The organism is Kocuria arenosa (assembly GCF_042879215.1).
Taxonomy (GTDB): Bacteria; Actinomycetota; Actinomycetes; order Actinomycetales; family Micrococcaceae; genus Kocuria; species Kocuria arenosa.
Genome location: NZ_JBHZTA010000003.1, coordinates 390,044 through 445,892 on the forward strand (window position 1 = coordinate 390,044; position 55,849 = coordinate 445,892).

54 protein-coding genes and 1 riboswitch (2 of these 55 cut by a window edge) are annotated in these 55,849 nt (G+C 72.6%); of the genes, 22 read left to right on the forward strand and 32 right to left on the reverse strand.

The features are described 5' to 3' along the window. The 3 genes in view from ACFYE3_RS07795 to ACFYE3_RS07805 are tightly spaced (at most 47 nt apart) and all read left to right on the forward strand, a layout consistent with a single transcriptional unit that may run on beyond the window. A protein-coding gene (locus ACFYE3_RS07795) for an amidohydrolase family protein (RefSeq protein WP_387607930.1) crosses the window boundary here: on the forward strand, nt 1–141 show its end. Its footprint begins 705 nt before the window's first position; the window shows 141 of its 846 coding nt (coding positions 706–846); its start codon lies off the left edge, out of view; its stop codon occupies nt 139–141. Beyond that, nucleotides 138–1,328, forward strand: a complete 1,191-nt coding sequence (locus ACFYE3_RS07800; RefSeq protein ID WP_387607703.1) for an acyl-CoA dehydrogenase family protein — start codon at nt 138–140, stop codon at nt 1,326–1,328. The genes ACFYE3_RS07795 and ACFYE3_RS07800 overlap by 4 nt, the downstream gene beginning before the upstream one ends. 47 nt (nt 1,329–1,375) lie before the next feature. After that, on the forward strand, nt 1,376–1,852 hold the full coding sequence (locus ACFYE3_RS07805; RefSeq protein WP_387607706.1) for a MaoC family dehydratase: 477 nt from the start codon (nt 1,376–1,378) through the stop codon (nt 1,850–1,852). Between the two features lie 89 nt (nt 1,853–1,941). Here the strand turns inward: ACFYE3_RS07805 and ACFYE3_RS07810 are convergent, their stop codons facing one another. The 11 genes from ACFYE3_RS07810 to ACFYE3_RS07860 form a co-directional block, all read right to left on the reverse strand. After that, nucleotides 1,942–3,123: an NAD(P)-dependent malic enzyme gene (locus ACFYE3_RS07810; RefSeq protein ID WP_387607709.1), complete on the reverse strand. Its 1,182-nt coding sequence runs from the start codon at nt 3,121–3,123 to the stop codon at nt 1,942–1,944. 240 nt (nt 3,124–3,363) lie between these two features. Then, the gene (locus ACFYE3_RS07815; RefSeq protein WP_387607711.1) at nt 3,364–3,984 is read right to left on the reverse strand and encodes a superoxide dismutase; all 621 of its coding nucleotides are present in this window, start codon (nt 3,982–3,984) and stop codon (nt 3,364–3,366) included. Between the two features lie 118 nt (nt 3,985–4,102). Next, nucleotides 4,103–4,633 (reverse strand): SRPBCC family protein, encoded by a 531-nt coding sequence (locus ACFYE3_RS07820; protein ID WP_387607714.1) that lies wholly within the window; start codon nt 4,631–4,633, stop codon nt 4,103–4,105. 425 nt (nt 4,634–5,058) lie between these two features. Further along, nucleotides 5,059–6,363: an MFS transporter gene (locus tag ACFYE3_RS07825; protein ID WP_387607717.1), complete on the reverse strand. Its 1,305-nt coding sequence runs from the start codon at nt 6,361–6,363 to the stop codon at nt 5,059–5,061. Continuing rightward, nucleotides 6,360–6,746 carry a DMT family transporter gene (locus ACFYE3_RS07830; protein WP_387607720.1) on the reverse strand — a complete coding sequence of 129 codons (387 nt, stop codon included), beginning with the start codon at nt 6,744–6,746 and terminating at the stop codon, nt 6,360–6,362. Before ACFYE3_RS07830 ends, ACFYE3_RS07825 begins: the two co-directional genes overlap by 4 nt. Beyond that, nucleotides 6,736–7,053 carry a DMT family transporter gene (locus ACFYE3_RS07835; protein WP_387607722.1) on the reverse strand — a complete coding sequence of 106 codons (318 nt, stop codon included), beginning with the start codon at nt 7,051–7,053 and terminating at the stop codon, nt 6,736–6,738. Before ACFYE3_RS07835 ends, ACFYE3_RS07830 begins: the two co-directional genes overlap by 11 nt. Nucleotides 7,054–7,057: 4 nt before the next feature. After that, nucleotides 7,058–9,013 carry an amylosucrase gene (locus ACFYE3_RS07840; protein ID WP_387607724.1) on the reverse strand — a complete coding sequence of 652 codons (1,956 nt, stop codon included), beginning with the start codon at nt 9,011–9,013 and terminating at the stop codon, nt 7,058–7,060. Between the two features lie 374 nt (nt 9,014–9,387). Further along, the gene (locus ACFYE3_RS07845) at nt 9,388–10,323 is read right to left on the reverse strand and encodes an ABC transporter substrate-binding protein (protein ID WP_387607726.1); all 936 of its coding nucleotides are present in this window, start codon (nt 10,321–10,323) and stop codon (nt 9,388–9,390) included. Nucleotides 10,324–10,399: 76 nt separating this feature from the next. After that, entirely contained in the window at nt 10,400–11,071 is a 672-nt protein-coding gene (locus tag ACFYE3_RS07850) for an ABC transporter permease (RefSeq protein ID WP_387607729.1), read from the reverse strand. Further along, nucleotides 11,068–11,742 (reverse strand): ABC transporter permease, encoded by a 675-nt coding sequence (locus ACFYE3_RS07855; RefSeq protein ID WP_387607731.1) that lies wholly within the window; start codon nt 11,740–11,742, stop codon nt 11,068–11,070. Before ACFYE3_RS07855 ends, ACFYE3_RS07850 begins: the two co-directional genes overlap by 4 nt. Next, nucleotides 11,739–12,848, reverse strand: a complete 1,110-nt coding sequence (locus tag ACFYE3_RS07860; protein WP_387607734.1) for an ABC transporter ATP-binding protein — start codon at nt 12,846–12,848, stop codon at nt 11,739–11,741. The genes ACFYE3_RS07855 and ACFYE3_RS07860 overlap by 4 nt, the downstream gene beginning before the upstream one ends. Before the next feature lie 120 nt (nt 12,849–12,968). Between ACFYE3_RS07860 and ACFYE3_RS07865 the strand changes: the two genes are divergently transcribed. Both ACFYE3_RS07865 and ACFYE3_RS07870 read left to right on the forward strand, forming a co-directional pair. Next, nucleotides 12,969–13,496 carry a 2'-5' RNA ligase family protein gene (locus ACFYE3_RS07865; RefSeq protein WP_368821510.1) on the forward strand — a complete coding sequence of 176 codons (528 nt, stop codon included), beginning with the start codon at nt 12,969–12,971 and terminating at the stop codon, nt 13,494–13,496. Between the two features lie 128 nt (nt 13,497–13,624). Then, nucleotides 13,625–13,861 carry a DUF6953 family protein gene (locus tag ACFYE3_RS07870; RefSeq protein ID WP_387607737.1) on the forward strand — a complete coding sequence of 79 codons (237 nt, stop codon included), beginning with the start codon at nt 13,625–13,627 and terminating at the stop codon, nt 13,859–13,861. 36 nt (nt 13,862–13,897) lie between these two features. Here the strand turns inward: ACFYE3_RS07870 and ACFYE3_RS07875 are convergent, their stop codons facing one another. The 3 genes from ACFYE3_RS07875 to ACFYE3_RS07885 are packed head-to-tail and all read right to left on the reverse strand — an operon-like array spanning nt 13,898 to nt 17,632. Next, nucleotides 13,898–14,776 carry an NAD(P)-dependent oxidoreductase gene (locus ACFYE3_RS07875; RefSeq protein ID WP_387607739.1) on the reverse strand — a complete coding sequence of 293 codons (879 nt, stop codon included), beginning with the start codon at nt 14,774–14,776 and terminating at the stop codon, nt 13,898–13,900. Next, nucleotides 14,773–16,236: a four-carbon acid sugar kinase family protein gene (locus ACFYE3_RS07880; protein ID WP_387607741.1), complete on the reverse strand. Its 1,464-nt coding sequence runs from the start codon at nt 16,234–16,236 to the stop codon at nt 14,773–14,775. Before ACFYE3_RS07880 ends, ACFYE3_RS07875 begins: the two co-directional genes overlap by 4 nt. A 25-nt stretch (nt 16,237–16,261) precedes the next feature. After that, nucleotides 16,262–17,632, reverse strand: coding sequence for a GntT/GntP/DsdX family permease (locus tag ACFYE3_RS07885; RefSeq protein ID WP_387607743.1), 1,371 nt, complete (start codon nt 17,630–17,632; stop codon nt 16,262–16,264). Between the two features lie 185 nt (nt 17,633–17,817). Further along, a riboswitch (glycine riboswitch) is annotated at nt 17,818–17,920 on the forward strand. 151 nt (nt 17,921–18,071) lie between these two features. Between ACFYE3_RS07885 and gcvP the strand changes: the two genes are divergently transcribed. The 6 genes from gcvP (at nt 18,072) to ACFYE3_RS07915 (ending at nt 26,683) form a co-directional block, all read left to right on the forward strand. Then, nucleotides 18,072–20,942, forward strand: coding sequence for an aminomethyl-transferring glycine dehydrogenase (gene gcvP, locus ACFYE3_RS07890; RefSeq protein WP_387607746.1), 2,871 nt, complete (start codon nt 18,072–18,074; stop codon nt 20,940–20,942). A 56-nt stretch (nt 20,943–20,998) separates the two neighbouring features. Further along, complete coding sequence (gene gcvT / locus ACFYE3_RS07895) at nt 20,999–22,120, forward strand: glycine cleavage system aminomethyltransferase GcvT (protein ID WP_387607749.1); 1,122 nt, start codon at nt 20,999–21,001, stop codon at nt 22,118–22,120. A 78-nt stretch (nt 22,121–22,198) separates the two neighbouring features. Then, entirely contained in the window at nt 22,199–22,576 is a 378-nt protein-coding gene (gene gcvH / locus ACFYE3_RS07900; RefSeq protein WP_387607752.1) for a glycine cleavage system protein GcvH, read from the forward strand. Further along, complete coding sequence (gene glyA / locus ACFYE3_RS07905; RefSeq protein WP_387607754.1) at nt 22,573–23,943, forward strand: serine hydroxymethyltransferase; 1,371 nt, start codon at nt 22,573–22,575, stop codon at nt 23,941–23,943. The genes gcvH and glyA overlap by 4 nt, the downstream gene beginning before the upstream one ends. Nucleotides 23,944–24,066: 123 nt before the next feature. Continuing rightward, complete coding sequence (locus ACFYE3_RS07910; protein ID WP_387607756.1) at nt 24,067–25,497, forward strand: L-serine ammonia-lyase; 1,431 nt, start codon at nt 24,067–24,069, stop codon at nt 25,495–25,497. A 91-nt stretch (nt 25,498–25,588) separates the two neighbouring features. Next, nucleotides 25,589–26,683, forward strand: a complete 1,095-nt coding sequence (locus ACFYE3_RS07915; protein ID WP_387607758.1) for an SDR family oxidoreductase — start codon at nt 25,589–25,591, stop codon at nt 26,681–26,683. Between the two features lie 163 nt (nt 26,684–26,846). Here the strand turns inward: ACFYE3_RS07915 and ACFYE3_RS07920 are convergent, their stop codons facing one another. Genes ACFYE3_RS07920 through ACFYE3_RS07930 form a run of 3 tightly spaced genes read right to left on the reverse strand, consistent with a single transcriptional unit; the run spans nt 26,847 to nt 29,640 of the window. Beyond that, a complete protein-coding gene (locus ACFYE3_RS07920) occupies nt 26,847–28,073 on the reverse strand; it encodes an amidohydrolase (RefSeq protein ID WP_387607760.1) in 1,227 nt (408 codons plus the stop codon). 28 nt (nt 28,074–28,101) lie between these two features. After that, a complete protein-coding gene (locus ACFYE3_RS07925) occupies nt 28,102–28,851 on the reverse strand; it encodes a hypothetical protein (RefSeq protein WP_387607762.1) in 750 nt (249 codons plus the stop codon). Nucleotides 28,852–28,884: 33 nt separating this feature from the next. Continuing rightward, nucleotides 28,885–29,640 carry a DUF5058 family protein gene (locus ACFYE3_RS07930; RefSeq protein WP_387607763.1) on the reverse strand — a complete coding sequence of 252 codons (756 nt, stop codon included), beginning with the start codon at nt 29,638–29,640 and terminating at the stop codon, nt 28,885–28,887. A 162-nt stretch (nt 29,641–29,802) separates the two neighbouring features. On the opposite strand from ACFYE3_RS07930, the gene ACFYE3_RS07935 reads away from it, so the two are divergent. Continuing rightward, a complete protein-coding gene (locus tag ACFYE3_RS07935; RefSeq protein WP_387607765.1) occupies nt 29,803–30,810 on the forward strand; it encodes an AsnC family transcriptional regulator in 1,008 nt (335 codons plus the stop codon). A 90-nt stretch (nt 30,811–30,900) separates the two neighbouring features. Next, entirely contained in the window at nt 30,901–31,773 is an 873-nt protein-coding gene (locus ACFYE3_RS07940) for a glycosyltransferase (protein WP_387607768.1), read from the forward strand. Nucleotides 31,774–31,781: 8 nt separating this feature from the next. Here the strand turns inward: ACFYE3_RS07940 and ACFYE3_RS07945 are convergent, their stop codons facing one another. The 4 genes from ACFYE3_RS07945 to ACFYE3_RS07960 form a co-directional block, all read right to left on the reverse strand. Then, nucleotides 31,782–32,351: a DUF421 domain-containing protein gene (locus tag ACFYE3_RS07945; RefSeq protein ID WP_368833329.1), complete on the reverse strand. Its 570-nt coding sequence runs from the start codon at nt 32,349–32,351 to the stop codon at nt 31,782–31,784. Nucleotides 32,352–32,354: 3 nt separating this feature from the next. Further along, nucleotides 32,355–34,202 carry an ABC transporter ATP-binding protein gene (locus ACFYE3_RS07950; RefSeq protein ID WP_387607932.1) on the reverse strand — a complete coding sequence of 616 codons (1,848 nt, stop codon included), beginning with the start codon at nt 34,200–34,202 and terminating at the stop codon, nt 32,355–32,357. 273 nt (nt 34,203–34,475) lie between these two features. Then, entirely contained in the window at nt 34,476–34,940 is a 465-nt protein-coding gene (locus ACFYE3_RS07955; RefSeq protein ID WP_387607934.1) for a DoxX family protein, read from the reverse strand. A gap of 88 nt (nt 34,941–35,028) precedes the next feature. After that, nucleotides 35,029–35,517 carry a MarR family winged helix-turn-helix transcriptional regulator gene (locus ACFYE3_RS07960; RefSeq protein ID WP_368833327.1) on the reverse strand — a complete coding sequence of 163 codons (489 nt, stop codon included), beginning with the start codon at nt 35,515–35,517 and terminating at the stop codon, nt 35,029–35,031. Nucleotides 35,518–35,591: 74 nt separating this feature from the next. Between ACFYE3_RS07960 and ACFYE3_RS07965 the strand changes: the two genes are divergently transcribed. Further along, nucleotides 35,592–36,281 carry a hypothetical protein gene (locus ACFYE3_RS07965; protein WP_387607771.1) on the forward strand — a complete coding sequence of 230 codons (690 nt, stop codon included), beginning with the start codon at nt 35,592–35,594 and terminating at the stop codon, nt 36,279–36,281. 130 nt (nt 36,282–36,411) lie between these two features. On the opposite strand, the gene ACFYE3_RS07970 is transcribed toward ACFYE3_RS07965, so the two are convergent. The 9 genes from ACFYE3_RS07970 to ACFYE3_RS08010 form a co-directional block, all read right to left on the reverse strand. Then, on the reverse strand, nt 36,412–37,089 hold the full coding sequence (locus ACFYE3_RS07970; protein ID WP_387607773.1) for an MOSC domain-containing protein: 678 nt from the start codon (nt 37,087–37,089) through the stop codon (nt 36,412–36,414). Beyond that, a complete protein-coding gene (locus ACFYE3_RS07975) occupies nt 37,086–37,487 on the reverse strand; it encodes a cation:proton antiporter (RefSeq protein ID WP_387607775.1) in 402 nt (133 codons plus the stop codon). The genes ACFYE3_RS07970 and ACFYE3_RS07975 overlap by 4 nt, the downstream gene beginning before the upstream one ends. After that, nucleotides 37,484–37,741, reverse strand: coding sequence for a monovalent cation/H+ antiporter complex subunit F (locus tag ACFYE3_RS07980; protein ID WP_368833323.1), 258 nt, complete (start codon nt 37,739–37,741; stop codon nt 37,484–37,486). Before ACFYE3_RS07980 ends, ACFYE3_RS07975 begins: the two co-directional genes overlap by 4 nt. Next, complete coding sequence (locus ACFYE3_RS07985; protein ID WP_387607778.1) at nt 37,738–38,148, reverse strand: Na+/H+ antiporter subunit E; 411 nt, start codon at nt 38,146–38,148, stop codon at nt 37,738–37,740. The genes ACFYE3_RS07980 and ACFYE3_RS07985 overlap by 4 nt, the downstream gene beginning before the upstream one ends. Next, nucleotides 38,145–39,650 carry a monovalent cation/H+ antiporter subunit D family protein gene (locus ACFYE3_RS07990; protein ID WP_387607780.1) on the reverse strand — a complete coding sequence of 502 codons (1,506 nt, stop codon included), beginning with the start codon at nt 39,648–39,650 and terminating at the stop codon, nt 38,145–38,147. The genes ACFYE3_RS07985 and ACFYE3_RS07990 overlap by 4 nt, the downstream gene beginning before the upstream one ends. Beyond that, nucleotides 39,647–40,093 (reverse strand): sodium:proton antiporter, encoded by a 447-nt coding sequence (locus tag ACFYE3_RS07995; protein WP_387607782.1) that lies wholly within the window; start codon nt 40,091–40,093, stop codon nt 39,647–39,649. The genes ACFYE3_RS07990 and ACFYE3_RS07995 overlap by 4 nt, the downstream gene beginning before the upstream one ends. Further along, a complete protein-coding gene (locus ACFYE3_RS08000; protein ID WP_387607784.1) occupies nt 40,093–43,020 on the reverse strand; it encodes a DUF4040 family protein in 2,928 nt (975 codons plus the stop codon). The genes ACFYE3_RS07995 and ACFYE3_RS08000 overlap by 1 nt, the downstream gene beginning before the upstream one ends. 91 nt (nt 43,021–43,111) lie before the next feature. Further along, complete coding sequence (locus tag ACFYE3_RS08005) at nt 43,112–43,264, reverse strand: hypothetical protein (protein WP_387607787.1); 153 nt, start codon at nt 43,262–43,264, stop codon at nt 43,112–43,114. Nucleotides 43,265–43,368: 104 nt separating this feature from the next. Further along, nucleotides 43,369–43,752: a hypothetical protein gene (locus ACFYE3_RS08010; RefSeq protein ID WP_387607789.1), complete on the reverse strand. Its 384-nt coding sequence runs from the start codon at nt 43,750–43,752 to the stop codon at nt 43,369–43,371. Nucleotides 43,753–43,863: 111 nt separating this feature from the next. Between ACFYE3_RS08010 and ACFYE3_RS08015 the strand changes: the two genes are divergently transcribed. The 3 genes from ACFYE3_RS08015 (at nt 43,864) to ACFYE3_RS08025 (ending at nt 47,526) form a co-directional block, all read left to right on the forward strand. Then, a complete protein-coding gene (locus ACFYE3_RS08015) occupies nt 43,864–44,703 on the forward strand; it encodes an SIR2 family NAD-dependent protein deacylase (protein WP_387607792.1) in 840 nt (279 codons plus the stop codon). 287 nt (nt 44,704–44,990) lie between these two features. Next, a complete protein-coding gene (locus tag ACFYE3_RS08020; RefSeq protein WP_387607794.1) occupies nt 44,991–45,830 on the forward strand; it encodes an aldo/keto reductase in 840 nt (279 codons plus the stop codon). A gap of 169 nt (nt 45,831–45,999) precedes the next feature. Continuing rightward, nucleotides 46,000–47,526, forward strand: coding sequence for a peptide MFS transporter (locus ACFYE3_RS08025; RefSeq protein WP_387607796.1), 1,527 nt, complete (start codon nt 46,000–46,002; stop codon nt 47,524–47,526). Between the two features lie 22 nt (nt 47,527–47,548). Here ACFYE3_RS08025 and ACFYE3_RS08030 read toward each other — a convergent pair whose 3' ends face one another. Further along, nucleotides 47,549–48,628, reverse strand: coding sequence for a nitronate monooxygenase (locus ACFYE3_RS08030; protein WP_387607798.1), 1,080 nt, complete (start codon nt 48,626–48,628; stop codon nt 47,549–47,551). 130 nt (nt 48,629–48,758) lie between these two features. Here ACFYE3_RS08030 and ACFYE3_RS08035 point away from each other — a divergent pair, with 130 nt between their 5' ends. The 3 genes from ACFYE3_RS08035 to ACFYE3_RS08045 all read left to right on the forward strand — a co-directional run bounded on the left by ACFYE3_RS08035 (nt 48,759) and on the right by ACFYE3_RS08045 (nt 53,016). After that, on the forward strand, nt 48,759–50,222 hold the full coding sequence (locus tag ACFYE3_RS08035; RefSeq protein ID WP_387607801.1) for an APC family permease: 1,464 nt from the start codon (nt 48,759–48,761) through the stop codon (nt 50,220–50,222). Between the two features lie 48 nt (nt 50,223–50,270). Further along, on the forward strand, nt 50,271–50,660 hold the full coding sequence (locus ACFYE3_RS08040; RefSeq protein WP_387607804.1) for a universal stress protein: 390 nt from the start codon (nt 50,271–50,273) through the stop codon (nt 50,658–50,660). Between the two features lie 127 nt (nt 50,661–50,787). Next, nucleotides 50,788–53,016 (forward strand): MMPL family transporter, encoded by a 2,229-nt coding sequence (locus ACFYE3_RS08045; RefSeq protein ID WP_387607807.1) that lies wholly within the window; start codon nt 50,788–50,790, stop codon nt 53,014–53,016. Between the two features lie 143 nt (nt 53,017–53,159). Here ACFYE3_RS08045 and ACFYE3_RS08050 read toward each other — a convergent pair whose 3' ends face one another. Continuing rightward, nucleotides 53,160–53,993 carry a phosphatase PAP2 family protein gene (locus tag ACFYE3_RS08050; protein WP_387607809.1) on the reverse strand — a complete coding sequence of 278 codons (834 nt, stop codon included), beginning with the start codon at nt 53,991–53,993 and terminating at the stop codon, nt 53,160–53,162. A gap of 426 nt (nt 53,994–54,419) precedes the next feature. On the opposite strand from ACFYE3_RS08050, the gene ACFYE3_RS08055 reads away from it, so the two are divergent. Then, nucleotides 54,420–54,752 (forward strand): glutaredoxin domain-containing protein, encoded by a 333-nt coding sequence (locus tag ACFYE3_RS08055; RefSeq protein ID WP_387607812.1) that lies wholly within the window; start codon nt 54,420–54,422, stop codon nt 54,750–54,752. Nucleotides 54,753–54,870: 118 nt separating this feature from the next. After that, nucleotides 54,871–55,849, forward strand: partial view of an ROK family transcriptional regulator gene (locus ACFYE3_RS08060; RefSeq protein ID WP_387607813.1) — the 5' portion only. 218 nt of this gene lie beyond the right edge of the window; the window shows 979 of its 1,197 coding nt (coding positions 1–979); its start codon is at nt 54,871–54,873; the stop codon falls past the right edge of the window.

Consider the following 55,849-nt stretch of genomic DNA (forward strand, 5'->3'; position numbering starts at 1 on the left):
TTCGGCACCGACTACCCGCTGATCACCCCGCAGAAGTGGCTCGGCGCCTTCGAGGAGCAGTCCTTCACGGACGAGGTCCGCCCCAAGATCCTCAAGCACAACGCCGTGCGCCTGCTCGGCCTGGACGGAGCACGGCCGTGAGCACGGACACCGAGCGCCTCTACCCCGACTGCGACCCGTACGGGATCGAGGCGAGACTGACCGAGGCCGAGAAGGCCCCGCTGCGCCGGCTGCGCCGGGTGCTCGAGGACGAGGTGCGACCCCTGCTGGCCGAGTACTGGGAGGCCGGGGAGTTCCCCTACCAGGTCGCCCCCTCCCTGCACGGCCTCGACCTCATGACCCCGCCCGAGCTCACGGCCGACGGCGCGCAGCCCCGGTCCCTGTACCACGGGTTCCGGATCTTCGAGCTGGCCCGCACCGATGCCTCGATCGCGACGTTCTACACCGCCCAGGCCGGGCTGTTCCGCACGGCCTGCCGGGTGGGCGGCACGCCGGAACAGTTCGCCGCGTGGGACCCCCGGATCACGTCCTTCGAGATGACCGGGGTGTTCTGCCTGACCGAGCCCGAGCACGGCTCCGACATCGCCGGCGGGCTCGCCACCACGGCCCGGCGCGAGGGCGACGAGTGGGTCCTGACCGGCGCCAAGCGCTGGATCGGCGGCGCCGTCACCGCCGACCTCCTCGCCGTCTTCGCCCGCGACGAGGCCGACGGGCAGGTCAAGGGCTTCCTCGTGGACCGGCAGGCCCCGGGCGTGCGGCTGGAGAAGATCCACGGCAAGACGTCCCTGCGGATGATGCAGAACGCCGACATCCACCTCGACGGGGCCCGGGTGCCCGAGTCGATGCGGCTGGGGAACGTGAACTCGTTCAAGGACGTCGCCGCGATGCTGCGCGCCATGCGCTCCGACGTCGCCTGGATCGCCACCGGGCTCCAGGCCGGCGCCTACGAGGCCGCGCTGCGCTACGTTCGGGAGCGGGAGCAGTTCGGCCGCCCGATCGGCAGCTTCCAGCTCGTGCAGGAAAAGCTGGCCCGCATGCTCGGCAACGTCACCGCGTCCCTGACCATGGTCGCCGGACTCGCCGAGCGGCAGCAGGACGGCGTCTACCGGGACGAGGACTCCGCCCTGGCGAAGATGTGGATCAGCCTGCACATGCGCGAAACCGTGGCGCTGGCCCGCGAGCTGGTCGGCGGCAACGGCATCACCCTGGCCCACGACGTCGCCCGCTTCCACGCCGACGCCGAGGCCGTCTACTCCTACGAGGGCACCCACGAGATCAACGCGCTCGTGGTCGGCCGGTCGATCACCGGCCGGAGCGCGTTCGTCTGAGCCGCTCGCCCGACGCCACCCGCACCACCACGACGCAAGGACACGCCATGACCGAAGCACAGACCCAGCCCCAGACCGTCGTCGCCTTCGACGAGGTCAAGAACCTCGTCGGCAAGAGCCTCGGGCACTCTGCCTGGCGGGAGATCACCCAGGACCAGGTGAACACCTTCGCCGACGCCACCGACGACCACCAGTGGATCCACGTGGACCCCGAGCGGGCCAAGGAGGGGCCCTTCGGCGCCCCGATCGCCCACGGCTTCCTGACCCTGTCCCTGCTCATCCCGATGTGGTCCGAGCTCTTCGACGTCACCGGCGTGAGGACCAAGGTCAACTACGGCCTCGACAAGGTCCGCTTCACCTCTCCCGTCACGGTCGGTTCGCGGATCCGCATGACCGTGACGATCACCGACGTGCAGGAGGTCAAGGGCAACGGCCTGCACCTCGTGGCCGACGGCACCATCGAGATCGAGGGCGAGGGGCGGCCCGCCGTCGTCGCGACCTTCCTCAACCGCTTCTACGCCTGAGCGCGCCGCCTCCTGACCCTCGACGGCCCGGAAGACCACAGAATTCCGTGGTCTCCCGGGCCGTCGAGGGTCCGGGGGTGCCGACAGGGTCAGACGGCAGCCTCGGCCCGCGCGCAGGCCGCCACGGCCTCCGCCACGGCCGGGGCCACCCTCGGGTCCAGGACGGAGGGCACGATGTGGTCCGCGGTCAGCCCGTCCGCGGCGGCGATCGCCGCGATCGCCCGGGCGGCCTCCAGCTTCATGACCGGGGTGATCCGCCGCGCCCCTGCGTCCAGGGCGCCGCGGAAGATGCCGGGGAAGGCCAGCACGTTGTTGATCTGGTTCGGGAAATCGCTGCGCCCCGTGGCCACCACCGTGGCGTGGCGGGCGGCGGCGTCGGGCATGATCTCCGGATCAGGGTTGGCCAGGGCGAACACGACCGCATTCTCGGCCAGCTCGGTGAGGTACTCCTCGGGGACCGTGCCCCCGGAGACCCCCACGAACACGTCCGCGCCCTCGAGGGCGTCCTTGGGCCCGCCGATCAGCCCGCGCGGGTTGGTGCGCGCCGCGTAGCCGGCCTTGATCGCGTTCAGGTCGTCGCGCTCCCTCGAGACGATGCCACGCGAATCCATCAGCACCACGTCGGCGATGCCCTGGGCCAGCAGGATCTCGGTGATCGCGATCCCGGCCGCACCGGCCCCGGCGATCACCACCTTCAGGCCCGCCAGGTCCTTGCCCACCACCGTCGCCGCGTTGAGCAGGGCGGCCAGGACGACCACGGCGGTGCCGTGCTGGTCGTCGTGCATTACCGGGATGTCGAGCTCCTCGATCAGACGCTGCTCGATCTCGAAGCAGCGCGGGGCGGAGATGTCCTCGAGGTTCACCGCCCCGAAGGACGGGCGCAGGATCTTGACCGTGCGCACGATCTCCTCGACGTCCTGGGTGTCGAGCACGATCGGGATGGAGTCCAGGTCGGCGAAGGTCTTGAACAGGGCGGCCTTGCCCTCCATCACCGGCAGGGACGCGGCCGGGCCGATGTCGCCCAGCCCCAGCACGGCGGAGCCGTCGGAGACCACGGCCACCAGCCGGCCGGCCCAGGTGTGGGTGTTCGCCATGCCCGGGTCCTGGTGGACGGCCCGGGACACCTGGGCGACCCCGGGGGTGTAGGCGATGGACAGGTCACGGCGGGTGGCCAGCGGGGACTTCGTGACCACGGAGAGCTTGCCGCCCTCGTGGGCGCGGAGGATCTCCTCGTGCGGAATCGGGCCGGGCTGGAGGTTCTCGTCGCTCATGCGGGGTCCTCGTGCTCTCGTCGTCGAGTGCGAACAGGGTCCCGGCCATTGTGCCCCACGGCGGGAACCCCGTCCCGTCCCGGATGACGCCCCGGGACCTCCACGGTGCTCCGGACCCGGACGGCACGGAGCCCCCACACAGCACGGAGCCCCGGACCGCACAGAACCCCCGGACCGCGTGGTCCGGGGGCTCTGCCCGCGAGGTCGCACGCGCGCGGCGCCGACGGTGCGGGGCGAGGATCAGATGATGGACCGGCCGCCGCTGCGCGCCTTCTCGAAGCGCTCCTGGACGTCGACCCAGTTCACGATGTTCCAGAAGGCCTTGACGTAGTCCGCCTTGACGTTCTGGTAGTCGAGGTAGAACGCGTGCTCCCACATGTCCAGCTGGAGCAGCGGGATCGTGGCGACCGGCACGCCGTTCTGCTGGTCGTACATCTGCTCGATGACCAGGTTGCCGCCGATGGGCTCGTAGGCCAGGATCGCCCAGCCGGAGCCCTGGATCGTGGTGGCCGCGGCCGTGAAGTGGTCGCGGAAGGCGTCGAAGGACCCGAAGTGGTCCTCGATCGCCGCGGCGATCTCACCGGTCGGCTTGTCGCCGCCCTCCGGGGAGAGGTTCTGCCAGAACACCGAGTGGTTCACGTGGCCACCGAGGTTGAACTGCAGGTCCTTGGACAGCTTGGCCGCCGCGGCGCCGTCACCGTTCGCGCGGGCCTCCGCCATCTTCTCCAGGGCGGTGTTGGCACCGGCCACGTAGGTGGCGTGGTGCTTGTCGTGGTGCAGCTCCATGATCTTCGCGGAGATGTGGGGCTCGAGCGCCGCGTAGTCGTAGGGAAGATCGGGAAGGGTGTACTTCTCGGCCATAGGAGAATCCTTTCGATTGCTGTCGTGTGGTTCCACCCTCGTCCCGCGCGCGAGCAGGGGTCAAGGAGGTTCCGCCACCAGCGTACGGTGCGCCCCCGGCCGGGCTGCGCCGAGGGCCTCAGAAGAAGTCGGGCGGGCTCTCGAGCGGGCAGCGGGGCGGGTGGGGGGTCAGCTGGGACGGGGCCGTGAACTCGTAGTCGCCCGTCTCGATCATCCGCCTGAGCGTCTCGAGAGCGTGCCGGGCGCTCCGGCGGGCGGCCGGTTCGAGCAGGTGCCAGAGCCAGGCCTTGGACTCCGTGAACCGCCCGTCCACGATCTTCTCGATCCGGGTGCCCCCCTCCACCTGTTCCCAGGTGATGGTCACCAGCAGATCCACCACGCCCTTGGTGGTGCGCATCCCCAGGCGCCGGCCCGGGACGTGGTCGGAGACGATGTTGACGAAGGAGAAGTGGAGGGGCCCCACGCGGACCGTGGACTCGATCGACGTGCCGAGCTGCAGCACGGCCGTGCTGACCTGGTAGTTGCGCTCCGGGATGGGGTTCCAGCGGCGCAGGCAGCCGGGGTCGAGCAGGAAGCGCTCCACCAGCGGCGGATCCGCCGCGACCACGGCGGTGTCCACCAGCCGGAACGTCGTGGTGCCCTTCAGCATCGTGTCCTCCGCTCCCCGGTCGGGTCTGCGCCCGGGGCGGACGGACGTCGCGCACGGACGGGAGCAATTCGCATGTGCACACAACTACTCTAGCGATCGGCCGGCACGGCGCCCGCCCTCCGGGTGCACAGGGGGTGGAGAAAGTTGTCCACAGGTGTGGAGGAGCACGGGCAGAGAGCGAGCATCGGGACGCTCTGTTCCCAAGAGGCGGCGCCGTCGCAGGTCAGCGGGCGATCGACGGAGTGGGCGGCGCCGTAATTCCACGGGTGGAAGTTATCCACGCTGTGGACAACGCCTGTGGAGAAGCTGTTGAGAAGACCGCGCCCGGACGTCATGGAGCGTCGCACAGGGTCTCGGTGGTCCCCCCGGACGGGGGACGGCACGGCTCCGCGACCGGCCGGCCGGCAGCGCCCCGGACGGGGGACCTACGAGCGGCGCGCGCGCGAGCGCACGAGGACGGCGAGCCCCGCGCAGGCCAGGTAGCACACGAGCACCACCGCCCAGCCCACCGCGAAGGACCCCGTGAGCTGGAGCAGACCGCCGAGGACGAGCGGACCGGCGCAGAACCCCGCGTACAGCCCCATGGTCACCACCCCGGTGGAGGCCCCCACCCGGTCGGCGGGCACGGCGCGCATCGCCGCGGACATCACCACCACGCTCACCGCGAGCGCTGCACCCCCGTGCAGGACGGCCGCCGGCCAGACCGCCCACGCGAGGCCGGGGTGCAGGGGCGCCAGGATCAGCAGCACGGCACTCGCGGCCGCCCCCAGGGCCATGCCGGCCAGCAGGACGAAGCCGTCCGCGCGCGGCCGGTCCATCACGCGCGCCCACAGCACCCGGGAGGCGATGCCCACGAGCGCGGAGACGGACACGGTGGTCCCGGCGGTGACGACGTCGAGGCCCAGCTCCCGGTGGGCGTAGAGCGGGAGGTAGACGTTGGCGGCCTGCGCCCCCAGTCCGGTCAGTGCCGCGGCCGCGGCGTACGCCCGGACGACACCGGGCATCGGGGGCCGTGCGGCGGCGCGTGCCGCCCGGGACGAGGGCGTCTGCGCCCTCCGGGACCGGGGGGCGGTCCGGGACCGGAGGGCCGCCCAGGACCGGGCCGGCAGCGTCGTCCAGGACCGGGACGCCGTGGGGGACGGGAGTCCCGCCGGGGCGCCGGGGTGGTTGTCCGGGACCGTCCACCAGCCGTGCACGAGCAGGAGCAGCACCGCGCCCGCGGCCACCAGGACGGCGGTGCGCCAGCCGAGCAGCAGGCCCAGCGCGGGGAAGGTCAGGCCCGCCACGAGCTGGGAGGCCTGCACGCCGGCCTGCTTGATCCCGAGCCAGCTCGCGCGCCGCGCGGCGGGCACGTGCAGGCGGATGAGCCGGTTGGTCGCGGGATTGGCCATGACCTGTCCGAGCCCCGAGAGCACCATGGCCACGAGCAGCACGGCGTAGCCCGGCGCGGCGGCGGTCAGCAGCATCGCCAGTGCGGCCCCGCCGAACATCACGACCAGCAGGGTGCGGGCGCTCAGCCGGTCCGCCCAGCGGCCCGTGCGCACCGCGGTGAGGGCCGCGACGAAGAAGGTGGTGGTGGCGAGCAGCCCGAACTGCGTCTCCGTGAGCTCCAGATCCGCGATCACGAGGGGGCTCATCGCCGAGAGGCTGTGGGTGAGCAGCGGCCCCACCGCCATGGTGGCGGTGAGCACGAGCATGAGGTGCGCGCCCGGTCTGCGGTCCCGGGTCACCGGTCCTTCCCCGGGGACGCCCGGTCGGCGGCGTGCAGGCCGAGCACGCACGCGACGATCCCCGCCAGGAAGAGGGCCTTCGCCCACGAGAGGTGCTCCTGCCCCGTGCCGGCCGCCCACGCGACCGTGAGCACGGCGCCGATGCCCGTCCACACGGCGTAGGCGGTGCCCATCGGGATCACCCGTGCGGCGCGCGCCAGGGTGAGCATGCTCAGCGCCAGGGACACGGCGAAGAGCAGGCCGGGGCCCGGCCGCGAGAAGCCCTCGGACGCGCCCAGGGCCGTGGCCCAGACGGCCTCCAGGACCCCGCTGACCACCAGCAGCGCCCAGGCACGGGTGCGCCGGTCCCGCACGGCCTGCGCCGCCCCGGCCTCAGACGGCAACCTTGAGCCCGATCACGCAGCCCACGATGCCGAGCACCAGCAGGATCCTGAGGGGCGTCGCCGACTCGCGGCCGGTCAGCATGGACCAGGCCACGGTCAGGGCCGCGCCGATGCCCACCCAGACGGCGTAGGCCGTGCCCGTGGGCAGATCGGTCATGGCGTAGGCCAGCCCGGCCAGGCTCAGGGCGGCCGTCACCGCGAACACCGCGGTCGGCACGGGCCGGCGGAGGCCGTCCGAGGCCGCGAGCGCGGACGCCCACACCGCCTCGAGGACGCCCGAGAGCACCAGCACCGTCCACGCACCCACGGGGTCAGCGCTTCGGGAGCACGCGGAGCCAGAGGAACCCGTGGGCGTCGATCAGCAGACCGTGGCGCAGGTCGAGCTCGGTGTTGCCGTGCAGCTCGACGGCCTGGGGCAGGAACCCGGAGAGGGTCTCGCCGGTGACGAACTGGGACCAGTCGGAGAAGTTCGCCAGGCACAGCACCACCGTGTTGCCGCCGGGGCGCTGGTAGCCCAGCACGTGGGGGTTGCGCGCGTCGAACGGGACGAGCGTGTTGCCGTCGAACTCCGGGGAGTTCCGGCGCAGCTCGACCATCCGGCGGATGCCCCCGAAGATCCGGCCCTGCACGGAGAACAGCTCGTGGCGGCGCTCGTAGTCCTGGACGGGCCGCGGCGGGCGGTGCACCCACCGGGCGTCACCGGCGTGGTCCGGGTCCTCGTTCCACGCGGGGTCGTTGAGCTGGCCGACCTCGTCGCCGAGGTACAGCAGGGGGATGCCGCCGGTGCTCATCGCCACGGAGTGCGCGAGCAGGACCCGGTCCACCGCGGACGCCGGGTCCTCCGCGAGGCCGAGCAGCGACGCCGTGGTCCCGCACACTCGGCAGTCCCCCGTGCGGGGGTTCTCCTGGAACGGGACGCCGTCCGCGAAGCTGCCGGGGTGGCGCCCGGTGTAGAAGGCGTTGAGGAAGCGGCGGTGGTCGTGGCCGTGCACGCCCAGCCGGGCGGCGTCCTCGTCCGAGAACGTCCAGCCGATGTCGTCGTGGCCGCGCACGTAGTCCACCCACGCCGTGCCGGGCGGGAGGGCGTGGCGCTCCTCGAGGGCCTGCGCCAGGAGCTTCGGCTCGCGAGTGGCCATCGCCTCCCACGTCAGGGCCATCTGCAGCGGGTTGTAGGACAGCTGGCACTGTCCGGGCTCGATGTACCGGGCGACCTCGTCCGGGTGGACGATCGCCTCGGACTTGAACAGCACGGCCGGCGCGGCGATCCGGCACAGCGCGTTGTACGCGCGCAGCAGCACGTGGGCCTGGGGCAGCGACTCGCACGTGGTGCCCAGCTGCTTCCAGATGAACGCGACGGCGTCCATGCGGAGCACCTCGACGCCCTGGGCGGCGAGGAAGAGCAGTTCCGCGGCCATCGCCCGGAAGACGGCGGGATTGGTGTAGTTGAGGTCCCACTGGAAGGAGTAGAAGGTGCTCCACACCCACCGGGGGTCCTCCTCGGTGGCGCGGACCCGCGTGAAGGAGCCGGGGTGGTCGTCCGGGAAGATCTCCCGCGTGGTGCGCTCGAACTGCTCCGGGACGGTGCGGTCCGGGAAGATCCAGTAGTAGTCCTCGTACTCCTGCTCCCCCGCGGCGGCCCGGCGCGCCCACTCGTGCTCGTTGGAAGTGTGGTTGAAGACGAAGTCGAGGACCAGGCTGATCCCGTTCCGGCGCAGCTCGCGGCTCAGCTCGGCGAGCTCCTCCATGGTCCCCAGCTCCGGCGCCACGCGGCGGTACGACGACACCGCGTAGCCGCCGTCCGAGTTGCCCTCCGGCGCCTCGAACAGGGGCATGAGGTGGAGGTAGGTCAGGCCCAGTTCCCGGAAGTAGGGGATCTGCTCCCGGATCCCCTGCAGGTTCCCCGCGTACCGGTCCACGTAGCAGACCCCGCCGAGCATCTGCCGCGCGCCGAACCACGCGGGGTCCTGCTCGCGCCGGGCGTCCAGGGCCTTGAGGTCGTCGGGGCGCTCGGCCCAGGAGCGCGCCAGCTGCAGCCCGAGCTCGCTGAGCTGTTCGAGGAAGTCCTCGCGGTGGCCGTAGATCTCGGCGAAGAGCAGCGTCAACCGGGGGAAGTGCTCGTCGAACCGGCGGTCGAAGTCGGCCCATCCGGTGCCCGGCAGGTCCGCCGGGCGACGTTCCTGCACCTTCTGGCGTACGCACGCGGTGATCACGCGTGCCTGGTTCTCCGGCGACAGGCCCGGGATCCCGGGCGTACTGGTGGTGGGCACACTGCTCCTTCGGTCGTCCACCCCGGGGGCGGGGCGGTCTCCGAACTCGAGATCCTCCTTGACGACGAGCCCTCGGATGGTCAGGGACCTGCTTCCGCCGGTCGGCGGGAGCGGTCCGCCCCTCAGCATACTGATGCGCCCCCGGCTTTTCAGCGGATGACCCGGGCGTTCCTCCACATCCCTGTGCACAGAGTTGTCCACAGGTGTGGACGAGTCCTGGGGACACCGTGGAGGAAGGCCCGCCGCCGCCCTGCGGGAGCGGGCCGGCGGGGCTGCCGGTCCCGGGGGGATGCCGCCACGCATGTGGAGAACCCTGTGCAGGGCGGACGCCGGGTCCCGGGAGCGCGGACCCCCCCCGGGACCCGGTGCCGGGCTCAGTACCCGTTGGCGGAGAGCCACTCCTGCGCCGCGTCGGCCGGGCTGACCTGGTCCTCGCCGCTGACCCGGCGGTTCAGGTCGATGAGGTCCTCCGTGGTGAGCTTCCCGGACAGCTCGTTCAGGGCGTCCACCGCCTCCTGGGGCAGCCGGTCCGCCGCGGCCAGCGGCAGGACCTGCTGGGCGATGAAGTTGTTCTCCGGGTCCTCCAGCACCACGAGGTCGTTGTCGGCGATCGCCGGGGTGGTCGTGAAGATGTCGGCGACGTCCACGTCACCGTTCAGGAGGGCCTGGACGGTGAGCGGGCCACCGCCGTCGTTGATCGGCTCGAAGGACTCCGGCACGCAGCCGTACTTCTCCTCCAGGCCGTCGAGGCCGTAGGCGCGCTCGGCGAACTCGGGCGGTCCGGCGATCACCAGCTCGCCGCACACCCCGGCCAGGTCCGCGATGCTCGTGAGCCCGTACTGCTCCGCGGTCCCGGAGGTGACCACCATGGCGTCCTTGTTCTCCGCCTCGGAGGCCTCCAGCACGGTCAGGCCCTCGGGCAGGGCCTCCGGCAGGGCCGTCATGATCTCCTCGGCCGAGCTCGCCGTGGCCTCGGGGTCCACGAAGAGCAGGAGGTTGCCGGAGTAGTCCGGGACCACGTCCACGGACCCGTCCTGCACGGCCCCCACGTAGGCCTCGCGGGCGCCGATGCCCAGCGACGTCTCCGTCTCGACCCCGGCGGACTCGAGCGCCCCGGCGTAGAGCTCGGCCACGACCTGGCTCTCCGGGAAGTCGGCGGAGCCCACGGTCACGGTCTCCGAGGACGCGGTCGCGGACCCGTCCTCCTCGGCGAGGGGGTCGCCGCCGCCTCCGCAGGCGGTCAGGCCCAGCAGCAGGGCGGCGCCCAGGGCGGGTGCGGTGGCACGGCGGAGCACGGGAGCGGTGGTCATGGTGGTTCTCCTGTCGGTCGGTGGCACGGGAAGACGGTGGGTCGCGGGAGGACGGTGGGTCATGGACAGCGGCGGGTCAGGGCGCGGCGAGGCGCAGGCCCGGCGACGTGGACAGCCGCTGGGCCAGCGCCAGGACGGCGTCCACGGCGAGCGCCAGGACCGCCACGAGCACCACGGAGCCGAGCATCCGGTCGTAGTCGCGCACCGCGAGGCCGTCGATGAGGTAGCGGCCGAGGCCGCCGAGGTTGATGTAGGCGACCACGGTCACGGTCGCCACGACCTGCAGGGCGGCGTTGCGGATCCCGCCCAGGATCACGGGCAGGGCGTTGGGCACCTCCACGCGGGTCAGCACCTGGCTCCCGGTCATCCCCATCGCCGCCCCGGCGTCCTTGAGGGCCGGGGAGACGTTCGCGACCCCGGCGTAGGTCCCCGACAGGATCGGCGGGATCGCCAGCAGGACGAGCGCGATGATCGGCGGCACCAGCCCGAGCCCGAGCAGCAGGGTGAAGAGGGTGAGCAGGCCCAGCGTGGGCAGGGCGCGCAGCGCACCCGCCAGGCCGACGACGACGCCGGACCCGCGCCCCGTGTGCCCCACCCACAGGCCCAGCGGGACCGCCACGGCCAGGGCCACGGCCATCGTCACGCCGCTGTACGTCAGGTGCTCCAGGAGCCGGGCGGGGATGCCGCCGGCCCCGGACCAGTTCTCGGGATCGGTCAGCCACGCCAGGGCGGCGCCCACGAGACTCATGCGACCGCCCCTCTCCGCACCCGCGGCACCGGAGTCGCGCCCACCCGCTGCCAGCGCGTCAGCGCGTGGCCGGCCCCCCGCAGCACGAGGTCGAGGAGCACCGCCAGGATCACGGTCAGGACGATGCCCACCGCGATCTCCTCGAGGATGGACCGGCGCAGCCCGTCGGTGAACAGGGTGCCGAGGGACTGCACGCCGATCACGGCGCCCACACTGACCATGGAGATGTTGCTGACGGAGGCGACCCGCAGCCCGGCGACCAGCACCGGCACCGAGAGGGGCAGCTCGACCGCGAAGAAGCGCCGCAGCGGGCGGTAGCCCATCGCGGTGGAGGCCTGCAAAATGTCGCGGTCCACGGACTCGAAGGCGTCCACGGAGGAGCGCACCAGGATGGCCACCACATAGATGGTCAGCGCCACGACCACGTTCACCACCGAGGTGATCTGCGTGCCGAGGAGCAGGGGCAGCACCACGAACAGGGTCAGGGACGGGATGGTGTAGAGCAGGGAGGAGCCCGTGACGAACACCGGGCGCAGCGTGCGGTTTCGGGCCGCGAGCCGGGCCACCGGGACCGCGATCAGGGCGCCGAGCAGCAGGGGCAGCACCGACTGGACGAGGTGCGTGCCCGTGAGCTCCAGGACGGAGGGCCAGTTCCGGCTCGTCCAGGTCATCGGGGCGTCCGTCCGCCGAGGCGCGCGTCCTCGATGGCCGCGATGATCTCGCCCGGCTGCATGATCCCGACCGCCCGGCCGTGGTCGTCGACGACCACGGCGAGCCCCGACGGCGAGGACAGGGCCGCGTCCAGGGCGCTGCGCAGGGAGCTGCCGGGCCGGTGCAGGGTGCCGCCGACCACGGGGTCGTCCTCCGCGCCGGGCCGCACCCAGCCTCGGGGGGCGCCGTCGTCGTCGACCCGCAGCGTCCACCCGTCGGGGACGGGCCCGTCCCCGGTGCCGACCACGCCCTGGCTGCCGTCCGGACGCAGGGCGGCCACGGGGTGCACGGGGATGTCGTGGGCCGAGTCGAAGGTCAGGGAGCGGAAGCCGCGGTCCCGGCCCACGAAGTCCGCCACGAAGTCGTCGGCGGGCGCGCGCAGCAGCTCCTCCGGGGTGGCGTACTGCGCCAGCCGCCCGCCGGTGGCGAAGACGGCCACCCGGTTGCCGAGCAGGATCGCCTCGTCGATGTCGTGGGTGACGAACACGATGGTGCGGTGCAGCCGGCGCTGCAGGTCCAGCAGCTCGCACTGCAGGTCCTGGCGCACCACGGGGTCCACGGCGGAGAACGGTTCGTCCATCAGCAGGACCGGCGGGTCGGCGGCGAGCGCCCGGGCCACGCCCACGCGCTGCTGCTGCCCGCCCGAGAGCTGGGACGGGTAGCGGGAGCCCAGGGCCTCGTCGAGCCCCACGGTGGTCAGCAGCTCGCGGGCCCGTTCCCGGGCCTGCTTCTTCGGCACGCCGTTGAGCCGCGGGACGGTGGCGATGTTGTCCACCACGGTCCGGTGCGGCAGGAGGCCCGACTGCTGCATGACGTAGCCCATGGAGCGGCGCAGCTCGTGGGCGGGCACGGACGTGACGTCGCGGCCCTCCACCGTGACGGTCCCGGAGGTGGGCTCCACCATGCGGTTGATCATCCGCAGGGACGTGGTCTTCCCGCAGCCCGAGGGCCCCACGAACACGGTGAGGGACCCGCGGGGGATCTCGAGGTCGAGAGCCTCGACGGCGGTGGTCCCGTCCGGGTACGTCTTGCCGGCGCCCTCGAAACGGATCGCGATGTCGGTCATGGAGATCCTCCCGTTGCCGTCCGGCCAGTATAGGCAAGCACGGCGGACGCCCCGCTAGACTCGCGTCCACCGGAAGCGGCTCCCGCGGGACCGCCGGCCGAACGCGCAAGGAGGTGGACGGTGCACAGCCTGGAGCTGCTGCTCGGCGAGGACGCCGAGGCGGCCGTGCGCGCCGACTGGGACCGGCTGGCCGAGGCGGGACTGCCCAGCTCCGGCCGGCACCGCTCCGAGTCCAACCGCCCCCACATCACCCTGGTGGCCGCCCCGTCCCTGGCCCCGGAGACCGTGCCGGGGATCGACGAGCGGGTCGCCGCGGCCGCCGGGTTCGTGGACCTGCCGCTGATCAGTGCGGGCGTGCTGCTGTTCGGCCCGGGCCGGGGCGGCTACGTGGTGGTCCGCCAGGTCGTGACCACCCCCGAGCTGCTCGAGCTGCACCGGCGGGTCTGCGACGCCGTGGGCGCGGTCCCCGGGCAGGCGCGCACCTCGTTCCCCGGGGCCTGGACGCCGCACGTCACCCTGGCGCGCCGGATGCGCCCGGACCAGGTGGCCGCCGCACTCGGCGTCCTGGCCCCGCACCCCGAGCCGCTGCGGGCCGTGGCCCTGCGCCGCTGGGACGCGGACGCCCGCACCGTGGTGCACCTGGCCTGAGCGCCGGCCCCGCGGAGGGCACGCCCGTGGCCGCTCCCGGGACCCCGGCTCCACCCGCACCGTGATCCACCCGCACCGTCATCCCGCCGCCGTGATCCGGCGGGCGCGGAGCCGCGTAGGCTCGGGGCATGACGAGCGCACAGGACATCGCCACCTGGATGATCGACCGCATCCGCACCGAGGGACGGCTGTCCCAGGACCAGGCCGTCCAGGACATCCCCGCCGCCTTCGGCCCGGAGTGGGTCCGGACCCTGGAGAACGGGCACACCGGGATCAGCAAGGAGGTCCTCGCGGAGTTCCGCAAGGCCCACGGCGGCACGGTGCAGTGGGACCGCGACCGCCGCTTCTGGTCCCTCAGGAGCTGATCCGCCGCGCGGCGCACCGCCCGGCCCGGGCCCCGGTCAGCGGGAGCGGAGGACGTCGAAGACCACGGAGTCGTCGTGCCGGCCGTGCCCCTCCCGGCGGCCGCGCACGTAGAGCTGCTCGGCCGCCGAGGCCAGCGGCACCGGCTGCTCGACCGCCCGGGCCGCGTCGGTGACCAGTCCCATGTCCTTGACGAAGATGTCCAGGGCGGAGCGGACCGCGGCCTGATCGCCCTGCAGCATCCGGGGACCGCGGTCCTCGAACATGAAGGACGTGGCGGCCCCGGTCGAGAGGACCTCGAGGCACTGCGCCGGGTCCAGGCCCATGGAGTCCGCCAGGGCCAGCGCCTCGCCCGCCACGGCGATGTGCACCCCGCACAGCAGCTGGTTGACCACCTTGAAGCGCTGCCCGTCGCCCACCCGGGAGCCGACGACCGGGGCGTTGCCGGCCATCGCGTCGAGCAGCGGCCGGACCGCGGCGACGTCCTCCTCCGCGCCGCCGACCATCACGAGCAGGTCCCCGGTGGCGGCGCGCGCCGTCCCGCCGGACACCGGCGCGTCGACGATCCGCACGCCGCGGCCCTCGAGGCCCTGCGCGCAGGACTCCACGGACTGCGGGCCGACGGTCGCCATGACGAGCAGGACCGTGTCCGCGTCCAGGGCGTCGGTGATGCCGCGCTCGCCGAACAGGACGTCGTGCAGCTGCGCCCCGGTCGCGACCATGACGACGACGACATCGGCGCCTGCCGCCGCCTCCCGGGGGTCGGCCAGCAGCTCCAGGGCGTCGCCCACGACCTCCTCGGCGCGGGGCGAGACGTCGAAGCCGCGGACGGGGAAGCCGGCGCGGGCCAGGGTGAGGGCCATGGGAGCGCCCATGGCGCCCAGGCCCAGGAAGCCGACGGACAGCGGTGTGCTCATGACAGGTTCTCCTCGGAGTCGTTCGGGCCGGTGCGGCCCGGACCGGAGTTGTTCGGACCGGAGTCGCGCGCCGCACCGGGGGCGCGCCGCAGGTCCAGCGACCGGGCCAGCTCGGCCGCCCGGTCGAGGACCCCCACGACGTCGGCGAGGGCGCTCTCCCCGCCGACGTTGCCGGGGAAGACCACGTAGGGCCCGCCCCGCGTGGTGTCCGGGGCGTCGGTGGGCTGGAACATCGAGATCTGGCCCGGGAAGAACTGGCCGGCCACGGTGGCCCGGCGGATCCCGAGACCCCGGTGGGCCACCTCGTGGGAGGTGATGCCGCCCTTGGCCACGACCCACGCCGGGCGCGCCTGCGCCACCCCGTGCACGACCTCCACGAGCGCGTCGGAGACGGACCGGGCGATGGCCAGCGACCCGTCGGGGTCGTCCGTGCGCACGAGCTCGCGGCTCGTCCACACGACCGCGTCGCTGGTCCCGAGCGCCTCGGTGATCCGCGCGACGGCGTCGGCCACGCAGCCGGGGCGGGCGTCGTCGTCGAGCAGGGTGGGCACGTGCAGCTCGACCTCGAAGAGGTCGCGCCGGGTCCGCAGCTCGGCGAGCTGGCGGTTGGTGAGCCCCACGTGGGACCCGACGGCCACGAGCCCGTGCGGCAGGCGCCCGGGGCCCACCGTGATGTCCTCCGGGCCCAGCACCCGCGAGTCCGTGAGCCCGGCCAGCGGGCGGACGAAGGAGGGCCCGCACCGGGTGACGAACGTGCGGCCCTCCGCCTCGAGGGTCGACAGCGCCTCCGCCACGGTGTCGAGGTCCGCGTAGCTCGTGGCGTTGACGACCACCCAGGCCCGGTCCCGTGCCCGGCGCAGGACCTCCGCGACGGCCGGCACGCCCCCGGACCGGATGTCGTCGAGACCGATCGAGAGGATCCTCGAGCGCTCCAGCGTCCCGCCGGAGCGCTCCACGAGGAAGTCCTTGAGGTCCGAGGAGGAGTAGCCGAACGTCGCGTCCGCGGCGAAGTCGGTCTCCCCCACGGGCATCGGGCGGCCCTGCAGGACCGCGTAGTGGACGTCGTCCTCGGTGTAGCGCCCGGCCTCGATCATGGCCGGGGCGAAGAGGAACCCGTCGACCGGCACCCCGTGCCGCTCGAGGACGTCCGCCAGGGCCGTGGGCTCGGCGATGACGTGCCCGCGCAGCGTGGAGTCGCTGCGGGAGACGAGGTGGGGCAGGGGCAGGCGCTCCGCGAGGAGGCTCTCCAGCACCGCCGAGACGAGCCCGGTGCTGAGCGCCACGGCCTCGGCCTCGGGCCGGGCCCGGCTGTTGGTGAGCACGAAGCAGGTGCGCCCGGAGTGCCGGACGACGTCCAGCACGGGCTCGGGGTCGAGCTCGAGGACGACGTCGACGTCGTGGACGCACTGCGACCCGGTGGGGTCGTCGTCGAGCACGAGCAGGGTGCGCGGGGTGGTCATGCGCAGGACTCCTTTCGGCGGGACATCAGGACAGGCCGGAGAGGGCGATCCACAGGACGGCCACCACCAGGAACCCGACCAGCGAGGTGGCGGTGCACAGCACGGAGTAGGTGCGCAGAGCGGTCCCGGTCGGGACCCGGAAGTAGCGGCTCCACACCCAGAACAGGGAGTCGTTGACGTGGCTCAGGGCCATGGAGCCCACACCGATGGACAGCGCGAGCATGGCCATCTGGACGGGGGTGAGGCTCTGCGCCGCGGCCAGCGGGGCGATGAGGGGCGCCGTGGTGAGGATCGCGACGGTTGCCGAGCCCTGGGCCGCCCGGATGAGCGCGGCCATGATGTAGGCCAGCAGGATGATGGGCAGGCCGGTCCCGCCCAGGACGTCCGCGACGGCCTCGGAGACGCCGGTCTCGCGCAGCACGTAGCCGAACATGCCGCCGGCTCCGGTGATGAGGATGACCGCGGCCACGGGGGGCAGCGCGGAGTTGATGACGTGCTCGGTCTCCTCGCGGCCCCAGCCGCGCCGGTAGCCCAGCAGGATCGAGGCGAGGATCACGCCGATCAGCAGCGCCATCGGCGAGGCGCCGACCATGGACAGCACGGTGCGGATCGCATTGCCCTCCGGCAGCACCAGTGCGCTGGTGGTCTGGAGCATGATGAGCACGAGAGGCACGGCGATCATGGCGAGCACGAGACCGGTGCTGGGCGCCTTGGTCTGCACCACGCCGGTGTGGCCCGTGCCGCCGACGCTCTGCAGGACGTCGTCCCGCGAGATCTCCACGTGGGCGGTGCGGGAGAGGCGCATGGCCAGCCAGTGCCCGAACAACCACATCGGGATCGCCGGGATGAAGGACAGCAGCAGGACGAGGCCGATGTCGGCGCCGAGCAGCTCGGAGCCGCCCACGATGCCCGGGTGGGGCGGGACGATGACGTGCACCGTCAGCATGGCGATGACGATCGGCAGGGCATAGGCGAGCATGTTCCCGCCCAGCCGGCGGGCGACGCCGAAGACGATGGGGATGAGCACGATCAGCCCGACGTCCACGAAGACCGGGATGCCGAAGATGAAGCCGGTGGCGCCGAGCGCGAAGGGGGCGCGCTTCTCCCCGAACTTGTCGAGCAGCCAGCGGGCCAGGACGTCGGCGCCGCCGGAGACCTCGATGATGCGGCCGAGCATGGCCCCCAGTGTGACGATGAGGGCGACGCTGCCCAGGGTGTTGCCCATGCCCGTGGTCAGCGTGGGGACGACCTCGGCGAGCGGGATCCCGGCGGCGAGGGCGAGCGCCGCGGCCGCGATCATCAGGGCCAGGAACGGGTGCACCTTGCCCTTGATGATGAGACCCAGAATGACCACGACAGCGGCCAGGCCCAGCAGGACGAGAGTGGTGGTGGTCATGAAGTCCTCGATGAGCTCCGGAGGCGAACGCCCGCCCTGTAAGACGTCAGACATCGTATGTGACCCAGAGCACACGGTCAACGCGCGCTCCGGAGCGGTGCCGACTCCCGAGCGCGGCCGGTCCTTCCGCGTGACGGTGGACACTCCTTTCCCGATCCGGCTATCCTGGGAGCAGCAGACGCCCATGAACCGTGGTGGGAGAGTCCCGCGGGTGCACCCAGCCCGGCGGGCGCCGTAGGAGCAATTCCTCCCCAGGAAACTCTCAGGCCCCTGTACCACCACGGTTCGGCAACTCTGGAAAGCAGCCCGGCGCGCGTCGCCGGTCTCACCGACGGTGCAAGCGGCCCCACGGCCGCGGAATCTCTCAGGTCCCAGACAGAGCGGGGAGGAACTCGAACCGATCCACGCCGACCTGGCGTGCAGCACCCGGGAGTTCCTCATGACGACCCAGCTCACCACCACGACCCCCACGACGGTCTTCGCCGACCGGCACATCGGTGCCGGCTCCGACGCCGTGCAGACCATGCTCGCCCGTGTGGGCCGCGCCAGCCTCGACGACCTGTCGGACGCCGCCGTGCCCGCCGACATCCGTCAGAGCACCCCGCTGGACCTGCCGGAGGCCCTCAGCGAGCAGGAGGTGCTCGAGCGGCTGCGCACCTTCGCGAACCGCAACACCACGGCCGTGCAGATGATCGGCCAGGGCTACTACGACACCCACACGCCCCCGGTCATCCTGCGCAACGTGCTGGAGTCCCCGGGCTGGTACACCGCCTACACCCCCTACCAGCCCGAGATCTCCCAGGGGCGCCTGGAGGCGCTGCTGAACTTCCAGACCATGGTCGCCGACCTCACCGGGCTGCCGGTGGCGAACGCCTCGCTGCTGGACGAGGCCACGGCGGTGGTCGAGGCGGTGCTGCTGATGCGCCGGGCCAACAAGGCCCGCGGCAACGGGGTGATCGTCATCGACGCCGACACGCTGCCGCAGACCCTGGCCGTGGTGCTGGCCCGCGCCGAGGCGCTGGGCTTCGCCGTGCAGGTCGCCGACCTGACGGCGGGCCTGCCCGAGGGCGAGATCACCGGCGTGGTCCTGCAGCAGCCCGGGGTCTCGGGGCGCGTCGTCGACCACGCCGCGGTGATCGCGGAGGCCAAGGAGCGCGGGGCGATGGTCACGGTCGCGGCCGACCTGCTGGCCCTGACCCTCATCACCCCGCCCGGCGAGCAGGGCGCGGACATCGCGGTGGGGTCCTCCCAGCGCTTCGGGGTCCCCCTGTTCTTCGGCGGTCCCCACGCGGCCTACATGGCGGTGCGCTCCGGCCTGGAGCGGAACCTGCCCGGCCGCCTGGTGGGCGTCTCCAAGGACGCCACGGGGCGGGCGGCCTACCGCCTGGCGCTGCAGACGCGCGAGCAGCACATCCGCCGCGAGAAGGCCACCTCCAACATCTGCACCGCCCAGGCGCTGCTGGCCGTCGTGGCCGGCATGTACGCCGTCTATCACGGCCCCGAGGGGCTGAAGGCCATCGCCCGGCGCGTGCACGACCGCGCCCGGACCCTGGCCACCGTGCTGCAGGGCGCCGGTCATGAGCTCGTCGCGGAGCAGTTCTTCGACACCCTCACCGTGCGGGTCCCCGGGCGGGCGGAGCAGGTGGCCCGCGCGGCCGAGAACCGAGGCGTGAACCTGCGGCACGTCGACGCCGACCACGTGGGGATCTCCTGCGACGAGGCGACCACGGAGCAGCACCTGCTGCTCGTCGCCGAGGCCTTCGGCGTGGCCGACGCGGCCGCGGCCGTCGCCGCCGGGCCGCGCGGCCTCGAGCTGGACGCGGGGCTGCGGCGCACCACGGAGTTCCTCACCCACCCCGTGTTCTCCACCCACCGGTCCGAGACGCAGATGCTGCGCTACCTGACTCGCCTGGAGAACCGGGACCTGGCCCTGGACCGGACGATGATCCCGCTGGGCTCCTGCACCATGAAGCTCAACGCGACCGCCGAGATGGCCGCCATGAGCTGGCCCGAGTTCGCCTCGATCCACCCGCTGGCCCCGGCCCACCAGACCACCGGCTGGCGCGAGCTGATCGCCGACCTGGAGAACCGCCTGGAGGCGATCACCGGCTACGCGGCCGTGTCCCTCCAGCCCAACGCCGGCTCCCAGGGCGAGCTGGCCGGTCTGCTGGCCATCCGCGGCTACCACCGGTCCCGCGGCGAGGAGCAGCGCACCGTCTGCCTCATCCCGGCCTCGGCCCACGGCACCAACGCCGCCTCCGCGGTCCTGGCCGGCATGAAGGTCGTCGTCGTGAAGACGGCCACCGACGGCACCATCGACCACGCCGACCTCGACGCCAAGATCGAGGCCCACCGCGAGCAGCTGGCCGCCATCATGATCACCTACCCCTCCACCCACGGGGTCTACGACGCCGACGTGCGCCAGGTCTGCGACGCCGTCCACGCCGCCGGCGGTCAGGTGTACATCGACGGGGCCAACCTCAACGCCCTGGTCGGCCTGGCCCAGCCCGGGCAGTTCGGCGGGGACGTGTCCCACCTGAACCTGCACAAGACCTTCTGCATCCCCCACGGCGGCGGCGGGCCCGGCGTCGGGCCCGTGGCGGTGGCCGCGCACCTGGCCCCCTTCCTGCCCGGCGACGCCACCCGCGCCGAGGCGGACGGGGCGGCCGGCGCGCCGATCTCGGCCACGATGTTCGGGTCGGCCGGAGTGCTGCCGATCTCCTGGGCCTACATCGCGATGATGGGCGGCGACGGCCTCACCCGGGCCACGCAGACGGCGCTCCTCACGGCGAACTACGTCGCCACCGCGCTGAACGAGCACTACCCGGTGCTCTACACCGGCAACGAGGGGCTGGTCGCCCACGAGTGCATCCTGGACCTGCGGGCCCTCACGGCCCGCACCAAGGTGACCGCCGAGGACGTGGCCAAGCGGCTGATCGACTTCGGCTTCCACGCCCCCACCCTGTCCTTCCCGGTGGCCGGGACGCTGATGGTGGAGCCGACCGAGTCCGAGGACCTCGCCGAGATCGACCGGTTCATCACCGCGATGACCACCATCCGCGAGGAGATCGAGCAGGTCGCCCGCGGCGAGCTCAGCGCCGAGGACAGCCCGCTGCGCCACGCCCCGCACACCGCCGAGGTCGTGGCCGCGAGCGACTGGGACCGCCGCTATCCCCGCGAGCAGGGCGCCTTCCCCGTCCCGGAGCTGCGCCAGGACAAGTACTTCCCGCCGGTCGGCCGCATCGACGGCGCCGCCGGGGACCGCAACCTCATCTGCTCCTGCCCGGCCCCCGAGGCCTTCGAGAACTGATCCGACACCGCACCGGATCGCCCCGACACGGACCGCACTGCCACGAAAGGCTCGACATGAGCGTCAGCACCACCTCCCGACACACCGCCCTGCACGACGAGCACGCCGCGCTGGGGGCCTCCTTCACCGACTTCGGCGGCTGGGACATGCCCCTGAAGTACGGCTCCGAGCTGGCCGAGCACCGCGCCGTGCGCACGGCCGCCGGCCTGTTCGACCTCTCCCACATGGGTGAGATCCGGGTGACCGGCCCGGACACGGCGGCCTTCCTGAACACGGCGCTGGTGGGCAACCTCGCCGCCGTCGCCGTGGGCCGGGCCAAGTACTCCCTGATCTGCACCCCCGAGGGCGGGATCATCGACGACCTGATCAGCTACCGGCTGGCCGAGCACGAGTACCTGGTGGTGCCCAACGCCGGCAACGCCCCGGACGTGCTCGCCGCCCTGCAGGAGCGGGCCGCCGGCTTCGACGTCATCGTGGCCGACGAGTCCGCCGACACCTCGCTGGTCGCCGTCCAGGGGCCGGCCGCGCAGGCGATCCTGCAGGAACTGGTGCCCGCAGAGCAGCAGGAGCTGATCGCCGAGCTGAAGTACTACTCCGCCGCGCCGGCCACCGTCGCCGGGATCGACGTGCTGCTCGCCCGGACCGGCTACACCGGGGAGGACGGCTTCGAGCTCTACGTGCCCAACGCCCAGGCCGCGCCGCTGTGGAAGACGCTCCTGGAGACCGGGCCGGGCCTCGGACTCGTGCCCTGCGGGCTCGCCTGCCGCGACTCCCTGCGCCTGGAGGCCGGGATGCCGCTCTACGGCCAGGAGCTCACCCGGGACATCACCCCCTACGAGGCCGGGTTCGGCCGGGTCGTCTCCCTGAAGAAGGAGGAGGACTTCGTGGGCCGCGCGGCCCTGGAGGCCTGCAAGGCCGCGGGCGTGGGCCGTACGCTGGTCGGCCTGCGCGGCGAGGGGCGGCGCGCGGCGCGCGGCCACTACCCGATCAGCGTGGACGGCGAGGTCGTCGGGGAGGTCACCTCGGGGGCGCTGAGCCCGACCCTGGGCTACCCCATCGCCCTGGCCTACCTCGACAACGCGCACGCCGAGCCCGGCACGCAGGTGCAGGTCGACCTGCGCGGCAAGCCGGTGCCCTTCGAGGTCGTGTCCCTGCCGTTCTACCAGCGCGGGCAGTGACCCGCGCCTGACCCGGCCCCCGCCGTCCAGCCCGTTCCGCCACCCGTCGTCGTCCCTCCTGCTGAAAGGCCCCCGACCATGAGCACCATCCCCTCCCACCTGCGCTACTCCGCCGAGCACGAGTGGGTGGACGAGTCCTCCCCCGTGAAGGTCGGCCTGTCCGCGGTCGCCGTCGACGCCCTCGGCGACGTCGTCTACCTCGACCTGCCCGAGGCCGGCTCCACCGTCACCGCCGGCGAGGTCTGCGGCGAGGTGGAGTCCACCAAGTCCGTCTCCGAGCTCTTCTCCCCGGTCTCCGGCACGGTCGCGGAGGTCAACGCGGCCGTCGTCGACGAGCCCGGCCTGGTGAACTCCGACCCGTACGGGGACGGCTGGCTGTTCACCGTCGAGGTCACCGAGGAGGGCGACCTGCTCACCGCCGAGGAGTACGAGCAGGCCCAGGAGGAGCAGGCATGAGCACGCACCCGGGCACGCAGCAGGACCTCGAGACCCTGAACGCGGACCTCGCCGAGCTCGACCCCGAGGTCGCCGCGCAGATCGACCAGGAGCTCGGCCGGCAGCGCGAGGGCCTGGAGATGATCGCCTCCGAGAACCACACCGCCGTGGCCGTGATGCAGGCCCAGGGCTCGGTGCTGACCAACAAGTACGCCGAGGGCTACCCGGGGCGCCGCTACTACGGCGGCTGCGAGCACGTGGACGTCATCGAGCAGCTGGCCATCGACCGGGCCAAGGCCCTGTTCGGCGCCGGTTTCGCGAACGTCCAGCCGCACTCCGGGGCGCAGGCGAACGCCGCGGTCATGCACGCGCTGATCAAGCCCGGGGACACCGTCCTGGGCCTGAACCTCGCCCACGGCGGGCACCTGACCCACGGCATGAAGCTGAACTTCTCCGGCAAGCTCTACCAGGTCGTGCCCTACGGCGTGGAGGAGACGAGCTGCACGGTGGACATGGAGGAGGTCGCCCGGCTCGCCCGGGAGCACCGCCCGCAGCTGATCATCGCCGGCTGGTCCGCCTATCCCCGGCAGCTCGACTTCGCCGCCTTCCGCGCGATCGCCGACGAGGTCGGGGCGTGGCTCATGGTCGACATGGCCCACTTCGCCGGGCTGGTCGCCGCCGGGCTGCACCCCAACCCGGTGCCGCACGCGCACGTGGTCACCTCCACGACGCACAAGACCCTGGCCGGCCCCCGGGGCGGCCTGATCCTCAGCAACGAGGCCGACATCGCCAAGAAGCTCGACTCCGCGGTCTTCCCGGGCCAGCAGGGCGGTCCGCTCGAGCACGTGATCGCGGGCAAGGCCGTGGCGTTCAAGATCGCCGCCGGAGAGGACTTCCGCCGGCGGCAGGAGCGCACCCTCGAGGGCGCCTCGATCCTCGCCCACCGGCTGCTCTCCCCGGACGTGCAGTCCCGGGGGATCACGGTGGTCAGCGGCGGCACCGACGTGCACCTGGTGCTCGTGGACCTCCGGGGCTCGGCGCTGGACGGACGGCAGGGCGAGGACCTGCTCGCCCAGGTCGAGATCACCGTCAACCGCAACGCCGTGCCCTTCGACCCGCGCCCGCCGATGGTGACCTCGGGGCTGCGCATCGGCACCCCGGCCCTGGCCACCCGCGGCTTCGACGCGGAGGCCTTCGCCGAGGTCGCCGACATCATCGCCGAGACCCTCATCGCCGGGGCGGACGCCGCGGCCGAGAGCTCCGGGGCCGAGGGCACCGAAGCCGCGAGCGCCGACCCGGCCGTGCTGTCCGGCCTCAGGGCACGCGTCCAGCAGCTGGCCGCGGACCACCCGCTGTACTCGGGGCTGGCCCCGCTGGGCGAGGACTGAGCACGAGCCGCACCCGGGCACCGTCGAGGACCGTGGTGCGGGCCGGGCACCGGCCCGCACCACCACCCTTCCACCCACCCCGCCCCGCACCGGGGCACCACCCTCCTTTGGAGCATCACCGTCATGGCCATCAGCGTCTTCGAACTGTTCACCGTGGGCATCGGCCCCTCGAGCTCCCACACCGTCGGCCCCATGCGCGCCGCACGGCGCTTCGCCGAGACCCTGACCGGGGGCGACCTGCTGGAGCGCACCGCGGACCTGCGCGTGGACGTCTACGGGTCGCTGGCCGCGACCGGCCGCGGCCACGGCACCTTCACCGCGATCCTGCTCGGTCTGGAGGGCTACGACCCCGAGGAGGTCCTCCCCGACGAGATCGAGGAGCGGCTCGCCGACATCGCCGCGACCGGCACGCTGCGGCTGTGCGCCGCCCTCGGACACCGCAAGGACATCCCGTACCGGGTCGAGGACATGGTGCAGCACCCGCTGACCGTCCTGGAGCGGCACACCAACGGCCTGCGCTTCCAGGCGCTGGACGCCTCCGGCGCCGTGCTGGCCGACGAGACCTGGTTCTCCGTCGGCGGCGGGTTCATCGTCCAGGAGGGCGAGGAGGGCGCGGCCGCGGCCGAACTGGACGCCGCCAGCGCCCAGGTGCCCCATCCCTTCCGCACCGCGGAGCAGCTGCTGGCCCACTGCAAGAGCACCGGCATGCCGATCAGCGCGGTGATGCTGGCCAACGAGCGGACCTGGCGCGACGAGGAGGAGATCCGGCAGCAGCTGCTGCACATCTGGGCCGTGATGGAGGAGTGCAAGGACTCCAGCCTGCAGCGCACCGGTCCGCTGCCGGGCGGGCTGAAGGTCGCCCGCCGCGCCCCCGAGTGGCACCGGCGGCTGCGCACCGAGGACCCGGACCGAGACCCGGGGTTCTGGCCGGAGTGGGTGAACCTCGTGGCCCTGGCGGTCAACGAGGAGAACGCCTCCGGCGGGCGCGTGGTCACCGCCCCTACCAACGGGGCGGCCGGCATCATCCCTGCGGTGCTGTTCTACGCCACCCACTACTCCCCCGCGGCCCGCGCCGCCGCCGCGGAGGGTCCGGAAGCCCTCGAGGCGGCCAGGCAGGACATCGTGGTCCGCTTCCTGCTCACGGCCGGGGCGGTCGGGGTGCTCTACAAGGAGCAGGCCTCGATCTCCGGGGCCGAGGTCGGCTGCCAGGGCGAGGTCGGCTCCGCGTCCTCGATGGCCGCCGGCGGTCTCGCCGAGATCCTGGGCGGGACACCGGCCCAGGTGGAGAACGCCGCGGAGATCGCCATGGAGCACAATCTCGGGCTGACCTGCGATCCGATCGGCGGGCTGGTGCAGATCCCCTGCATCGAGCGCAACGCGATCGCCGCGGCCAAGGCGATCAACGCCGCCAAGATGGCGATGTGGGGCGACGGCACCCACCGGGTCAGCCTCGACGAGGTCATCGTGACCATGCGCGAGACCGGCAGGGACATGAGCCACAAGTACAAGGAGACCGCCCTGGGCGGGCTCGCCGTCAACGTCGTGGAGTGCTGACCGTGAGACGCTGAGCCCGTCGGCCCGGACGGTCCTGCCCCTGCGGACCGGCAAGCACCACCCGCACCCACCGAGGAGACGAGACAGCACCGTGACAGCCCCCGCCCAGGCCCCCCGTTCCCGCCCGCGCCGAACCGCCCTGGTGGTGGGGGCCAGCGGCATCGCCGGTTCGGCGATCGTCGAGCAGCTGACCCGCACCGGGGGCTGGGACGTGCTCGGCCTCTCCCGGAACCCGGTCCCCGGCAGCACGGCCCGGCACATCGGCGCCGACCTCCGGTCCCCGCAGAGCCTGGCCGCCGCCCTGGCCGGGGAGCGGCCCACGCACGTGTTCTTCACCGCCTGGTCCCGCCAGGCCACCGAGAAGGAGAACATCGAGGTCAACGCCGGGATGCTGCGCCACCTCCTGGCCGCCCTGGACCACGCCCCGCTGCAGCACGTGGCGCTGATGACCGGGCTCAAGCACTACCTGGGCCCGTTCGAGGCCTACGGCCGGGGGACCATGCCGGACACCCCCTTCCGGGAGGAGGAGCCGCGGCTGCCGGTGGAGAACTTCTACTACGCCCAGGAGGACGAGCTGTGGGCGGCCGCCGGACGCCAGGGCTTCCGCTGGTCCGTGCACCGGGCGCACACGGTCATCGGCCACGCGGTGGGCAACGCCATGAACATGGGCCTGACCCTGGCCGTGCAGGCGGCGATCTGCCGCCAGACGGGCCGCCCGTTCGTGTTCCCCGGCTCCGAGACCCAGTGGAACAGCCTGACCGACATGACCGACGGGTCCCTGCTGGCCGAGCACATGGTCTGGGCCGCGACCACGGAGGACGCCGGGAACGAGGCCTACAACGTGGTCAACGGCGACGTCTTCCGCTGGCGCCGGATGTGGCCGGCCCTGGCCGTCTGGTTCGGCCTCGAGTGGGAGGGCTTCGCCGGGCAGCCGCGGCCCCTTCAGGAGCAGATGCGCGGCGCCGAGGACGTCTGGTCCCGGATCGTCGCCGAGCACGGGCTCGTGGAGCCGGACCTCGCGCGCGTGGCCTCCTGGTGGCACACCGACGCCGACCTCGGCCGGCCCATCGAGGTGGTCGCCGACATGAGCAAGAGCCGGCTGGCCGGGTTCCCCGGCTACCGCCGCACCCAGGACTGCTTCACGGCCCTGTTCGAGCGCTACCGCGCCGAGCGCATCATCCCCTGATGTCCCCGGCGGTGCCGGAGCGCGGCTCCGGCCGGACCGGCCGAGCGGGCGGGCCCCCGCCCCGGCCCGGCTCCGCCGGCGCACGGACGACGACGGTCCTGTTCCCGACGGAACCGGACCGTCGTGCTCGCCGTGACGACGAGAGAGGGTCGCCGGGGAGGGGTCAGCGGCCCACGCGGGAGAGGATCGCGGTGAGGGCGGCCCGCACCCCGGTGGACAGCGTCGGCTCGATCGCCGGGGCGAAGAACGGGGAGTGGTTCACCGGCACGGGCCCCTCCCCCTCGAGGGTGGCCGCGTCGTGGCCGCCGAACATCCAGAAGATCGAGGGCACCCCGATCGCCGCGCCGAGGGCGCCGAAGTCCTCCGAGCCCATCAGCGGCTCGATCTCCGTCACGTCGTCCTCCCCCAGCACCTGCCGGAACCGCTCGACGAGGGCGGCGGTGGCGTCGGGGTCGTTGTAGTTGCGGGGGAAGGTCGAGAGCACCTCGACGGTCGGCTCGGGGGCCCCGGAGGCGGCCGCCTCCGCCGAGATGATCCGCCGCAGCGCCTCCAGGACGTGGTCGCGGACCACGGGGTCCAAGGTGCGCACGTTGAGCGTGAACTCGGCGGTGGCCGGGATGATGTTCTCCTTCAGCCCGCCGTGGAAGGTGCCGACGGTGACCACGGCCGGTCGGCGCGGATCGATCTCCCGGGAGACGATGGTCTGGATGCGGGTGATGATGTGCGCCCCCAGCACGATTGGGTCGGTGGAGTCCTGCGGCTGGGATCCATGGGAGCCCTTGCCGTGCAGAGTCACCTTCCACGAGTCGGCCATCGCCATGGTGTCCCCCGGCGCGTACGTGATGGTCCCGGCCCGGACCGGCATCACGTGCTGACCGTAGACCACCTCGGGCACCGGGGCCTTCTCCCACAGCCCGTCCTCGAGCATGGCCCGGGCGCCGGCCGCGGTCTCCTCCCCCGGCTGGAAGATCAGCACCACGGTCCCGGCCCACGCCTCGCGGGCTCCGGTCAGCAGCACGGCGGCCGTCAGCAGCACGGCCACGTGCGTGTCGTGGCCGCACCCGTGCATCACGGGGACCTCGGTCCCGTCCTCCAGCCGTCCGGTGGCCGTGCTGGCGTAGTCCAGCCCCGTGTCCTCGGCCAGCGGCAGGCCGTCGGTGTCGGCGCGGAAGGCCACCGTGGGTCCGTCGCCGTTGCGCAGCACCCCGACGACGCCGGTGCCGCCGCACCGGAAGGTCTCGATGCCCAGGGCGGTGAGGCGCTGCTCGATCAGGGCCGCGGTGGCGTGCTCCTGCATGGACAGCTCCGGGCTCGCGTGCAGCTCGCGGTACAGCTGGTGCATCTGCCGGCGCAGCTCGTCGGTCAGCTGCAGATCCGTGGTGGGGCTCATGGCGTGGCGTCCTTTCGGGGGAACGGTCCTAGTCGATGGGGAATTCGTCCTGGGGGTCCTGCACCTTGCTCGCCACGGGATCGGCCGGGGCCGACCGGTCACGCAGGAACCACGCCAGCACGGCGGTGCTGATCACCGCGATCGCGGTGCCGAAGAAGGCGAGGGCCGGGACGGCGGGCACGAGGAGGAACACGACGGCGGCGGCGACGACGCCGGCGATGACCGTCATCCGCAGGCTACGCGTGGAGACGATCGCCTGCACGAGCACGGCGCCCAGCACCGACGGCAGGATGTAGGTCTGGACCACGGCGACGACCTCGGCCGGGACGACGCTGACCAGCCAGGAGCCCAGGAGGCCGACGAGGACGAGCAGGGAGACCAGGTGGACCATGGCCGCGCCGCTGATGGCCATCACGGCCGCCAGCTCCCCGCGCCGGGTGCCGGGCCTGGCGCCGATGGAGGCCTGGGCGATCAGTGCCGCGGGCAGCAGCTTGTTGGAGATGTTGCCGATCATGAACGCCTGGTACATCGAGGCCTGGCCCAGGATCGGGTAGTAGGTGAGCGGTTCCACTATCCACAGCACTCCGAAGGTGCCGGCGATGGCCAGCAGGGCGGTCCAGATCCTGGCGTGGTCCACGTCGAGGCCGCTGAAGAGCACGAGGTAGGTGGGGCCGGCCAGGGCGAAGAGCAGCCCGGCGATCATCGTCAGCCGGCCCCATCGGGCGGTCGTCGTGTCGAACTGCTCGAGGGCAGGAACGACGGAGTTCACAGTGGTCATGGCAGAAGTCCTTCGGTGGTCTCGGGCGCAGGCTCAGGCGGTGGGGAAGACGCCGGCGCCGACGGTGAGGTAGGTGACGACCAGTGCGGTCAGGATGGCGATGCCCAGGGCCCACTCGCGGAGCCACTGGGCCCGGAGCGCCTTGGCGATTCCCAGGCACGCCGCCATCACGGCCGCCGAGGCGAGGAAGGCCACCACGTGGTTGCCCGACTTCGGCAGCTCCCCGAGCCCGAGGGCGAAGAACGCCCCGAGCAGGGCCGCCCCGGGGACCACCGTCATCACGGCGGGATTGATCTTGCGCAGACTGACATCGCCCTTCTTCAGCAAGGGCGTGAGGATCAGGGTGGCGAGCATCCACATGGCCCCGCCCAGGCTCATGGCCATGAACGCCACGGCGAACACGCTCTGCGTGTAGGTCGGACCGCCCAGGTCGGCACCCATCGTGCCCGCGGCGATGCCGGCCGCACCGGTCTCGAAGGACACCGAGCCGATCAGCCCGATCCGCACCAGCACGGCGGGAGCGCCGAAGACCGTCAGCAGGGCGACGGCCACCAGGGCCACGGCCAGGGACGGCCCGATGGCGGAGACCGCCCCGGCGCGGAAGGAGGTCCTCAGCTCGGCCGAGCTCACCCCGGCGGCGGGGGCCGCCACGCGGGCGGCCCGGACGTAGATGACGGTCTGGACGACGATGACGGCGAAGACGCCGAGGGCGCAGATCCACAGCACGGGCAGGTTGGCCACGGACAGGATGTCGGTGGAGGCGCCGTCGACAACGGTGCGCAGGTTCATGGGAACTCCCGGAGGTGGTGGGGTCGGCAGGAAAGGAGCGGCGGGGCCACGAGCTGGCCGTCGCCGGCAGGCATCTGCTCCGAGCGTGACGTGACGTCAATCACCACGGGGAGATATCCTCGAAAACCTGCATCACACGTGCGCCGGACCGAAGGAACCAGCATGGAATTGCCTGTGGAGGACCTCGAGCTCGTCCACGCCCTGCAGATCGCGCCGCGGGCGACGTGGACCCAGCTGGGGGCCGCGCTCGGCCGCCACCCCACCACCCTGGCCGCTCGCTGGGACCGGCTCCGGACCGACGGCCGCACCTGGGTCACCGCCCACCTCGGCACCTCCGGCACGCAGGGCTGCGCCACCTTCATCGGCCTCGAGTGCCGCCCGGGCCGCCGGGCCGAGGTGCTGGAGCGGCTGTGCGCCGTGCCGGAGATCGGCACCGTCGAGGAGTCCGCACGCGCCTGGGACCTCCGGCTCACCGTCCTTACCCGCAGCTGGGAGCAGATGACCCGGGACGTGCTGCCGCTGGTGCGGGCTGATCCGGCGATCCTGCGGGCCCAGCTCACGGTGGCCACACGGCTCCACGCGATCGGCAACAACTGGCGCCTGGACGTGCTGTCCCCGGAGCAGCAGCGCCGCGTGGGCGCCCTGCGGCCGGAGGTGCACCGCCCGCACGGCGCCACTCCCGCCCGCCTCGAGGAGATGACGGCCGTGCTCCAGGCCGACGGGCGCGCCACCGCCGCGGAGATCGCCGCCGCGACGGGCACGCACCCGACGACGGCGGCCCGGCACCTGCGCCAGGCGCTCGAGACCGGCCTCGTCGCCCTCCGCTGCGAACTGGCCCAGCAGTACTCCGGCTACCCGGTGTCCTGCCAGTGGTACGTCCGGGTGCCGCCGGCGCAGCTCGAGGCGGCCGTGCGCTGCCTGCGCTCCCACCGGACGCTGCGCCTGTGCGCCTCCACCACGGGCGACACCAACCTCACCTTCCTGCTCTGGCTGCGCAACCCCGGGGACATCTTCGACGTCGAGGCCGAGCTGCAGGCCGCCGCGCCGGGGGTCCAGGTGGTCGAGTCCGACGTGGGCGTGCGGACCCACAAGCGCATGGGCTGGATGCTGCGCGACGACTCGACCGCGACCGGCGAGGTGGTGACGGAACCCGCTCCGGCCGCCCCGTGACGCCGTGCGCGCCCGGGCGTCCGCCCGCGGTGCGCGGGCAGGACGCCCCGTGCCGGGAAGGAGGTCCGCGCCGGTCTCTACCATGGAGGCATGTTCCCCAGTCAGCGTCCCGGCGGGCCCAGTGTCGGCGTGGTGGTCCCGGCGTTCAACGAGGAAGCGGTCCTCCAGCGCTGCCTGCAGGCGGTGCTGGACCAGACCGTGGCCGCCGCGCAGATCGTCGTGGTCGACAACGGCTCCACGGACGGCACCCGTTCCGTGGTGACCCGTCTGCAGGCCGCGCACCCGGAGGCCCCGCTCGTGCTCCTGCGGCAGAGCGCGGAACGAGGACTGGTCCCCACCCGCAACGCCGGTCTCGACGCCGCCCGCACAGACGTCCTGGGCCGGATCGACGCGGACTCCGTGCCGGCCCCGGACTGGGTGGCGCAGGTGCAGCGAGCGTTCCGGGACCCCGAGCTCGCCGCCGCGACCGGCCCGGTGCTCTACTACGACCTGCCGCTGCGCCGACTGGGGCTGCGCATCGACAACGCGGGGCGGCAGCTGGTGATGTCGCTGGTCGCACACCGGCACCCGTTCCTCTACGGCTCCAACATGGCCATCCGCCGCACCGCCTGGGAGCGGATCCGGTGCGCGACCTGCCGGGACGAGAACGACCGGATGCACGAGGACATCGACCTGTCCCTGCACCTGAGCGAGCACGGACTGAGGATCGCCTACCTGCCGGCCATGGTCGCGGGCGTCTCAGCCCGGCGCATGGACGACTCCCCCGCGCAGTTCCGCGAGTACGTCGGACGCTATCGGCGCACCTACCGCGCCCACCGGACCCCCAGTCCCGTCCCCATGGCGGCGCGGACCGTCCTGTACGCCGTGTACGGGCCCGTGCGACTCCTGCGGCTGCTGCGCGGGCGCCCTCGAGGCCCGCACGGCGCGCTTTCCCCACGAGGAGGTGCACCGGACAGGGGCTGAGGCGGTCCTCAGCCCCTGCCCGGCTCCCGCAGGAGGTCCGCCGGGACCAGGTGGGCGTCCCGGACGCCCTCGAGCAGCCGGGGGTCGACCGGCGTGCCGCGCCGGAGGACGCTGATCGTGCCGGAGGCCTCGAAGACCACGCACGCGACCTCGTCGGGGCCGCGCACGCCCGCGCTCCGCAGGGCGCCGAAGAGCTCGGACTCCACCACGTGGACCCGGCGGAGGTTGGCCTCGAGCACCCGCTCGCCGGCCATCAGCAGCACCGCCCGGTTGTTCATCAGCGCCGACACGCGGATCCCCGCGCGGAGCCGGCCGAAGCCCGCCTCGAGCGCGAACAGCGTGCCGAGCCCGAGCACGCCCGCGGCGAGCGTGGGCGTGTCCCCCAGGACCGCGCGCCCGGCCACGGCGCCGAGCATGACCACCACGACCGCGTCGAAGGTCGACAGCCGGGACAGCACGCGCTGACCGAGGAGCCGCACCATGAGCAGGAACGCCAGGTAGATCCCCACGGCCGAGGCCACCACCGCCAGCGCCCCGGGGGCGTCCACGCCGAGGCGGGCCACGGCGTCGTCGAGCACGGGTCAGACCTCCTGGTCCGCGAACTGCGTCTCGTAGAGCTCCGCGTAGCGCCCGCTCTCGGCGAGGAGCTCGGCGTGCCGGCCGCGCTCCACGATCCGGCCGTCCTCGACCACCAGGATCTGGTCGGCGGAGCGGATGGTCGAGAGCCGGTGGGCGATGACCAGGGCGGTGCGCCCCTCCATCGCCTCGCCCAGGGCCGCCTGGACGTAGGCCTCGTTGGTTGAGTCCAGCGCCGACGTGGCCTCGTCGAGGATCACCACGCGCGGGGCCGCGAGCAGCAGTCGGGCGATGGTCAGCCGCTGCCGCTCGCCGCCGGAGAGCCGGTAGCCGCGCTCGCCCACCACGGTGTCCAGCCCGTCGGGGAGGGCGCGGATCACGTGCTCCATGCGGGCCCGGGCCAGGGCGTCCCACAGCTGCTCGTCCGTGGCCTCCGGCTTCACCAGGGCGAGGTTGTCCCGGATCGACTCGTGGAACAGGTGCCCGTCCTGGGTCACCATCCCGATGGTCTCCCGCAGCGAGGCGAAGGTGGCGTCCCGCACGTCCGTTCCCCCGATCCGGACGGCTCCCGAGGTGACGTCGTAGAGCCGGGCCACGAGCTGGGCGATGGTCGACTTCCCCGCGCCGGAGGACCCCACGAGGGCCACCGTCCGCCCCGGCAGGACGGTGAAGCTCACGCCGTGCAGCACCTCATCGCCACCCCGGGAGTCGAGCACCGCGACGTCCTCGAGCGAGGCCAGTGAGACCTCCTCGGCGGAGGGGTAGGCGAACCGGACGTCGTCGAACTCCACCGACGCGGGCCCGGAGGGCAGCGTCCGGGCCCCGGGCCGCTCCTGGATCAGGGGGACGAGATCGAGGATCTCGAAGACCCGCTCGAAGCTCACCACGGCGCTCATGACGTCCATCCGGGCGTTCGCGAGCATCGTCAGCGGGGTGTACAGCCGGGTGAGCAGCAGGGCGAGGGTCACCACCGCGCCCGCGTCCAGGTTGCCGAGGATCGCCTGCGCGCCGCCGAGCCCGTAGACGAGGGCCAGGGCGAGCGCGGAGACCAGCGTCAGGGCCGTGACGAACACGGTCTGCAGCATCGCCACCCGCACACCGATGTCCCGGACGCGGCCGGCGCGGCGGGCGAACTCCGCGGCCTCGGCGTCCGGCCGGCCGAAGAGCTTGACCAGGGTGGCGCCGCCGGCGGAGAACCGTTCGGTCATCTGCGTGGACATGGACGCGTTGTGCTGGGCCGCCTCGCGCTGGAGGTTCGCCAGGCGCCCGCCCATGGCCCGGGCCGGGACCAGGAAGATCGGCAGCAGGAGCACGGACAGCGCGGTGACCTGCCACGAGATCGAGACCATGACGACCACGGTCAGGATCAGGGAGACGATGTTGCTCACCACGCCGGAGAGCGTGTTGGCGAACGCCCGCTGGGCGCCGATGACGTCGTTGTTGAGCCGGGAGACCAGGGCCCCGGTGCGCGTGCGGGTGAAGAAGGCGATCGGCATCCGTTGCACGTGGTCGTAGACGGCGGTGCGCAGGTCCAGGATGAGTCCCTCGCCGATCAGGGAGGAGAGCCAGCGGTTGAGGACGTTCAGCCCGGCGTCCACGACCGCCACGACGGCGATGGCCACCGCGAGCCAGACCACCACGGAGACCTCGTCCCCGGCGTTGATCGCACGGACCACGTCACCGGCCAGGATGGGGGTGACCACGCCGAGCAGGGCCGTGAGCACGGAGACGACCAGGAACACCGTGAGCCGCGCCTTGTGCGGGCGCGCGAAGGCGACGATGCGCCGGAGCGTGCCCCGGTCGATCTTCCGGCCCTTGACCTCCTGGCCCTGGACGGTGCGCCACAGCACCATGTACGGCGAGTTCTGCATGCTCATGCGCCAACCCCGATCTGCGGGGATCACCCGCGCTGGATCCGGCGCGGCACCGTGGAGGTCGTGCGCGCCGCGCCGGGGACGATTTTACGCGTCCGCGCCGACACGTCCGCACGCGCCGGTCGCCGACGGGGCTCCACCGGCCGACGGCGACGAGCCCCCGCCCGCAGCACGCTGCGGTCGGGGGCTGGTCGCCCCGGCGCCGCGGGGCACCCGGGACGACGGCGCGGGAGAGGTCGGGCGCGGGAAGGGTCAGGCGCGGGCGGCAGCGCGGCGCTTCACCGCGACGGCGTGGTCCAGCGACCAGCGGCCGGCACCGGTCAGGACGAAGAGGACGGACGCGGCGGCGAGCAGCAGGACGAGCTCGACCCCGCCGTCGGCGGCGAAGAAGCCCGCCGGAAGGTGCACGAGCACGAGGGCGGTCAGCATGCTCAGGGCCAGCAGGGCGGCGACCACGCGGGTGCCGAGGCCCAGGAGCAGCATCAGCCCGCCCACGAGCTCGAGGACGGCGGCGACGGGCGCGGCGAGCTCGGCCGCGGGGATGCCCATCTGGGCGAAGGACGCCTGGGTGCCGGCGATGGTCCACTCGGTGAACTTCTGCCAGCCGTGCAGGAGGAACGTGACGCCGAGGACGACGCGCAGCACGGTCAGGCCGAGGGTCGCGGCGGAGGAGTCGCCGACGGGAGCGGTGGGGGCGGAGGAACGGACGGTGGACATGGGCTGCGGCAGCTGTGTTGTGGACATGTCACCAGCGTAGGGCTCGTTTACTTTCCTTGTCAAGCTTCTTGGCGGCGGGAGCCCGGTGTCACGGCTCGTCCGAGGCCAGTCCCCGGGCCGTGGGCCCTGCCGCGGCGTCGTCGACCATGCGGCCGATCAGCGCGAGCTGCTGGACCTGGACGGGCGTCAGCCGGTCGATCACCGTCCGCCGGACGTGCTCCACGTGACCCGGGGCGACCTGCTGGACCCGCTCCAGTCCGCGGTCGGTGATCTCCGCGAGCACCACCCGCTTGTCCTGCTCACCGCCGGCGCGCACCACCAGGCCGTCGCGCTCGAGGCGCGCGACGATCCGGGACAACCGGGACTGGGAGGTGTTGGTGGCCGCCGCGAGGTCCGACATGCGCCGCCGCCGGTCGGGGGCCTCGGAGAGCATCGCGAGCACCAGGTACTCGGCCAGGCTGAGGTCCGCCTCCGCCTGCAGCTGGGACTCGATGCTGCCGGGCAGCGTGAACATGATGGAGACGAGCGCCAGCCAGGCCTCGCGCTCCTCGGGGGACAGCCATCGGGTCTCGGTCATGAGCCCGATTCTACGAGCCGGTCCTTGACGCATCATGGGAACGCGTCCGCTGAGCGCGCCCCATAATGGAACCCATGGATTCCCTCGGCACCTGGCCCCGGCCCGTCCCCGCGGACGATCGCGACTTCGACGTCCAGGTCATGCGGCGGCTGCGCACCGCCGGCGGCGCCCACGGGGCGCCCGACCGACCCTCCCTGGGCGAGCGTCTGGGCACGTCGCTGCTGCTCGTGGTGCCGGTGCTGACCGCGCTCGCCGTGGTCCTGCTGTGGCAGCAGTGGTCCCGGTCCGGCTCGGCGCTCTTCCTCGCCCTCATCGCCGTGGTGCTCGTGGCCACGGCCCTGTGGTGGACGGCCCGGCTCAAGCGCGCCTTCACGACCGCGCAGGGCCGGCTGGGCGCACGCCTGGCCAACGTGGTGGAGCACGGCGTGGGCGTCGTCCGGGAGATCACCCTCGAGCCGGTCGCCGAGGACGCGGAGACCGCCGGCAGCACCGCCGCCACCGCCGAGGGCACGGCCGGGGACGCCGCGACGAGCGGCGGCCGTGTCCGTGCCCGGCTCGAGCTGTCCGTGACCCCGGTGCGGGGGGACCGGTTCAGCACCTCCGTGGAGGCCCTCTACGACGCCGACGCCGCGCTCCTCCTGGAGGCCGGCTCGCACGGGCCCGTCCGGTTCCTGCGCGACGACCCGGAGGGGACCACCGTGATCGACACCCGGCTCTCCGAGGAGCAGGTCGCACAGATCTACCGGGGCGCCGCCCTCAACTGACGGTAGAGCCGGCTCCGCAGTCCATCCGGTGACGGCCTGCGGGGACGATCACTCCGGATGCGTGGCGGCGGCGTGCCCGCGCCGTGCGGTCCCGCAGCGCGTCCGCGCCGTCCCGGCAGGGCGCGGCGGTTCACCCCGCGCGCCGGTCGGACGCCCGCTGCTCCTTCTCGATCCGCAGCCGGAGCTGCTCGCACAGGTCCTCCCCCGCCCGCAGCAGCTCCGGCATCCGGTCCCGCTCCGTGGTCTGCGCCCGGAAGGCGTCCGCCACGCCCACCCCGTGCCCGGCGCGGCGGGTGAGCTCGACCGGCAGCCCGGCCCGCACGGTGCCCGGCGAGAGGACCTTGAGGTACGCCCCGGAGCGGCCCCGCTCCGTGAAGCGGCGCAGCCAGCCGCGCACCTCCATGCTCGCGCGGAACGTGCCGCAGGGGATGCGGGCGTCCGTGACCTGCAGCAGCACCTCGCCGATGCGCCAGACGTCGCCCAGCCGCGCGTCGTCGACGTCGAAGCCCGAGAGCGTGAGGTTCTCCCCGAAGAAGCCGTCGGGGATCTCCCGCCCCAGCTCCTGCTCCCAGAAGTCCAGCTCCTCGCGCGCGAAGGCGTACACCGCCTGGTCCGTCCCGCCGTGGTACTTGCCGTCCCCGATGAAGTCCCCGGCCAGGCCCGAGCCGAGGCCGCCCTTGCGCCGACCCGGTTCGCGGACCTCCACGGGACCGTCCACGGGGCGCTTGCGGATGCCCGTGGGCCGGTTCAGCTTGGCCGCATTGGCCTCGGGCCGTCCCACGTTGACGCTGCGCACGCGGGCGGTCACGGCCGGTCGTCCCCGTCGGAGGGGCCGACCTCGTCCCCGGAGCTCTCGCCCAGCTCGTTGTGGTGGGTCGGGGAGTACACCGCGGAGCCGATGAGGTACCCGGAGCGGGCCAGCGCCATGCTGCCCACGGCCGACGTCACGAGCTGCAGGAGCACCGCGGCGAGCAGCTTCACCGCGTTCTCCACGCCGGGCAGGAAGAAGAACGCCCCGGTGAGGACGAACGAGACGCCGATGCCCGCGGCGGTGGCGATCGCCGAGGACCGGGTGTAGAGGTCCGGGAGTCGGATGAGTCCCACCGTGGCGGTGAGGAAGACCAGTGAGCCCAGGACGATGAACGCCTGCCCCACGACGCTCATCCACAGGGTGTCGTGCATGATCGGGTCGAAGTCCACGTTCATCGCCTCCCCTTGGTCAGTGCGCGGGACAGGGACAGCGTCGCCAGGAAGCCCACGAGGGTCGCGATGAGGACCAGGTCGAAGACCGTGGGGCTCATCGCCAGGACGCCGAACAGGGCGATCAACCCCACCACGGCGAAGAACAGCAGGTCGGAGGCGATGGCCCGGTTGGCGTCGTTGGGGCCGCGGAACATCCGCACCCCGGCGACGACGACGGAGGCGGCGAGCACCAGCACGCCGAAGAAGATGCCGATCATCGGGGTGCCCCGTCCGCTCGGATGCCGTTCAGCATGTGGGTCTCCATCTCCTGCAGGCTCGACCGGGCGTCCTGCGGTCCGTCCGAGTACATGGCGTGCACGAAGATGTCGTACTCGTCCGTGCCGGCGTCACGGTCGTCGCCCTCGGGCGCGGCGCCGTCCACGCCGTCGCGGGGCCGGGCCACGGTGGACAGGGTCAGCGTGCCCGGCGTCAGCGAGATGAGCACGCTGAGCAGGACGGTCTCGAACTCGCTGCGGCACCGGGTGCGGTAGCGCACGACGATGGGCGAGGAGCGGTGACGGAGCGTGAACACGTCCTGCGTCACCGCGATGTTGGAGAGGATCAGCTCCCACGCGTACCAGAGCAGGAAGCCGAGCAGCCGGAACGGCCAGGTCAACCACTTCACGAGGAGGTCACCGCCTCCACGAACGCGCTGGTGTCCACGAGGCCGTCCGCGGCCGTGGCCGAGACGCCGAGCAGCAGCTCACCGCCCACACCGAAGGTGAGGGTGATGACCGCCAGGACGAGGGCGGGAGCGATGAGACCCAGCGAGATGCGGCGCTCCTTCGTGCCCACGGCGGCGACGACCTCGCTCGAGGACTCTTCCGGTTTCCCCAGGAACATCTTCCCCCAGATCTTGAGCGTGTACAGCAGCGTGAAGAGGCTGACGCCGACCGCCACGAGGGCGACCGCGACCTGCTGCTCCTCGAACGCGGCCAGGACCAGCGCCAGCTTGGCCACGAACCCGGAGAACGGCGGGATGCCGGTCAGGGACATGGCGGCGGCGAAGAACACCACGGCGGTGAGCGGTTCCCGCCGGAGCAGGCCCGTGACCTCGCCCAGCGGCTGCCGCCCGTAGGCGATCTCCACCGCGCCGGTGGACAGGAACAGGGACACCTTCACCACCGTGTGGTGCAGGAGGTAGAAGATGCCCGCCGTGAGTCCCAGGGTCCCGAACAGGGCGACGCCCAACAGGATGTAGCCGACCTGGCTCACCGTGGAGTAGGCGAGGATCGCGCGCGCGTCCCGCTCCCCCACCGCACCGAGGACACCGATCACCATGGACGCGGAGAACACCACGATACCGATCCACAGGTACCGCTCCGTGCCGTCGAAGACCACGGCGTAGATCCGGTAGATCGCGTAGATCGCGACCTTCGTGTGCAGTCCCGAGAACAGCGCGGTGACGGTGGGCGACATGAAGGGATACGTGCGCGTCAGCCACCCGTGCACGGGCACCACGGCCGCCTTGACCGCCAGGGCGGTGAGGACCACCGCGACCGACACCGCCACCGGGGTGGACTCCGCGGCCACGCCCGCCAGCTCGCCCAGGTTCACAGTGCCCGCCGTGGCGTAGACCAGCCCCACGCCCGCCAGGAGGATCGTGGATGCCAGCAGGTTGACGCTCACGTAGATGCGCGAGGACGTGACCTGCATCAGCCGTCCCCGGCCGCGGTGGGCCAGGATGATGAGCGCGTAGGACGGCAGGAGCATGACCTCGATGAACACGAAGAGGTTGAACAGGTCCGCCGTGAGCAGGGCCCCGTTGAAGCCCGCGGTGAGCACGAGCACCAGGGGGCCGAAGTAGCGCTTCTCCGCCTGCCCGGAGACCACCCCGAACCAGGAGCTGACCAGTGTCACGAAGCCGGTCACGGTGAGCATCAGCGCGGTGAAGAGGTCCGCGGCGAACGGGATGGCGACGCCGGAGGGCCAGAGGCCGATGCGGTGGACCAGCACGGTGTCGCCGTCCACGAGGGTGGCCAGGAGCCACGCCGCCCACACCACGTCCGCTCCCAGGACGACCAGCAGCCCTGCCTTGCCGACCTGCCGGGAGCTGCCGGCCAGCACCAGCACACCGGCGGCCAGCAGGGGGACGATGACGAAGAACGCAATCAGGTCCGCGCTCATGCGCGACCACCCCGCCCCGGGCCCTGCACGGGGCGGGTGCCCGCCGGGTCCAGGCCCTCGGGTGCGCCGCCGTGCCTCTCGGTGCCGTCTGCCGGGTCGTCCATCAGGTCAGGGGTCTCCATCTCCCGGCCGGTGAGCTCGAGATCGGTGTCGTCGTCGTCGTCGCCGGTCACGGCGAGCACGAGCATGTACATGGTGATGGCGAACGCGATGACGATCGCCGTCAGCACGAACGCCTGCGGCAGGGGGTCCGCCGTGGTCGAGAGGTCCGGGGAGGCGCCCAGGGGCTCACCCCGCCGGTCCACGCCGCCGGCCGCCATGATCAGCAGGTTCACGCCGTGGCTGAGCAGGGCGAAGCCGATGATCAGGCGGACCATGCCGCGCCGGAGCATCATGAACACGCCGCCCCCGATGAGCACGCCCACGGTCAGTGCGAGTGCCATCAGGAATCGTCTCCTCGAACTCGGTCGGTGTGATCGGTGGAGGATCCGGAAGGACGCCCGGATCCCCGGTCGAGGACCCGGATCCTGCTGAGGTCCAGGGGCGCCGTGCTGGGGTGGTGAGGCTCGGCCGTGGTGGGGGTCACATGGGGGCCCGGGGACCGCACCGCGGTGGAGCCCACCCGCCGAAGGGGCGGTGGTTCCTTCTCCTCGACGCCCAGTCGGCTGATCGCGGCGAGGATCACGCCGACCACCGCGAGGTACACGCCGACGTCGAAGATCAGCGCCGTGGTGATGTGGACGCCGAACACGTAGAAGTGCAGCGGGCGGAGGAAGGACCCCTCGACCAGACCCAGCAGGCCCACGCCCACCGCCACGACCACCCCGGCGCCGATGAGCTTCACGTAGGGCAGGCCGAGGCGGCTGACCCGGTCGTCCTGGGCCGCGAAGTAGACCAGGGAGATCCCGGCGGCGCCGATGAGGGCGGAGATGAAGCCGCCTCCGGGGTCGTTGTGCCCGCGGAGCAGGAAGAAGAGGGACAGGGCGATGATCACGGGTCCCAGCAGGCGGTCGGTGACCCGCAGGGTCATCGTGTTGTCCTCCGCGCCGCTGATCGGCGAGCCCGGCGGCTCCGTGATGGGGCTGTGCAGCTTGGGCAGCAGGCCCCGCGACTCCAGGGCCACGACGATCGCGATGCCGGCCACGCCCAGCACGGTGAGCTCGCCGAGCGTGTCCAGGGCACGGAAGTCCACGAGGATCGTGTTCACCACGTTCGTGCCACCGGTCTCCGTCTCGCCCTCCGTCAGGAAGTACTGGCCCGCGTCGGAGAGCCCCCGACGACCGGTGAGCGCCCACGTGGCCACCGCTGCGGAGGCGCCCGCGAGGACCGCGACGACGACCGCCGTGGTCGTCCGCCGCTTCCCCGTGCGGTGGAAGGTGGACGGCAGCCGGTTGAGCAGCAGGACGATCACCACCACGGTGAGGATCTCGACGAGCAGCTGGGTCAGCGCCACGTCGGCCGCGCCGAGCTCGTAGAACCACAGCGCGACGGCGAAGCCGACCACGCCGATGATGGTCACCAGGGCGATCCGGCTGCGCACGCCCACGGCCAGGACCACCCCGACCAGGACCACGCCGAGCAGGACCCAGTCCAGCGGCTTCGTCACGTTCCCCTGCAGCGGCGGGACGTCGACCGTGAACAGGCCCACCACCGTCAGCAGCACCAGCACGGCCACGGGCGGGACCAGGTGCCGGTAGGGAGCGTCGGCGCGGGTCAGGCCACCGATCCGCTCGCCCAGGGCGGTGGAGCCGTTCCGGAACGCCTCGACGGCGCCCACCCCGGTGATGGGCGACAGCTGCCGGTCCAGGAGCCGGTCCACCCTCCCCCGGGCCAGCACGAGGGCGCCGCCGAGGGCGAAGACCGCCAGGGACATGTACAGCTCGGGGGCGAAGCCGTGCCACAGGCCCAGGTGGGGTTCGGCGTCGGGACCGGCGACGGCCGCGGAGGCGGAACCGAGCAGCGGCTCGGCCAGCACGCCCGCCACGCCCAGCACCAGACCGGCCACGGAGACCAGCACCACGGGTGCCAGGAAGGCGCCGGAGGCCTCCTTCGGCGGGTCCTGGGCGGGGCGGCCGGGGAAGATCGTGATGATCATCCGGGCCGAGTAGGCGAAGGTGAAGGACGCGGCCAGGACCGCCACGGCGCCCACGAGCCACACGGCGATCGGGGGCCCCGGGTTCTCCGCCATGGCCTTGAACATGGCCTCCTTGGAGATGAAGCCGAACAGCAGGGGGACTCCCGCCATCGAGACCGCGGCGAGGGTCATCACGACGGCCGTGACGGGCATCGTCCGTGCCAGTCCGGAGAGCTTGCGGATGTCCCGGGTGCCGGCCTGGTGGTCGATCACCCCGACGGACATGAACAGCGCCGACTTGAACAGCGCGTGGGCCGCCACGTGCACCACGGCCCCCACCACGGCGTAGGAGGTGCCGATGCCGATGGTCGCCGTCAGGAAGCCCAGCTGGCTGACCGTGGAGTAGGCGAGCAGCTCCTTGAGGTCGTGGCGCTGCAGCGCGAACACCGCACCCATCAGGGCGGTGAACAGGCCCACCGAGATGAGCAGAACGTTCCACACCGGCACCTCGCTGAGGGCGGTGGAGAAGCGCAGCAACAGGTAGATGCCGGCCTTGACCATGGCCGCGGCGTGCAGGTAGGCGCTCACGGGGATGATCGCGACCATGGCGTCGGGCAGCCATGCGTGGAAGGGGAACTGCGCGGACTTGGTGAAGGCCGCCAGGGCGATCAGCACCGCCACGAACGCCGCGAACCCCGGGGACGTGGACCACACGTCGTCGACGAGGATCTCGCTGAGGCGTGTGGTCCCGGTGGCCACCCACATCGCGATCACCGCCGCGAGCAGGCACAGCCCGCCGGCCACGGTCACCAGGAACACCCGGATCGCCGGGTCCTTGGCGTGCGGGCCCGAGCGGGCGATGAGCAGGAAGGAGCACAGCGTGGTGAACTCCCACATGACGAACAGGAGGACCACGTCGTCGGCCAGGACCAGACCGAGCATCGCCGCCGCGAAGAACGTCATGAGGGTGTAGAAGGCGCTGTGCGAGCCCTTGGCGAGATAGCGGGGCGAGTAGCCGATGACCACCGCGCCGATGACCAGGACGATGAGGCCGAAGAACAGGCCCAGTCCGTCGAGCCGCAGGTGGAAGGGAACGCCCAGGGTCGGCAGCCACGGGACCTGCTGGGAGACCTCGGCGCTGTCCCCCCGGCCGTTCCACACCGCGACCAGCGCGCCGGCGAGCACGAGCAGCGCCGCGGCGAGCGGCCAGCCGGCCTCGCGGCCCGCCTTGCGGCCCAGGACGGCGGCCACGGGGCACAGCAGTGTGGTGAGAGCGAGAATGATCAGAAGGGACACGCCTGGCAACCGTCCGGTCGGTGGGATGGGAACGAGGTGGAGTCGGCCGTCGACTGCCCGGCCGCGGCGGCCGGTCTCCCGGCCGGAGTGCTCAGGCGTCCCGGGGGCATCCGGAGAGCTGCGGTCCCCAGGAGCTGAGGTAGCCGTTCGTGCCGTTGGACACGCCACGGTCCACCGTGGGCCGCACGCGGCCCGGCGGCACGGCGCGGCCGAGGTCGTCGGCGTGGTTCCCGGGGCTGGTCATCGCCCCGAATTTATCATGACGGCCGCCACAGCTCCGGGAGAGCTGCACCGGGGCCCGCGGCGGCCCGGCGCACGGTCCGGCCGCCGTCCCCGCCGGTGACGGCGTCAACGCCGCTTCCGCAGGGTGCTCGAGCCGGAGTGCGGGACGGTGGGGGTGGCGGCGGTCTCGGCGTCCGGCTCGACGACCGTCCCGCGCCCTGACCCGTCCCGAGACAGCACGTCACCGGGATCGTCGGCGCCGTCCCCGCCGAGCTCGCCGTCCCGGCCACCAGCGCGGGCACCGTCGTGCGGGGAGAGGGAGGAACGCCGGCGCGGGGCGTCGTTGATCTCGGTGACGGACACGGCCATCGCGTTGAGCGCGAGACCGGCGAGCACGAACAGCCACGCCGCGACGGGGTACCACGCCAGACCGAGGACCACTCCGACCACGACGAGGGCGACGGAGGTCAGGTAGGCGGGGGTCAGCACGCGCTGGACGTTGAACTTCATGGTTTCCATTCCACCACGCGCGCGTGCGGATCGACCAACGCGCCCGGGCGTTTCCCCGCACCGGCACGGGCACCCTGGTCCGGGAGCCTCAGTGCGTATACCGTCGGCGGCATGGACGACCTCGACCCCGAGCTGCTCGAGCTGGCGCGCTCCGCCCGCACGGTGACCGTGCTCTCCGGCGCCGGGATGTCGGCGGAGAGCGGGGTGCCCACCTTCCGGGACGCCGGCAGCGGGCTGTGGGCCCGCTGGTCCCCCGAGGAGCTGGCCACCCCCGAGGCGTGGGACGCCGACCCCGGGCTCGTCTGGTCCTGGTACCTCTGGCGGGCTCGCCAGGTGCGCCGGCTCCGCCCCAACGCCGGACACCGGGCGATCGCCCGGTGGGCGGACCGCGCCCGCGTCCACGTGGTCACCCAGAACGTCGACGACCTCCACGAGCGGGCGGGCTCCGCGGTCCTCGCCCACCTGCACGGCAGCCTGTTCGCGTTCCGCTGCTCGGGCTGCGGCGCCCCGTTCCCGGAACGCCTCGTCCCGGGCCTGGCAGCGGAGGCCGGTCCGGAGGCACCGCCCGCTCCCCAGGAGCCCGCCCGCGAGGAGCCGGACCGCGAGCGCCCCCCGGTGTGCTCCTCCTGCGGCGGAGCGGTGCGGCCCGCGGTCGTGTGGTTCGGGGAGCTGCTGCCCGAGGGCGCCGTGGAACGGGCCGCCGCGGCCGTGGCCGAGGCGGACCTCGTGCTCGTCGTGGGCACGTCCGGGCTCGTGCAGCCCGCCGCCTCCCTGCCGCTCATCGCCGCCGGCCGCGGGACGCCCGTGGTCGAGATCAATCCCGAGGACACCGCCCTCACCCCGCACGCGGACCGGACCGTGCGGGCCGGCGCCGCCGAGGCGCTGCCCCGCCTCCTGCCCCCGCAGGACGACCGGCGCCCGCGGGCCCGGTCGGCGGGCGCCGACGGCTGACTGCCGACCGACCGTCGGCTGCCGGTCGCGGATGGCCGGCTGTCGGCTGCCGGCCGACTCCCCGCGCGGTGGGAGCACCGGATGCCGGCTGTCGGTTGCCGCCGCCGGCCGACTCCCGGAGCGGCTGGAGCACCGGATGCCGATTGCTGAGAGCAGAAAGCACGCTGTCCTTCTTGTCAGCGCGCGGCGACGGTTGGAGACTGATCGACGGACACCGGGCCGGGGTGACTTCTTCCCGGCCTCTCCCCGACGGCCCCCGGGCTGTCTCCCCACGAAAGGCACGGTCCATGACCCAGTCCACGACGCAGTCCCCGACCCTCACCCTGCACGACGGCAGGACCATCCCGCAGCTCGGCTACGGCGTGTGGCAGGTCGACGCCGACATCGCGGAGGACGTGGTCGGCCAGGCGCTCGAGGCCGGCTACCGCCACATCGACACCGCCATGATCTACGGCAACGAGGAGGGCGTGGGCCGCGCGATCGCAAACAGTGGGATCCCGCGCGACGAGATCTTCGTGACCACCAAGCTGTGGAACGGCGACCACGGCCACGACTCCGCATTGAAGGCCATCGATGCCTCCCTGGAGCGTCTCGGCCTGGAGTACGTCGACCTGTACCTCATCCACTGGCCCACCCCGAAGCACGGGAAGTACGTGGAGACCTGGAGGGCGTTCCAGGAGATCCGCGACAGCGGCAAGGCCCGGTCCATCGGCGTCTCCAACTTCCCGCGCGAGGAGCTCCAGGAGATCATCGACGCGACCGGCGTGGTCCCCGTGGTGAACCAGGTGGAGCTGCACCCCTACTTCAACCAGTCCGCGCTGCGGGACTTCAACGCCTCCCACGGCATCCTGACCGAGGCGTGGTCCCCCCTGGGCCAGGGCGGCGACCTGCTGAAGGACCCGGCCATCGGCTCGATCGCCCGCAAGCACGGCGCCACCCCGGGGCAGGTCATCATCGCGTGGCACCTGGCGATCGGCAACGTGGTCTTCCCCAAGACCGTCACGCCGGAGCGGATCCGCGAGAACTACGCGGCTCTCGACGTCCGGCTGGACGACGAGGACGTGCAGGCGATCAGCGGCCTGGACAACGGCGGGCGGATCGGCTCCGACCCGAAGGACTTCAACTGAGTCCTGACCCCTGCCTGGCGACGCCCGGGACCGCGGTGAACCCACCACGGTCCCGGGCGTCGCCCGTGCGTCCCACGGCACCACGACCGGGGTGAGCGCGGCGCGGCCGCCGGACCGGGCGCAGGCACCGATTGGTGCTCGACCGGCCGGCAGGTAAATCATGGTGCGCATGACCTTCCGGACCCCCCGCGCGGCGGAGGGCGCCACGAGCGCCCCCGACTTGCGCAACAACCCCGACAACGTCCCCGGTGCGGCTCTTCCCCGCACGGAGGGGAAGAGCTTCTTCGGTCAGCCCCGCATGCTGGCGAACCTGTTCAGCGTCGAGCTGTGGGAGCGCTTCTCCTTCTACGGCATGCAGGGCATCGTCCTGCTGTACATGTACTTCGCCACGGCCGACGGCGGACTGGGCATCGACCAGGCGACCGCCGCCGGCATCGTGGGCGCCTACGGCGGCGCGGTCTACCTGTTCGCCATCCTGGGCGGGTGGGTGGCCGACCGGCTCCTGGGCTCCGAGCGGACGATGTTCGTCAGCGGGGTGCTCATCATGGCCGGCCACGTCTCGCTGGCGCTCATCCCCGCGATCGCCGGCCTCACGATCGGCCTGGTCCTCATCGCGATCGGCTCGGGCGGGCTCAAGGCCACGATCACCAATCTCGTGGGCGCCCTGTACAACCGACAGGACCCCCGCCGTGACGCCGGCTTCTCGATCTTCTACATGGGCGTCAACATCGGCGGCCTCCTGGGGCCGCTCCTGACGGGCTTCGCGCAGAAGACCTGGGGCTTCCACCTCGGCTTCGGCCTGGCCGCGATCGGCATGGCCTTCGGCCTGACCCAGTACGCGCTCGGGCGCAGGAAGCTCCCCGACGAGGTCCACCACGTGCCCAACCCCCTGCCCCGCGAGCAGTACGGGAAGTGGATCGGGATCGCCGTGGCCGCGGTCGCCGTCGTCGTGACCGCCGTCCTCACGGGCGTGCTCGACGCGGAGAACCTGGCCGACGTCGTCGTGGGGGTGATCGTGGTGGCGGCCGTGGCGCTGTTCGTCCTCCTGCTCACCAGCAAGAAGGTCGACGACGACGAGCGCTCCCGCGTGCGGGCGTTCATCCCGCTGTTCATCGGCTCGGCCGCGTTCTGGGCGCTGTTCCAGCAGCAGTTCACGGTGATCACGATCTACTCCGACACCCGCCTGGACCGCGTGCTGGGCGACTGGACCATGCCGATCTCGTGGGTCCAGTCCTTCAACCCCCTCTTCATCATCCTGCTCGCCCCGGTGTTCGCGGTGCTGTGGACGAGGCTCGGCGACCGACAGCCCGCCACGCCCACCAAGTTCGGCCTGGGCATCGTGCTGATGGGGTCGGCGTTCCTGATATTCCTGCCCATGGTGGGGGTGGGCTCCGTGCCCGTCCTGTGGGCCGCGCTGATCCTGCTGGTCGCCACCCTGGGCGAGCTGCTGGTCTCACCGGTGGGACTGTCCCTGTCCACCCGGCTGGCGCCGCGGGCCTATCCCGTGCTGATGGTCGCCCTCTTCTACCTCTCGGTGTCGCTGGGCACCGCCCTCTCCGGATCGCTGGCGGGCTACTACAGCGAGCAGACGGAGGCCGCCTACTTCGGCGCACTGGGCGCTGTGACGATCGTCATCGGCGCCGCCCTGCTCGTGCTGTCCCCCTGGATCCGGCGGATGATGCGCGGGGTGCGCTGACGGCCGGGTCGCGCCCCCGCCCTCAGGGACCGGACGGGGCGCGGAGGATGCCGCGCACCACCTCGGCGGCGGGGACCTCCCGGGCGGACGCGAAGGACGGGCCTGCCCACAGGGCGATGGCCTCGGGGTCCCCGGCCTGCGCCGCGGCCGCCCTGATGGGCTTCGTCAATTGGTTGACCTGGGGATATGCCGCGGGAGCAATATTCGTGAAGCGGTCGATGAAACCATTGCGCACGCCGCGCGCCAGCCGGCCCGAGAACGCCCGGGTCACGGCCGTCTCCGTGTAGCGCCCCGAGCCGAGAGCCTCCCGGTACGCGGCGGAGGTCCCCGCCTCGTGCGTGCGCAGCAGGAGCGTGCCGATCTGGACGGCGTCCGCACCGGCGGCCAGGACCGTGTCCGCCTCGGCCGCGGAGGCGATGCCGCCGGCGGCCACGACCGGGACGGCCACGGCGGCGCGGACCGCGGCGACGAGCTCCACCAGGTGCTCCTCGCCGGGGACGTCCTCCGCGCGGTGGGTGCCCCGGTGCCCGCCGGCCGCGGGGCCCTGGACCGTCAGCAGGTGGGCGCCGGCCCGCACCGCGGCCTCGGCCTCCGGGACCGAGGTCACCGTGACCGACGTCGTGGTGCCCACCGCCGCGAGCCGCGCCAGCACGGAGGCCGCGGGGAGCCCGAAGGTGAACGAGACGACCGGCACCCGCAGCTCCTCGACGAGCTCGAGCTTGGCCGCCCATCCGTCGTCGTCGGCGGGGTCCGTGTCCGGCAGCTCCACCCCGTACCGGCGGGCCGTGTCCCGCAGCGCCTCCCGGTAGGCCGCGACCGACAGGTGGACGGCGGGGTCGACCGCAGTGCCGGGGGCCGCGGTGTTCGCGGCCTGCGGGACGAAGAGGTTCACCCCGAACGGACCGTCGGTCAGCGCGCGGACCTCCTCGACGTCCGCGCGGACACCCGCCGCGGGCCGGTTGCCGGCGGCCAGGAAGCCCAGACCACCGGCGGCCGTGACCGCCGCGGCCAGCGCCGGGGTCGACGGGCCGCCGGCCATGGGGGCCCCCAGGAACGGGAGGCGGAGGTCGGTCAGCCGGAAGCGGGTCCCTGTGCTCGTCATGGTCCCAGGCTAGGAACACGGGGGGTCCCCCGCCACCACCTGGGCCGGCCGCAGGACGTGGCATAGGCTGTGGCCACGATCACCGTCCGCCCGGGGTCCGCAGCCCGTCACCACCGATTCGAGGCATCCGATGACCCAGTCCGCCGACTCCAAGACCCGGTCCCGTCCGCAGCCGGAGCTCAAGCGCGTGATGGGCCCCGGCCTGCTCCTGCTGTTCATCGTGGGCGACATCCTCGGCACCGGCGTGTACGCCCTCACCGGCAACATCGCCGGCGAGATCGGCGGCGCCGCGTGGGCCCCCATCCTCGTGGCGTTCGTGGTGGCCACCATCACGGCGTTCTCCTACCTCGAGCTCGTGACCAAGTACCCCGGCGCCTCGGGCGCGGCGCTGTACACGCACAAGGCCTTCGGCATCCACTTCATCACCTTCCTGGTGACCTTCGCGGTGCTCAGCTCGGGTCTCACGTCCGCCTCGACGGCGGCCTCGGCCGTGGCCTCGAACTTCGCCCGCGGCTTCGGCCTGGAGGTGGGCACCACCGGCATCACCGTGATCGCCGTCGTCTTCATCGCGATCCTCGCCGCCATCAACATCCGCGGCGTCACCGAGGGCCTGGCCTTCAACGTGGTGCTGACCTCCATCGAGCTCACCGGCCTGCTCATCGTCATCCTCGTGGGGTTCTGGGCGTCCTTCCAGGGCCGGGCCGACTTCAGCCAGACCATGATCTTCGAGACCTCCGAGGACAAGGGCATCTTCCTGGCACTCACCGCGGTGACCTCGCTCGCGTTCTTCTCCTTCGTGGGCTTCGAGGACTCCGTCAACATGGTCGAGGAGACCAAGGACCCCAGCCGCGACTTCCCGCGCGTGATGCTCTTCGGCCTCGGCCTGACGGGCGTCGTCTACATCCTGGTCTCGCTCTTCACCGTGGCGGTCGTGCCCATCGGCGTGCTCGGCGAGTCCACCACGCCCCTGCTGGACATGGTGCGCATCGGCGCCCCCAACATCCCCATCGACACGATCTACCCGTTCCTGACGATCTTCGCCGTGGCCAACACCGCCCTGATCAACATGCTCATGGCCTCCCGGCTGCTCTACGGCATGGCCCGTCAGGGCGTGCTGCCGGACTTCCTGGGCCACGTCCTGCAGGGCCGGCGCACCCCCTGGTCGGCCATCGTGTTCACGACCCTCCTGGCGATGGGCCTGATCGTCGTCATCAACAACATCCTCGGCAGCGGCACGGCGAGCGCCCTCGGCGGCACCACGGCCCTCCTCCTCCTGGGCGTGTTCACCATCGTCAACATCGCGGCGATCATCCTGCGCAAGGACCACAGCCCCACCCACGACTACTTCCACGCCCCCCGGGTGCTGCCCTATCTGGGCGCGGTCACCTGCGCCTACCTCGTGGGGCCGTGGGCGCAGGACCTCATCGAGTACCAGATCGCCGTGGTCCTGCTGCTGATCGGGCTCGGCCTGTGGATCCTCAACTTCCTCTACGACCGCCTGTTCCTCGGCCGCAAGGTGCGGTTCGAGCACCCCGAGGCCCTCGCCCGCATGGAGGACGAGCCCCGGGACCAGGACCCGCACCGCGGCCCCTGACCCGACGGTCCCCCGCACCCCTGCCGCGCCGCTACCCGAGGAGAACCCGTGACCGTCGTCGTCGGATACATGCCCACCGCCCCCGGACACGCGGCCCTGGACGCCGCCATCTCGGAGGCCGAGCGCCGCGGCACCGACCTGGTGGTGGTGCAGCCTCGGCCCAAGCGCCACCAGCCCCCGGAGGTCGACGCGGACGTCGACGTGGAGCAGCAGAAGCTCACCCGCTCCGGGGTGCGCTACGAGCTGCGCGAGCCCGACCACGACAGCGACCCGGCCGACGTCATCCTCGACACCGCCCGTGACCGCGAGGCCGAGCTCATCGTGCTGGGCATCCGGCGGCGCTCGCCCGTGGGCAAGATCATCATGGCGAGCACGGCGCAGCGCGTGCTGCTCGAGAGCCCCTGCCCGGTGCTGTGCGTCAAGGCCGTCTACGACTGAGCCCGGGATTTTATTTCTGTTTTCGAAATATTAGTCTGGTCCCAGACCCCGTCGCCTCCGGTCCCGCGCCGGGGTCCGTCGGTCCCCGCGGCTCCGACTCGATCCTGCCGCACCTGAAAGGCCAGCCATGACCACCCCGGTCCCCGCCACCTACCGCCCTGCCCCCTGGGCCGAGACCCCCGAGCCCCCACGACGACCCCGCTGGGCCGGACTGCTGCGGATCCTGCTGCCGGCGCTGCTGATCGTCGGATGGCTCACGGTGGCAGGCGTGGGCGGGCCGTACTTCGGGAAGATCTCCGAGGTCTCCACCAACGACCAGTCCAGCTTCCTGCCCGAGTCCACCGAGTCCACGCAGGTCACCCTGCTGCAGGGCGAGTTCCGGGACTCGGAGGCGATCCCCGCCATCGTCCTCCTCGCCCGTGAGGGCGGGCTGAGCGCCGCCGACCGGGCGTGGGCCGAGGAGGCCGTCGCGTCCGTGCAGGAGAGCGGTCTGGCCGAGGGGCAGACCTCGCCGCTGATCCCGTCCGAGGACGGAGAGGCCTTCCAGCTCGTCGTTCCCCTGCCCGACGGCGAGGTCGTCGACGACGTCGAGGCGCTCGCGGCCCAGTTCGAGGAGGACCGGCCCGAGGGGCTGCAGAGCTACGTCACGGGCCCCGCCGGGTTCACGGCCGATCTCGTGGCCGGTTTCGAGGGCATCGACGGAATCCTGCTGGGTGTGGCGCTGACCGTGGTCTTCGTGATCCTCCTCGTGGTCTACCGGTCCCCCGTGCTGCCCGTCCTGGTGCTGCTGACCTCGGTCTTCGCCCTCAGCGCCGCCATCCTGGTCGTGTACTGGCTGGCGGCCAACGAGCTCGTGACCATCAGCGGCCAGGTGCAGGGCATCCTGTTCATCCTCGTGGTCGGCGCCGCCACCGACTACTCGCTGCTGTACACGGCGCGCTACCGGGACGCCCTGCTGCACCACCGGCGACGGGCGGACGCCACCCGCGCGGCCCTCAAGGGCTCCGTCGAGCCGGTCGTCGCCTCCGGCGCCACCGTCGTCGCGGGTCTGCTGTGCCTGCTGCTCTCCGACCTCGCCTCGAACAAGGCGCTGGGCCCGGTGGCCTCCGTCGGCATCGTCATGTCCGTCCTGGCGGCCCTGACCTTCCTGCCCGCCGTCCTCTACGCCACGGGACGGGGGGCCTTCTGGCCGTTCCGGCCCCGGTACGACGCCTCGGGCACGGAGCGCGTGCGCGTGCTGGAGCACAGGGCCGGGACGCGTCCGACCGTCGAGGGCCGGGGCGTGTGGGCCTCGGTGGCCCGGTTCGTGACCCGGGCGCCGCGGGCGATCTGGGTGGTGACCACGGTGGTGCTCCTCGCCCTCGCCGGGTTCAGCACCCAGTTCCAGGCCTCGGGCGTGGAGCAGAGCGAGCTCGTGCTCGGCGAGTCCCAGGCCCGGGACGGCCAGGAGGCCCTCGCCCAGCACTTCCCCGGCGGCTCCGGCAGCCCCGCGGTCCTGCTGGTCCCGACCGGGTCCCTGGACGCCGCGGTCGAGGCGGTGGAGGGCACCGAGGGGGTCGCCGCCGTCGTCGCCGTCTCCGACGACTCGCCGTCCGGCACCCTGCCCCTCGGGGAGAACGCCCCGCCGGCCGGCCCCTTCGCCGGGGCCGAACCGACCGAGGCGCAGGGTCTCTACCAGCTCCAGGCCACGCTGTCCGACGCCGCCGACTCCCCCGAGGCGGAGCAGACCGTGCGGGAGCTGCGCCAGAACCTGCGCGCGGCCGACGCGGAGATCCTCGTGGGCGGCACCACGGCGACGAACATCGACACCAACGAGACCTCGATCGCCGACCGCACGCTGATCATCCCGGTGATCCTCGTGGTCATCACCCTGATCCTCATGCTGCTGCTGCGCTCCGTCCTGGCGCCGGTGCTGCTGATTCTCACGACCGTGGTCTCCTTCTTCACGGCCCTGGGCGTCTCCGCCCTGGTGTTCAACAACGGCCTGGACCTGCCCGGCGCGGACCCCTCGGTCCCGCTCTTCGGCTTCGTCTTCCTCGTGGCGCTGGGCATCGACTACAACATCTTCCTGATGTCCCGGGTGCGGGAGGAGTCGCTGGTCCACGGCACCCGGGCGGGCGTCCTCCGCGGGCTCACCCTCACCGGCGGGGTGATCACCTCGGCCGGCATCGTGCTCGCGGCCACGTTCGCGGCGCTGGCCGTCATCCCGATCATGTTCCTGGTGCAGCTGGCCTTCATCGTGGCGTTCGGCGTGCTCCTGGACGCGCTGATCGTCCGGTCGCTGCTGGTGCCGGCACTGACCTATGACATCGGCCGGGCCATCTGGTGGCCCTTCCACCGGCGGGTCGAGCCCTGAGACCCGGTGGGAGTGCCCGGAACCACGGTTCCGGGCACCCCCACCCGGCCGGACCTGGGAGATCTTCGGAGCCGGGTTCGTGCCGACCACCTGGTCCGCGGTCCTCCGCGCCCGTGGCCTGCCCGGCCGGTGCGGGCAGCGCGTCAGGCGGCGTGCTGGCCCGTCCGCCGGGCGACGACCGGGATCCGTGCGGTGTCGGGGCGAGCCTCCTCCGCGGGGTGCTCCTCGGCGACAGTGCCCTGTTCGACCTCGTGCCACGCCGCGTCCTCCTGCTGCCAGCCGAAACCGTAGGCGAGCGCGGGCACGAGGTGGTTGGCGAGACCGCAGCCCACGGCCAGGCCCGCCCACGCGACGGGGAACGAGGCGAGGACGTCGAGGGGATAGTGCACGCCGAGGTAGAGGCGGGACAGCCCGACGAGCACGGCCGTGCCCAGCCCCGCGACGAGGACGGCGGAGGCGTACCTGGACCGGCGCATCGCGAGGCAGAACGCCGCCGCGATGGCCAGGGCGGCTCCGGCATGCCCGGAGGGGAAGGACGTGAGGCCCTCCACGAGGACGAGGGGCTCCGGGAACGCCGTGCTGTCCGGCCGGGGACGGCCGACGGCGACCTTCACCATCCCGACCGCTGCCCAGCCGGAGAGCGCCGTGACCGCGAAGCCGGCGGCGTCCCACGGGCGCCGGCGCGCGAGTGCGAGCCACGCGGTGAGAGCGGCGATGACCGCGAACGCCCCCGGGGTGGAGAACGCGTGGTCCAGGACGAGTGCCAGCGCGTCGAGGACGCCGAGGCGTGCCGCGTCGAGCCGGTGCAGGACCTCGATCTCCTGTGCCGCGACTCCCGGGGAGTACACCAGCAACCGTCCCACGGTCGCCGTGACCAGCACGACGATGAAGGGGACGACCACCCACTGGTGCAGCTGGGGGAGGGACCAGGTGGAGCGGGCCGGCCGGGGGGAAGAATGCTGCGCCGGAATTGCCATGTCCACCACCATGGCACACGCCACGTTCCGCGGATCCCTGAACGACCGGGTGGCAAGAGAGTTCCGGAAAAATTCCCCGAATCGGTACAGAGAATGACAATTCATGAAGCTCCGAGCCGGAAACGGCGCGCTGAGTGCGCCTGTGTGACGATCCGCGTCCCTCGCGGCCCGTTCCTCCTCCACTCATCCCGAAACGGCTGATCTGCCGTCACTCGTCCGAGGTTTCACGTGGAACACGACGATGTTCGGGGAAAATCAATGTTCCCAGGCTGTGGACAGCGGGGGAGAGGGCGGTCGGCGGAAGCCGCCGTCCCCGCGTCACCCTCACCCCTTGTCCCCCCAACAGGGGACCGTGATTGACGATCGGCGGCCCGGCTAGACTGGGCCGCCACTTCCACCCCGCCGCCCGACCCGCGAGGAGCACCCGTGTTCAAGAAGGACCCGTCCCGCAGCCGCCGCCCGGCCCTCTCCCACGCCGAGGCCGTGCAGCACGTCGAGGAGGGCGGGGTGGCCATCTACTGGCGGCCCGGGTGCCCGTTCTGCAGCACGCTCGAGCGCGGGCTGGGTCCAGACGCCGAGCGGGCCGCGTGGACCAACATCTGGGAGGACCGGGACGCCCTGGCGTTCGTCGAGTCCCTCAACGACGGGAACGCCACGGTGCCCACGGTCGTGACCCGCACCGAGCACTTCGTCGCGGCCTCCCCCGCACAGGTCGCCGCCACCAAGGGTCTGATCACCGAGGCCGGCAAGGTCCTCTGAGGCCTGCCGGCCGGGCTTCCGGGACCGGCCGGCAGCGCCGAGACACTTCGCCTGTCTTCGACCTCTGAACGCGGATTAGGATGAGATCCCTGTTCACGTTCACCGGTGAAAGAGGACGATGATGTCCGAGTCCGTGACGTCCCCCGTGCAACCCGGTTCGCAGACGTCCCTGCGCAACGCCAACCAGCGCAGGGTGCTCGACACGGTGCGCCGCGACGGGCACCTCACCCAGGCCCAGATCTCCCGGCGCACCGCGCTGGCACCGTCGACGGTGTCCAGCATCGTGCACCAGCTGATCGACGCCGGGCTGCTCGTCGTGGAGACGGACGGCGCCGGGCGCCGCGGTCAGCTCGTCGGCTTCCGGGGGTCGGCCGGCCACGTGGTCGGCATCGACGTGGGACACCGCCACGTCACGGTGGCCGTCGCGGACCTGAACCAGAGGATCCTCGCCCAGCGGCGTCACGAGCTGCCCGACGAGCACCGCTTCGCCGAGGACCTCGAGCTGGTCGGCCGGACCCTCGACGCCCTGCTCCGGGATCACGGCACTCCCCGCTCCGGACTGCTCGCCGCCGGTCTCACCCTCCCGGCCCCCGTGGACCTCGACGGCCGGCTGGTCAGTGCGAGCGCGATCATGCCGGCCTGGAGCGGGATCGACCTGCGTGAGGAGGCCGGCCGCCGGCTGGGGCTGCCCGTCGTCGTCGAGAACGACGCCAACGCGGGCGCCCTCGGCGAGCACGCCTGGGGCGCCGGGCGCGGAGCCCAGCACATGGCCTACCTCAAGATCGGCCACGGCGTGGGCGCGGGCCTGATCCTCAACGGGTCCCTGTTCCGCGGCGCCACCGGTTCCGCCGGGGAGCTCGGCCACACGACCGTCGACGAGCACGGGCGGGTGTGCCGGTGCGGAAACCGCGGGTGCCTCGAGACCTACGTGTCCTCCGGGGACCTCACGGGCCTGCTGGCCGCCACCCACGGCGCCGGCCTGACCGTGCCCGACCTCGTGGCCGCGGCCCTCGCCGGCGACGTCGGCTGCGGGCGGGTCGTCGGCGACACCGGCCGCCTGCTCGGCACGGCGGTGGCCAACCTGTGCAACACCCTCA

Bases quoted from the DNA above. Each gene is read 5' to 3' on its own strand.
- ACFYE3_RS07805 (WP_387607706.1), top strand. From the start codon at position 1,376: ATGACCGAAGCACAGACCCAGCCCCAGACCGTCGTCGCCTTCGACGAG.
- ACFYE3_RS07810 (WP_387607709.1), bottom strand. From the start codon at position 3,123: ATGAGCGACGAGAACCTCCAGCCCGGCCCGATTCCGCACGAGGAGATC.
- ACFYE3_RS07815 (WP_387607711.1), bottom strand. From the start codon at position 3,984: ATGGCCGAGAAGTACACCCTTCCCGATCTTCCCTACGACTACGCGGCG.
- ACFYE3_RS07820 (WP_387607714.1), bottom strand. From the start codon at position 4,633: ATGCTGAAGGGCACCACGACGTTCCGGCTGGTGGACACCGCCGTGGTC.
- ACFYE3_RS07845 (WP_387607726.1), bottom strand. From the start codon at position 10,323: ATGACCACCGCTCCCGTGCTCCGCCGTGCCACCGCACCCGCCCTGGGC.
- ACFYE3_RS07850 (WP_387607729.1), bottom strand. From the start codon at position 11,071: ATGAGTCTCGTGGGCGCCGCCCTGGCGTGGCTGACCGATCCCGAGAAC.
- ACFYE3_RS07855 (WP_387607731.1), bottom strand. From the start codon at position 11,742: ATGACCTGGACGAGCCGGAACTGGCCCTCCGTCCTGGAGCTCACGGGC.
- ACFYE3_RS07860 (WP_387607734.1), bottom strand. From the start codon at position 12,848: ATGACCGACATCGCGATCCGTTTCGAGGGCGCCGGCAAGACGTACCCG.
- ACFYE3_RS07870 (WP_387607737.1), top strand. From the start codon at position 13,625: ATGACGAGCGCACAGGACATCGCCACCTGGATGATCGACCGCATCCGC.
- ACFYE3_RS07875 (WP_387607739.1), bottom strand. From the start codon at position 14,776: ATGAGCACACCGCTGTCCGTCGGCTTCCTGGGCCTGGGCGCCATGGGC.
- ACFYE3_RS07880 (WP_387607741.1), bottom strand. From the start codon at position 16,236: ATGACCACCCCGCGCACCCTGCTCGTGCTCGACGACGACCCCACCGGG.
- ACFYE3_RS07885 (WP_387607743.1), bottom strand. From the start codon at position 17,632: ATGACCACCACCACTCTCGTCCTGCTGGGCCTGGCCGCTGTCGTGGTC.
- gcvP (WP_387607746.1), top strand. From the start codon at position 18,072: ATGACGACCCAGCTCACCACCACGACCCCCACGACGGTCTTCGCCGAC.
- gcvT (WP_387607749.1), top strand. From the start codon at position 20,999: ATGAGCGTCAGCACCACCTCCCGACACACCGCCCTGCACGACGAGCAC.
- gcvH (WP_387607752.1), top strand. From the start codon at position 22,199: ATGAGCACCATCCCCTCCCACCTGCGCTACTCCGCCGAGCACGAGTGG.
- glyA (WP_387607754.1), top strand. From the start codon at position 22,573: ATGAGCACGCACCCGGGCACGCAGCAGGACCTCGAGACCCTGAACGCG.
- ACFYE3_RS07910 (WP_387607756.1), top strand. From the start codon at position 24,067: ATGGCCATCAGCGTCTTCGAACTGTTCACCGTGGGCATCGGCCCCTCG.
- ACFYE3_RS07920 (WP_387607760.1), bottom strand. From the start codon at position 28,073: ATGAGCCCCACCACGGATCTGCAGCTGACCGACGAGCTGCGCCGGCAG.
- ACFYE3_RS07925 (WP_387607762.1), bottom strand. From the start codon at position 28,851: ATGACCACTGTGAACTCCGTCGTTCCTGCCCTCGAGCAGTTCGACACG.
- ACFYE3_RS07930 (WP_387607763.1), bottom strand. From the start codon at position 29,640: ATGAACCTGCGCACCGTTGTCGACGGCGCCTCCACCGACATCCTGTCC.
- ACFYE3_RS07935 (WP_387607765.1), top strand. From the start codon at position 29,803: ATGGAATTGCCTGTGGAGGACCTCGAGCTCGTCCACGCCCTGCAGATC.
- ACFYE3_RS07940 (WP_387607768.1), top strand. From the start codon at position 30,901: ATGTTCCCCAGTCAGCGTCCCGGCGGGCCCAGTGTCGGCGTGGTGGTC.
- ACFYE3_RS07950 (WP_387607932.1), bottom strand. From the start codon at position 34,202: ATGGTGCTGTGGCGCACCGTCCAGGGCCAGGAGGTCAAGGGCCGGAAG.
- ACFYE3_RS07955 (WP_387607934.1), bottom strand. From the start codon at position 34,940: ATGTCCACCGTCCGTTCCTCCGCCCCCACCGCTCCCGTCGGCGACTCC.
- ACFYE3_RS07960 (WP_368833327.1), bottom strand. From the start codon at position 35,517: ATGACCGAGACCCGATGGCTGTCCCCCGAGGAGCGCGAGGCCTGGCTG.
- ACFYE3_RS07965 (WP_387607771.1), top strand. From the start codon at position 35,592: ATGGATTCCCTCGGCACCTGGCCCCGGCCCGTCCCCGCGGACGATCGC.
- ACFYE3_RS07975 (WP_387607775.1), bottom strand. From the start codon at position 37,487: ATGAACGTGGACTTCGACCCGATCATGCACGACACCCTGTGGATGAGC.
- ACFYE3_RS07980 (WP_368833323.1), bottom strand. From the start codon at position 37,741: ATGATCGGCATCTTCTTCGGCGTGCTGGTGCTCGCCGCCTCCGTCGTC.
- ACFYE3_RS07990 (WP_387607780.1), bottom strand. From the start codon at position 39,650: ATGAGCGCGGACCTGATTGCGTTCTTCGTCATCGTCCCCCTGCTGGCC.
- ACFYE3_RS07995 (WP_387607782.1), bottom strand. From the start codon at position 40,093: ATGGCACTCGCACTGACCGTGGGCGTGCTCATCGGGGGCGGCGTGTTC.
- ACFYE3_RS08005 (WP_387607787.1), bottom strand. From the start codon at position 43,264: ATGACCAGCCCCGGGAACCACGCCGACGACCTCGGCCGCGCCGTGCCG.
- ACFYE3_RS08010 (WP_387607789.1), bottom strand. From the start codon at position 43,752: ATGAAGTTCAACGTCCAGCGCGTGCTGACCCCCGCCTACCTGACCTCC.
- ACFYE3_RS08015 (WP_387607792.1), top strand. From the start codon at position 43,864: ATGGACGACCTCGACCCCGAGCTGCTCGAGCTGGCGCGCTCCGCCCGC.
- ACFYE3_RS08020 (WP_387607794.1), top strand. From the start codon at position 44,991: ATGACCCAGTCCACGACGCAGTCCCCGACCCTCACCCTGCACGACGGC.
- ACFYE3_RS08025 (WP_387607796.1), top strand. From the start codon at position 46,000: ATGACCTTCCGGACCCCCCGCGCGGCGGAGGGCGCCACGAGCGCCCCC.
- ACFYE3_RS08030 (WP_387607798.1), bottom strand. From the start codon at position 48,628: ATGACGAGCACAGGGACCCGCTTCCGGCTGACCGACCTCCGCCTCCCG.
- ACFYE3_RS08035 (WP_387607801.1), top strand. From the start codon at position 48,759: ATGACCCAGTCCGCCGACTCCAAGACCCGGTCCCGTCCGCAGCCGGAG.
- ACFYE3_RS08045 (WP_387607807.1), top strand. From the start codon at position 50,788: ATGACCACCCCGGTCCCCGCCACCTACCGCCCTGCCCCCTGGGCCGAG.
- ACFYE3_RS08050 (WP_387607809.1), bottom strand. From the start codon at position 53,993: ATGGCAATTCCGGCGCAGCATTCTTCCCCCCGGCCGGCCCGCTCCACC.